This is a genomic window from Umboniibacter marinipuniceus (assembly GCF_003688415.1).
GTDB lineage: Bacteria > Pseudomonadota > Gammaproteobacteria > Pseudomonadales > DSM-25080 > Umboniibacter > Umboniibacter marinipuniceus.
This window is the reverse complement of sequence record NZ_REFJ01000001.1, coordinates 1-56182: the sequence shown is the minus strand read 5'-3', so window position 1 is coordinate 56182 and position 56182 is coordinate 1. Positions and strand designations below refer to the sequence as shown.

Annotated in this window: 59 protein-coding genes (1 of these 59 cut by a window edge); 32 read left to right on the top strand and 27 right to left on the bottom strand. The window is 50.0% G+C overall.

What is annotated here, in order from left to right:
* On the top strand, positions 1-1150 hold the 3' portion of the coding sequence (gene glmU / locus DFR27_RS00295; protein ID WP_121875461.1) for a bifunctional UDP-N-acetylglucosamine diphosphorylase/glucosamine-1-phosphate N-acetyltransferase GlmU. It extends 215 nt beyond the left edge of the window; the window shows 1150 of its 1365 coding nt (coding positions 216-1365); the start codon falls outside the window, past its left edge; the stop codon is at positions 1148-1150.
* A gap of 18 nt (positions 1151-1168) precedes the next feature.
* Positions 1169-1642 (top strand): DUF6491 family protein, encoded by a 474-nt coding sequence (locus tag DFR27_RS00290; protein ID WP_121875460.1) that lies wholly within the window; start codon positions 1169-1171, stop codon positions 1640-1642.
* Positions 1643-1725: 83 nt separating this feature from the next.
* Here the strand turns inward: DFR27_RS00290 and DFR27_RS00285 are convergent, their stop codons facing one another.
* Entirely contained in the window at positions 1726-2598 is an 873-nt protein-coding gene (locus tag DFR27_RS00285) for a MurR/RpiR family transcriptional regulator (protein WP_121875459.1), read from the bottom strand.
* A gap of 100 nt (positions 2599-2698) precedes the next feature.
* Between DFR27_RS00285 and uvrD the strand changes: the two genes are divergently transcribed.
* Both uvrD and DFR27_RS00275 read left to right on the top strand, forming a co-directional pair.
* Positions 2699-4867, top strand: coding sequence for a DNA helicase II (uvrD, locus tag DFR27_RS00280; RefSeq protein ID WP_121875458.1), 2169 nt, complete (start codon positions 2699-2701; stop codon positions 4865-4867).
* A gap of 8 nt (positions 4868-4875) precedes the next feature.
* A complete protein-coding gene (locus DFR27_RS00275; protein WP_121875457.1) occupies positions 4876-6015 on the top strand; it encodes a TRAP transporter substrate-binding protein in 1140 nt (379 codons plus the stop codon).
* A 34-nt stretch (positions 6016-6049) separates the two neighbouring features.
* On the opposite strand, the gene DFR27_RS00270 is transcribed toward DFR27_RS00275, so the two are convergent.
* The 3 genes from DFR27_RS00270 to DFR27_RS00260 are packed head-to-tail and all read right to left on the bottom strand — an operon-like array spanning position 6050 to position 8330.
* Positions 6050-6454: an acyl-CoA thioesterase gene (locus tag DFR27_RS00270; protein ID WP_121875456.1), complete on the bottom strand. Its 405-nt coding sequence runs from the start codon at positions 6452-6454 to the stop codon at positions 6050-6052.
* Positions 6454-7824 carry a TRAP transporter large permease gene (locus DFR27_RS00265; protein ID WP_121875455.1) on the bottom strand — a complete coding sequence of 457 codons (1371 nt, stop codon included), beginning with the start codon at positions 7822-7824 and terminating at the stop codon, positions 6454-6456. The genes DFR27_RS00270 and DFR27_RS00265 overlap by 1 nt, the downstream gene beginning before the upstream one ends.
* Positions 7824-8330, bottom strand: a complete 507-nt coding sequence (locus tag DFR27_RS00260) for a TRAP transporter small permease subunit (protein ID WP_121875454.1) — start codon at positions 8328-8330, stop codon at positions 7824-7826. Before DFR27_RS00260 ends, DFR27_RS00265 begins: the two co-directional genes overlap by 1 nt.
* Before the next feature lie 176 nt (positions 8331-8506).
* Between DFR27_RS00260 and DFR27_RS00255 the strand changes: the two genes are divergently transcribed.
* The 7 genes from DFR27_RS00255 to rsd all read left to right on the top strand — a co-directional run bounded on the left by DFR27_RS00255 (position 8507) and on the right by rsd (position 14983).
* The gene (locus tag DFR27_RS00255; protein WP_121875453.1) at positions 8507-9532 is read left to right on the top strand and encodes a substrate-binding domain-containing protein; all 1026 of its coding nucleotides are present in this window, start codon (positions 8507-8509) and stop codon (positions 9530-9532) included.
* Between the two features lie 105 nt (positions 9533-9637).
* Positions 9638-11053: a phosphate ABC transporter permease subunit PstC gene (gene pstC / locus DFR27_RS00250; protein ID WP_121875452.1), complete on the top strand. Its 1416-nt coding sequence runs from the start codon at positions 9638-9640 to the stop codon at positions 11051-11053.
* Positions 11046-12314 (top strand): phosphate ABC transporter permease PstA, encoded by a 1269-nt coding sequence (gene pstA, locus DFR27_RS00245; protein WP_121875451.1) that lies wholly within the window; start codon positions 11046-11048, stop codon positions 12312-12314. Before pstC ends, pstA begins: the two co-directional genes overlap by 8 nt.
* Before the next feature lie 32 nt (positions 12315-12346).
* Positions 12347-13144, top strand: a complete 798-nt coding sequence (pstB, locus tag DFR27_RS00240) for a phosphate ABC transporter ATP-binding protein PstB (RefSeq protein ID WP_121875450.1) — start codon at positions 12347-12349, stop codon at positions 13142-13144.
* Positions 13145-13155: 11 nt separating this feature from the next.
* The gene (gene phoU / locus DFR27_RS00235; protein WP_121875449.1) at positions 13156-13836 is read left to right on the top strand and encodes a phosphate signaling complex protein PhoU; all 681 of its coding nucleotides are present in this window, start codon (positions 13156-13158) and stop codon (positions 13834-13836) included.
* 137 nt (positions 13837-13973) lie between these two features.
* Positions 13974-14459 carry a disulfide bond formation protein B gene (locus DFR27_RS00230; protein WP_121875448.1) on the top strand — a complete coding sequence of 162 codons (486 nt, stop codon included), beginning with the start codon at positions 13974-13976 and terminating at the stop codon, positions 14457-14459.
* Between the two features lie 62 nt (positions 14460-14521).
* Positions 14522-14983 (top strand): sigma D regulator, encoded by a 462-nt coding sequence (gene rsd, locus DFR27_RS00225; protein ID WP_121875447.1) that lies wholly within the window; start codon positions 14522-14524, stop codon positions 14981-14983.
* A 97-nt stretch (positions 14984-15080) separates the two neighbouring features.
* Here the strand turns inward: rsd and bamJ are convergent, their stop codons facing one another.
* Both bamJ and DFR27_RS00215 read right to left on the bottom strand, forming a co-directional pair.
* Positions 15081-15824 carry a BamJ family beta-barrel-assembly machinery protein gene (bamJ, locus tag DFR27_RS00220; RefSeq protein ID WP_211327516.1) on the bottom strand — a complete coding sequence of 248 codons (744 nt, stop codon included), beginning with the start codon at positions 15822-15824 and terminating at the stop codon, positions 15081-15083.
* Positions 15825-15870: 46 nt separating this feature from the next.
* Complete coding sequence (locus DFR27_RS00215) at positions 15871-16320, bottom strand: DUF2390 domain-containing protein (protein WP_170150728.1); 450 nt, start codon at positions 16318-16320, stop codon at positions 15871-15873.
* Positions 16321-16375: 55 nt separating this feature from the next.
* On the opposite strand from DFR27_RS00215, the gene DFR27_RS00210 reads away from it, so the two are divergent.
* Positions 16376-18256, top strand: a complete 1881-nt coding sequence (locus DFR27_RS00210; protein ID WP_121875445.1) for an ABC-F family ATP-binding cassette domain-containing protein — start codon at positions 16376-16378, stop codon at positions 18254-18256.
* 30 nt (positions 18257-18286) lie between these two features.
* Here DFR27_RS00210 and trmB read toward each other — a convergent pair whose 3' ends face one another.
* The 6 genes from trmB to ftsY all read right to left on the bottom strand — a co-directional run bounded on the left by trmB (position 18287) and on the right by ftsY (position 23078).
* On the bottom strand, positions 18287-19009 hold the full coding sequence (gene trmB / locus DFR27_RS00205) for a tRNA (guanosine(46)-N7)-methyltransferase TrmB (RefSeq protein WP_121875444.1): 723 nt from the start codon (positions 19007-19009) through the stop codon (positions 18287-18289).
* A gap of 9 nt (positions 19010-19018) precedes the next feature.
* A complete protein-coding gene (locus DFR27_RS00200; protein WP_121875443.1) occupies positions 19019-19396 on the bottom strand; it encodes a DUF423 domain-containing protein in 378 nt (125 codons plus the stop codon).
* Positions 19393-20259 carry an RNA polymerase sigma factor RpoH gene (rpoH, locus tag DFR27_RS00195; protein ID WP_121875442.1) on the bottom strand — a complete coding sequence of 289 codons (867 nt, stop codon included), beginning with the start codon at positions 20257-20259 and terminating at the stop codon, positions 19393-19395. Before rpoH ends, DFR27_RS00200 begins: the two co-directional genes overlap by 4 nt.
* Before the next feature lie 98 nt (positions 20260-20357).
* Positions 20358-21260: a cell division protein FtsX gene (locus DFR27_RS00190; RefSeq protein ID WP_121875441.1), complete on the bottom strand. Its 903-nt coding sequence runs from the start codon at positions 21258-21260 to the stop codon at positions 20358-20360.
* A complete protein-coding gene (gene ftsE, locus DFR27_RS00185; RefSeq protein ID WP_121875440.1) occupies positions 21257-21907 on the bottom strand; it encodes a cell division ATP-binding protein FtsE in 651 nt (216 codons plus the stop codon). The genes DFR27_RS00190 and ftsE overlap by 4 nt, the downstream gene beginning before the upstream one ends.
* A gap of 16 nt (positions 21908-21923) precedes the next feature.
* Positions 21924-23078: a signal recognition particle-docking protein FtsY gene (gene ftsY / locus DFR27_RS00180; protein WP_121875439.1), complete on the bottom strand. Its 1155-nt coding sequence runs from the start codon at positions 23076-23078 to the stop codon at positions 21924-21926.
* Positions 23079-23171: 93 nt separating this feature from the next.
* On the opposite strand from ftsY, the gene rsmD reads away from it, so the two are divergent.
* The 3 genes from rsmD to ggt are packed head-to-tail and all read left to right on the top strand — an operon-like array spanning position 23172 to position 26021.
* Positions 23172-23807 (top strand): 16S rRNA (guanine(966)-N(2))-methyltransferase RsmD, encoded by a 636-nt coding sequence (gene rsmD, locus DFR27_RS00175; protein ID WP_245962574.1) that lies wholly within the window; start codon positions 23172-23174, stop codon positions 23805-23807.
* Between the two features lie 13 nt (positions 23808-23820).
* Positions 23821-24303: a pantetheine-phosphate adenylyltransferase gene (gene coaD, locus DFR27_RS00170; RefSeq protein WP_121875437.1), complete on the top strand. Its 483-nt coding sequence runs from the start codon at positions 23821-23823 to the stop codon at positions 24301-24303.
* Entirely contained in the window at positions 24300-26021 is a 1722-nt protein-coding gene (ggt, locus tag DFR27_RS00165) for a gamma-glutamyltransferase (protein ID WP_121875436.1), read from the top strand. Before coaD ends, ggt begins: the two co-directional genes overlap by 4 nt.
* A gap of 50 nt (positions 26022-26071) precedes the next feature.
* Here the strand turns inward: ggt and DFR27_RS00160 are convergent, their stop codons facing one another.
* From DFR27_RS00160 to radC, 5 genes are all read right to left on the bottom strand, one after another.
* Positions 26072-27271, bottom strand: a complete 1200-nt coding sequence (locus DFR27_RS00160; protein WP_121875435.1) for a serine hydrolase domain-containing protein — start codon at positions 27269-27271, stop codon at positions 26072-26074.
* 12 nt (positions 27272-27283) lie between these two features.
* On the bottom strand, positions 27284-28090 hold the full coding sequence (mutM, locus tag DFR27_RS00155) for a bifunctional DNA-formamidopyrimidine glycosylase/DNA-(apurinic or apyrimidinic site) lyase (protein ID WP_121875434.1): 807 nt from the start codon (positions 28088-28090) through the stop codon (positions 27284-27286).
* 128 nt (positions 28091-28218) lie between these two features.
* Positions 28219-28374: a 50S ribosomal protein L33 gene (rpmG, locus tag DFR27_RS00150; RefSeq protein ID WP_121875433.1), complete on the bottom strand. Its 156-nt coding sequence runs from the start codon at positions 28372-28374 to the stop codon at positions 28219-28221.
* Positions 28375-28402: 28 nt separating this feature from the next.
* Entirely contained in the window at positions 28403-28639 is a 237-nt protein-coding gene (gene rpmB, locus DFR27_RS00145; protein WP_121875432.1) for a 50S ribosomal protein L28, read from the bottom strand.
* 229 nt (positions 28640-28868) lie between these two features.
* Positions 28869-29498, bottom strand: a complete 630-nt coding sequence (gene radC, locus DFR27_RS00140) for a RadC family protein (RefSeq protein WP_121876076.1) — start codon at positions 29496-29498, stop codon at positions 28869-28871.
* A gap of 64 nt (positions 29499-29562) precedes the next feature.
* On the opposite strand from radC, the gene coaBC reads away from it, so the two are divergent.
* From coaBC to slmA, 4 genes are read left to right on the top strand one after another with little or no spacing between them, the layout of a single operon-like run.
* Positions 29563-30768, top strand: a complete 1206-nt coding sequence (gene coaBC / locus DFR27_RS00135; protein WP_121875431.1) for a bifunctional phosphopantothenoylcysteine decarboxylase/phosphopantothenate--cysteine ligase CoaBC — start codon at positions 29563-29565, stop codon at positions 30766-30768.
* A gap of 9 nt (positions 30769-30777) precedes the next feature.
* A complete protein-coding gene (locus tag DFR27_RS00130; protein WP_121875430.1) occupies positions 30778-33015 on the top strand; it encodes a phosphomannomutase/phosphoglucomutase in 2238 nt (745 codons plus the stop codon).
* Between the two features lie 10 nt (positions 33016-33025).
* Positions 33026-33907 carry an acetylglutamate kinase gene (argB, locus tag DFR27_RS00125; protein WP_425452011.1) on the top strand — a complete coding sequence of 294 codons (882 nt, stop codon included), beginning with the start codon at positions 33026-33028 and terminating at the stop codon, positions 33905-33907.
* Between the two features lie 40 nt (positions 33908-33947).
* The gene (gene slmA, locus DFR27_RS00120) at positions 33948-34541 is read left to right on the top strand and encodes a nucleoid occlusion factor SlmA (RefSeq protein WP_121875429.1); all 594 of its coding nucleotides are present in this window, start codon (positions 33948-33950) and stop codon (positions 34539-34541) included.
* 21 nt (positions 34542-34562) lie between these two features.
* Here the strand turns inward: slmA and DFR27_RS00115 are convergent, their stop codons facing one another.
* Together DFR27_RS00115 and pyrE are read right to left on the bottom strand one after the other, a co-directional pair.
* On the bottom strand, positions 34563-35141 hold the full coding sequence (locus DFR27_RS00115; protein WP_121875428.1) for a hypothetical protein: 579 nt from the start codon (positions 35139-35141) through the stop codon (positions 34563-34565).
* Between the two features lie 12 nt (positions 35142-35153).
* A complete protein-coding gene (gene pyrE / locus DFR27_RS00110) occupies positions 35154-35795 on the bottom strand; it encodes an orotate phosphoribosyltransferase (protein WP_121875427.1) in 642 nt (213 codons plus the stop codon).
* A 102-nt stretch (positions 35796-35897) separates the two neighbouring features.
* Between pyrE and DFR27_RS00105 the strand changes: the two genes are divergently transcribed.
* A complete protein-coding gene (locus DFR27_RS00105; RefSeq protein ID WP_121875426.1) occupies positions 35898-36674 on the top strand; it encodes an exodeoxyribonuclease III in 777 nt (258 codons plus the stop codon).
* A 31-nt stretch (positions 36675-36705) separates the two neighbouring features.
* Here the strand turns inward: DFR27_RS00105 and rph are convergent, their stop codons facing one another.
* A complete protein-coding gene (gene rph / locus DFR27_RS00100; RefSeq protein WP_121875425.1) occupies positions 36706-37416 on the bottom strand; it encodes a ribonuclease PH in 711 nt (236 codons plus the stop codon).
* 99 nt (positions 37417-37515) lie between these two features.
* Here rph and DFR27_RS00095 point away from each other — a divergent pair, with 99 nt between their 5' ends.
* Positions 37516-38364: a YicC/YloC family endoribonuclease gene (locus DFR27_RS00095; protein ID WP_245962573.1), complete on the top strand. Its 849-nt coding sequence runs from the start codon at positions 37516-37518 to the stop codon at positions 38362-38364.
* 22 nt (positions 38365-38386) lie between these two features.
* Here DFR27_RS00095 and DFR27_RS00090 read toward each other — a convergent pair whose 3' ends face one another.
* On the bottom strand, positions 38387-39508 hold the full coding sequence (locus DFR27_RS00090) for a hypothetical protein (protein ID WP_121875424.1): 1122 nt from the start codon (positions 39506-39508) through the stop codon (positions 38387-38389).
* Between the two features lie 151 nt (positions 39509-39659).
* Here DFR27_RS00090 and gmk point away from each other — a divergent pair, with 151 nt between their 5' ends.
* The 4 genes from gmk (at position 39660) to DFR27_RS00070 (ending at position 43137) form a co-directional block, all read left to right on the top strand.
* Positions 39660-40310 carry a guanylate kinase gene (gene gmk, locus DFR27_RS00085; protein WP_121875423.1) on the top strand — a complete coding sequence of 217 codons (651 nt, stop codon included), beginning with the start codon at positions 39660-39662 and terminating at the stop codon, positions 40308-40310.
* 74 nt (positions 40311-40384) lie between these two features.
* The gene (rpoZ, locus tag DFR27_RS00080) at positions 40385-40609 is read left to right on the top strand and encodes a DNA-directed RNA polymerase subunit omega (protein ID WP_121875422.1); all 225 of its coding nucleotides are present in this window, start codon (positions 40385-40387) and stop codon (positions 40607-40609) included.
* Positions 40609-42744: a RelA/SpoT family protein gene (locus DFR27_RS00075; RefSeq protein ID WP_121875421.1), complete on the top strand. Its 2136-nt coding sequence runs from the start codon at positions 40609-40611 to the stop codon at positions 42742-42744. Before rpoZ ends, DFR27_RS00075 begins: the two co-directional genes overlap by 1 nt.
* Positions 42745-42753: 9 nt before the next feature.
* Positions 42754-43137, top strand: coding sequence for a RidA family protein (locus DFR27_RS00070; protein WP_121875420.1), 384 nt, complete (start codon positions 42754-42756; stop codon positions 43135-43137).
* On the opposite strand, the gene DFR27_RS00065 is transcribed toward DFR27_RS00070, so the two are convergent.
* Positions 43127-43924, bottom strand: coding sequence for a Rossmann-fold NAD(P)-binding domain-containing protein (locus tag DFR27_RS00065; protein ID WP_121875419.1), 798 nt, complete (start codon positions 43922-43924; stop codon positions 43127-43129). The genes DFR27_RS00070 and DFR27_RS00065 overlap by 11 nt on opposite strands.
* Before the next feature lie 26 nt (positions 43925-43950).
* Between DFR27_RS00065 and DFR27_RS00060 the strand changes: the two genes are divergently transcribed.
* Complete coding sequence (locus DFR27_RS00060; RefSeq protein WP_121875418.1) at positions 43951-44868, top strand: hydrogen peroxide-inducible genes activator; 918 nt, start codon at positions 43951-43953, stop codon at positions 44866-44868.
* Complete coding sequence (gene recG / locus DFR27_RS00055; protein WP_121875417.1) at positions 44844-46937, top strand: ATP-dependent DNA helicase RecG; 2094 nt, start codon at positions 44844-44846, stop codon at positions 46935-46937. Before DFR27_RS00060 ends, recG begins: the two co-directional genes overlap by 25 nt.
* On the opposite strand, the gene DFR27_RS00050 is transcribed toward recG, so the two are convergent.
* Together DFR27_RS00050 and DFR27_RS00045 are read right to left on the bottom strand one after the other, a co-directional pair.
* Positions 46934-48205, bottom strand: coding sequence for a dicarboxylate/amino acid:cation symporter (locus DFR27_RS00050; protein ID WP_121875416.1), 1272 nt, complete (start codon positions 48203-48205; stop codon positions 46934-46936). The two genes, recG and DFR27_RS00050, sit on opposite strands and share 4 nt — an antisense overlap.
* A gap of 83 nt (positions 48206-48288) precedes the next feature.
* Positions 48289-49440, bottom strand: a complete 1152-nt coding sequence (locus tag DFR27_RS00045) for an FAD-dependent oxidoreductase (protein ID WP_121875415.1) — start codon at positions 49438-49440, stop codon at positions 48289-48291.
* A gap of 133 nt (positions 49441-49573) precedes the next feature.
* Here DFR27_RS00045 and DFR27_RS00040 point away from each other — a divergent pair, with 133 nt between their 5' ends.
* The 4 genes from DFR27_RS00040 (at position 49574) to phoR (ending at position 53080) form a co-directional block, all read left to right on the top strand.
* Entirely contained in the window at positions 49574-50080 is a 507-nt protein-coding gene (locus DFR27_RS00040; RefSeq protein ID WP_121875414.1) for a chorismate--pyruvate lyase family protein, read from the top strand.
* Entirely contained in the window at positions 50073-50939 is an 867-nt protein-coding gene (gene ubiA, locus DFR27_RS00035; RefSeq protein WP_121875413.1) for a 4-hydroxybenzoate octaprenyltransferase, read from the top strand. The genes DFR27_RS00040 and ubiA overlap by 8 nt, the downstream gene beginning before the upstream one ends.
* Positions 50940-51022: 83 nt before the next feature.
* Positions 51023-51724: a phosphate regulon transcriptional regulator PhoB gene (phoB, locus tag DFR27_RS00030; protein WP_425452010.1), complete on the top strand. Its 702-nt coding sequence runs from the start codon at positions 51023-51025 to the stop codon at positions 51722-51724.
* 3 nt (positions 51725-51727) lie between these two features.
* Positions 51728-53080 carry a phosphate regulon sensor histidine kinase PhoR gene (gene phoR, locus DFR27_RS00025; RefSeq protein ID WP_121875411.1) on the top strand — a complete coding sequence of 451 codons (1353 nt, stop codon included), beginning with the start codon at positions 51728-51730 and terminating at the stop codon, positions 53078-53080.
* Here the strand turns inward: phoR and yaaA are convergent.
* Genes yaaA through DFR27_RS00010 form a run of 3 tightly spaced genes read right to left on the bottom strand, consistent with a single transcriptional unit; the run spans position 53035 to position 55138 of the window.
* Positions 53035-53808 carry a peroxide stress protein YaaA gene (gene yaaA, locus DFR27_RS00020; RefSeq protein WP_121875410.1) on the bottom strand — a complete coding sequence of 258 codons (774 nt, stop codon included), beginning with the start codon at positions 53806-53808 and terminating at the stop codon, positions 53035-53037. The genes phoR and yaaA overlap by 46 nt on opposite strands.
* Before the next feature lie 14 nt (positions 53809-53822).
* Positions 53823-54641 carry a hypothetical protein gene (locus DFR27_RS00015; protein WP_121875409.1) on the bottom strand — a complete coding sequence of 273 codons (819 nt, stop codon included), beginning with the start codon at positions 54639-54641 and terminating at the stop codon, positions 53823-53825.
* 17 nt (positions 54642-54658) lie between these two features.
* Positions 54659-55138, bottom strand: a complete 480-nt coding sequence (locus tag DFR27_RS00010) for a DUF4265 domain-containing protein (RefSeq protein WP_170150727.1) — start codon at positions 55136-55138, stop codon at positions 54659-54661.
* A 127-nt stretch (positions 55139-55265) separates the two neighbouring features.
* On the opposite strand from DFR27_RS00010, the gene DFR27_RS00005 reads away from it, so the two are divergent.
* Positions 55266-55775 carry a DUF2244 domain-containing protein gene (locus DFR27_RS00005; protein ID WP_121875407.1) on the top strand — a complete coding sequence of 170 codons (510 nt, stop codon included), beginning with the start codon at positions 55266-55268 and terminating at the stop codon, positions 55773-55775.
* Positions 55776-56182: the final 407 nt, after the last annotated feature.

Below are 56182 nucleotides of genomic sequence, written 5' to 3'. Positions count from 1 at the left end.
GCAGACCGCGCAGCTGGGAACCGGGCATGCTGTGATGCAAGCGGCACCGTTCTTACGCGATGATGCCACCACCTTGATCTTGATGGGTGATGTGCCGCTGATTAAAACTCAAACCTTAATTGATTTGGTCAAGCGCGCTGAATCAACCGGATTCGGTTTGTTAACCCTGAAGTTAGATGACCCTACCGGTTACGGGCGTATTGTACGAAATGTGAGTGGTAAAGTTGAAGGGATTATAGAACAAAAGGATAGTACACCAGAGCAGTTACTGATTGGTGAAGTCAACACCGGCGTGATGGCAATTAATGGCGGTAAGCTCAAACGCTGGTTGTCGTCACTATCAAATAATAATGCTCAAGGTGAGTACTATCTTACCGATGTTGTCGCCACGGCGGTCAATGAAGGTGTGGAGATTGCTACCCAAGCCGCCCAGTCGCTACACGAAGTGATGGGGGTAAATAACCGTATCCAACAGGCAGAGCTTGAACGCGCCTATCAGCGTGGCTATGCCTCAACGTTACTCGCAGCAGGGCTTTCGCTCGCGGATCCGGAGCGCATTGATGTTCGCGGCACTCTTCGTCATGGTAAAGATTGCTTTATTGACGTGAACTGCGTGATTGAAGGCGAAGTCACCATTGGTAACGGTGTTGTTATCGGACCGAACTGCCATTTGAAGAACGTCACCATCGGGGATGGGGCGATGATTAAAGCCTTCACCAGTATTGAAGATAGCTCGCTAGCAGGAACGAATGATGTGGGTCCTTATGCTCGCCTTCGCCCAGGCACACAGCTTGGACATGGCGCCAAGATTGGTAACTTTGTGGAAACTAAGAAAGCTGAAATAGGTAACGGAAGCAAAGTGAATCATCTATCCTACATAGGAGATGCGGTGCTCGGCAGCGGTGTAAATGTTGGCGCTGGCACCATTACCTGTAATTACGACGGCATTAACAAGCATCAAACCGTTTTGGCTGACGATGTTTTCATCGGCTCAAATAGCACGCTTGTTGCCCCAATTACTGTGGGCAAAGGAAGCTTTGTTGGTGCAGCCTCGGTTATTACTAAAACTGTAGACGAGAACTCTTTGGCCATTTCAAGGTCAAAGCAGAAGAACGTTGCTGGATGGGTTCCCCCCAAAAAGCGGAATTAAAGTCTAGGAGTTGAAGCCATGAAGAAGTACTTCCTTGTACTCATATCGATGATGATGATAACAGCGTGCAGTAGCACTAATCAGGTTGGCGCCGCCGAGGACGATGTGGGGCGTGTCGAAAGCATGTACCAATCGCTACCTGATCGATATAAAGTCCCAGGACTGGAACCTTTGGAGCGGGTCAACGCAATGAATATCAGTGGCTGGGCAGCCATAGACAGACGTTCATTTATTCTTACCATGGGCCCCTCAACGCGATACCTAGTGGTCTTACAGAGGCAGTCATCCGAACTCCGTTTTGCTCAAGCTATCACCATTGATAACACGAGTAGCATTATTCGACCTGGTTTTGATCGGGTAAATGTTGTTGGTGACACGCTAGCGGCGCCTTATCAGATCCAAGCTATGTTTGCGTTAGAAGATCGAGAAGCAGCGAACGCGGCTCGTGATTACATTCGCGACTGGCAAGAGCCTGAATCAGAAGCTGAATAGTCTTTCCTTTTGGAAGTATGCTCACAAAAAAAAGCGTCCATTGGACGCTTTTTTATTCGCTACGAATAGGCTGCTCAAAGTTGTTAATTACTAGGAATAGTGGGCTCATGGTAGTTGATACGATGGCCACGTAAACTTTGCTTGAGCTTAGCAATATGCGTCTTGCCGTTGTCACCCATATGCTGAGCAACCCCAGCCGCAATGGCATCAATAATTACCAGGTGAGCAATTCGCGACGACAATGGCGAGTACACATCGAAGTGATCGTTAACATCAATCTTGATTTGCACATCACCTTGGCTTAGTACCGGTGTGTCGCTGGGTGATAATGAGATAATTTTTGCACCACGACGTTTAACTTCGCGCAGGCTGTCCAATAACGCTTTGGTACGTCCACTTTGTGATATTGCAATGACTACGTCATTACTGCGAAGGCTCATTGCCGCCATGGTTTGGATATGTGGATCGCTGTAGGTGTGCGTGGCGAGACCAAGACGTAACAGGCGGTGCTGAGCATCGGCAGCAACCGGCGCAGAGCCGCCAAAACCGAAGAAATCAACCCGCCTCGCATTGAAGATTAGTTTCACTGCTTCGTCAATGACTGACGCATTAACCTGGTCTCGAACCTTAATGAGTACATCGATAGATGTGTCAAACACCTTGGTGGTATATGCCGACGATGAGTCACTATCGGTTACGGCAATTTGGCCGATGGTTGGGCTAGAGGCGAGCTGCTGAGCTAACTTCAGCTTGAAGTCTTGAAAGCCGTCGCAGCCTATGGCTCGACAGAATCTGACAACCGTGGGTTCGGAAACTTCAGCCTCAGTGGATAAGTCTACAATGCGCATCTGAATAACTGATGTTGCATTCGCCAAAACATAGTCAGCAACCTTGCGCTCCGAGCGACGAAGGTTGTCTAGATTGTCAGAAATGTGTTGCGTAAAGCTGGTAGCCATTAATATCCTTAAAAAAACCAATAAGAGAGGTCTCGTTCTACTGTAGGTGATGGTAAACTGAATAACCCAATAATAAAAGTAAGCCCGCTTTGGATACAGTATGGACGTTTCACAACTACTCGACAAACTAAATGACGCGCAACGCCAGGCGGTTTCCGCCTCGATGCATAATATGTTGGTATTGGCGGGTGCTGGCTCCGGCAAAACGCGGGTGTTGGTCCATCGAATTGCGTGGTTACTTCAGGTTGAAGGCGTCTCCCCCTATGGCATTCTTGCGGTTACCTTCACCAATAAGGCTGCTAAAGAAATGCGCGGCCGCGTTGAAGAACTGGTAGGGCCGTCAGAGCGGGGTATGTGGATTGGTACCTTTCATGGGATTGCTCATCGCTTGCTTAAACATCACTGGCTTGAGGCTGGTCTAAAACAGAACTTTCAGGTGATTGATAGTGATGATCAAGTGCGTTTACTTAAACGGATTTTGAAAGAGCAGGGGATAGATGAAGCACAATTCCCACCCAAACAGATGGCATGGTTCATTAACGGCCAAAAAGACGAAGGGCGTCGCGCCGCTCACCTAGACGCCCGTGACCCTATCTCTCGTACTCAGCAAAAGATTTATCTGGCTTATGAGGATGTTTGTCAGCGGAGCTCGTTGGTAGATTTTGGTGAGTTATTATTGCGTGCGCACGAACTGTGGCTGAATAAGCCCGAACTACTCAGTCATTATCAACAGCGTTTCCAAACAATATTGGTGGATGAGTTTCAAGATACGAATACCATTCAGTACGCATGGCTTCGAGTCCTAGCAGGAAATACAACGCCTATTGTCGCCGTGGGCGATGATGACCAATCCATCTATGGTTGGCGCGGGGCGAAAATTGAAAATATTCGACAATTCGACCGAGATTTTGCTCCGGTAGAAACCATACGGTTGGAACAAAATTACCGTTCTACGAGCACTATTTTGAAGGGAGCGAACGCTGTTATTGAGAACAACGGCGATCGGTTAGGGAAATCACTTTGGACGGATGGCGATGCCGGCGACGATATCACGGTGTTTGCCGCTTACAACGAGCAGGATGAGGCTAGCTACATCAGCGACCAACTTCGAGATTGGCGTAACTCGGGCAGAAAACTTGCCGAAGCGGCGATACTCTACCGATCCAATGCCCAATCAAGAACACTAGAAGAGGCGCTCTTACGCTCCGGCACACCCTACCGTATTTATGGTGGGCAGCGCTTTTACGAGCGACTTGAGATTAAAAACGCGCTTGCCTACCTTCGACTCATTCAGAGCCGTGATGACGATCAGGCGTTCGAGCGAGTGATCAATATCCCAACCCGAGGAATCGGCGAGAAGACCATCGAGAAGATACGTTTGACCGCCAGAGAAGAAGGTTGCAGCTTCTGGGAGGCCGCAGGTTTGATGGTTGAGCGCAAGTTACTGCCAACGCGAGCCAGTAATCTAGTACAGTCGTTCTTAGATTTAGTTGACGAAGCGTCGGTTGGTGATGCGGAGCTGCCGCTATTTGAGCTTTGTGAACAGGTTTTGCATCAGGCTGGGCTGATTGAGTTTCATCAAAAGGAGCGCGGCGAAAAGGGGCAAGCGCGCGTAGAAAACCTGAAGGAACTTATTACTGCAACTAAGAACTTTACTCCAGAGGACGAAGACGAAAGCCCGGCATTAAGTCAGTTCCTAGCCTCGGCATCATTGGACGCTGGCGACCGTCAGGCCAGTGAAGACGAAGATGCAGTGCAGCTAATGACGCTGCACTCCGCCAAAGGCTTAGAGTTCCCCTTGGTATTTATCGCGGGGATGGAGGAGGGATTATTTCCCCATAAAATGTCGCTCGATGAAGGTCGAGGAATTGAAGAGGAGCGTCGCTTAGCCTATGTGGGGATGACCCGAGCAATGGAGCGATTGGTGCTGTGTTGGGCTGAAATGCGCCGCCTCTATGGTAACGAGAACTACACCGTGATGAGTCGCTTTATTCGCGAAGTGCCTGATGAGCTGCTTCACCACGTTCGCCTGAAGGCGACAGTTTCTACTCCTCTATTCCAGAAACCGGCTACGCCACCGCGCTTACGACAAGATGTGGAGCCCCAGAGCGGCATAACACTTGGGCAATTTGTGGTTCACCCCACCTTTGGTGACGGTGTTGTCCTTGCTGTAGAAGGCGCTGGCGCGCGCGCCCGAGTGCAGGTTAATTTTGATCAAGTGGGTGCGAAATGGCTGATGCTTGCACACGCTAATTTACAGGTGTTATAGGCAAAAAAATGACTGATAAAAGAGCTTCAATTCAATCCTTAGTTATCGTTGTTCTTCTTGGATTACTTGTTTTAGTGTTCTATCTTGCGGCCTTCAATCAGGTTAATCGGACTAGCTCACAAGATATCGCTGCCGATCGAGAGCAGACTTTTAATTGGCGCTTGGTAACGACCTGGCCAAAGGGATTTCCCGGTCTAGGTACCGCCCCAGAAAACTTTGCTGAGTTAGTACGAGAGATGTCTGGTGGGCGAATGAACATCACTGTCTACGGCGCCGGTGAAATCGTAGGGGCGCTTGAAGTCTTTGACGCGGTATCTGCAGGTTCCGCCGAGATGGGACATGGAGCGGCCTACTACTGGAAGGGTAAGGTGCCAGCGGCGCAGTTTTTTACCTCTATCCCGTTTGGAATGAATGCTCAGGAGTATAATGGTTGGCTGCATCATGGCGGCGGCTTAGCAATGTGGCGCGACCTCTATGAGCCCTTCAACCTTGTTCCCTTTGCGGGTGGTAATACCGGTGTTCAGATGGGCGGTTGGTATAATCGGGAAATAAACAGCGTCGCAGACTTGAGTGGTTTGAAAATGCGTATTCCTGGTCTGGGTGGCGAAGTACTTAATCGCGCTGGCGGTACCACCGTAAATATTCCAGGTGGAGAGCTTTATACGGCGCTTAAGACTGGGGTGATTGATGCCACTGAATGGGTTGGCCCATACAATGATTTAGCTTTTGGTTTTCATGAAGTGGCTGAGTATTACTACTATCCAGGCTTCCATGAGCCTGGGGCCTCACTTGAGTTTATTGTTAATGCGGATGCGTTGGCAACGCTTCCGTCCGATCTTCGTCATATTGTTGAAGGGGCAGCACGAGCTATCAATCAAGACATGCTTGATGAATATACCGCCAGTAACAACGCCGCCTTGAAAGAGTTGGTTGAGGTCCATGGTGTGAAGTTACGTCGCATGCCTACCCCAGTGTTCAACCATCTCTATCAGATTGCCCAAACACTCTACGAAGAAACCGCGGCAACCGATGCCGAGTTTGCCCGAGTCTGGGAGAGTTATCGGAACTTTCAGCAGAGTGTGCAGCGCTACCATGCGATCTCAGAAGAGGCTTATTACCAACAACGACGTGAAGCAGAGTCGCAATAAACGCTGCGCGGCGTAGGTCAGAGGGTTGCAATGATTAGCGGGGGATTCTACGGGTTCTCCCCTGATCATTAACGGCAACAAAATAGAATCGACCGTCGGCAACCTTTTGCTGGAATGGGCTCTTTCCCTTTGACGTTACCCATGCTTCCACGTTAATTTCCACCGATGCATGGCCGATAGCGACAATATCGCAGTAGCACGAAACGTTTGATCCAAGCGGCACGGGACGAAGGAAGTTGATAGCTTGAACGGCTGCCGTCACCACTCGCCCTTCTGCGGTTTCCTCGGCCAAAACGCTGCCAGCTAAGTCCATTTGTTGCATTAGCCAGCCACCATAAATATCACCATATCCGTTGGTATCTTTACTCAACGCCGTTAAACGCAGACAGAGTTCACCCGTGGGCTTTAGCTCATCGTCTAAGTTGCTTTCTTGGTTCATCAGGCCTCACCTTTTAAGTAATTAGGTAAAAAAGTAGCAATTTCAGGGATCAGTGCCAGGAGGCATAAGACCAAAAGTTGGAGTGCAATAAAGGGCATTACGCCGCGATAGATTTCTTTTGTTGGGATATTCTCGGGCGTTACCCCTCTTAAATAGAATAGGGCAAAACCAAAAGGTGGTGTTAAAAAGCTGGTCTGTAGGTTGATTGCTAAGGCAATCCCTAGCCACAGCGGATCCACACCCATGCCAAGTAAAACCGGACCAACGAGCGGGATGACGACAAAACAGATCTCGATAAAATCGAGTACAAAGCCCATTAGAAAGACGACCAACATGACCATTAATGTAGCGCCCATTACCCCGCCCGGGAGGCTATGAAGAAAGTCTGCAATGAGCTCCTCGCCGCCAAAGCCCCTGAATACTAAAGAGAACATCGAAGCACCCAATAAGATCAAAAAGACCATAGCGGTAATCTTTGCCGCCTGTTGCGATGCGTCCTTGAGTAGCTCAATGCTGAGCACGCCGTTCAAGTAGGCGAGAAAAATAGCGCCGACTGCACCAACACCCGCCGCCTCAGTAGGCGTGGCTGCGCCACTTAAAATAGACCCAAGTACTAGGACGATAAGCAAAATGGGTGGCAGGAGGTGCTTGAAGAGTGCCGCCTTAGATGTTTTTTGTTTGACCGTTAAACGTGGTGTGTGCTGCGGCTTAATGAGTGCATAAAACCCAACGTACAACATGTAAATAGCAACAAGTAATAGGCCTGGAATAATGGCGCCAATGAATAGATCGCCAACCGATAGTGTCTCTGGGTTGTAAATGCCTTGGCGAAGCTGAGCCTGTTGATAGGCGTTAGAGAGGACATCTCCCAGTAAGACAAGGGCAATGGAGGGAGGGATAATCTGTCCAAGGGTACCGGTAGAGGCGATCACTCCGGTAGCTAACGATGGCTTGTAGCCCATCTTTAACATGGTTGGTAGGGAGATCAGCCCCATTGTCACCACCGTTGCACCCACAATACCAGTACTAGCAGCCATCAGCGCGCCCACGGCTATCACCGCCAACGCTAGCCCTCCTGGAACATGCCCCCACATATTGCCTAGCGTCTCCAGCAGTTTCTCTGCAATCTTTGAGCGCTCGAGTAACACGCCCATTAGAACAAAAAGGGGCACTGCCATCAGTGTGCTATTGGTAATGGTGCCGAATACCCGGTTTACATAGGCACCTAACAGCTGTTGGTCGAAAACTCCGCCGAGGATACCGCCGGCGGCAAACGCAAGGGATACACCCGCCAGAGTCAATGCCACGGGATAACCTGAAATGAGTGCAAAACAAAGCACTACAAACATAAGTACGGCAATCCACTCCATTAGTTGAGCTCCTCGACTGCCGCTAGCAGCGCTTTAATATTGGTAACTAGTAGTGCCAAACCTTGAACTGCAAGGAGTGCGAAGCTCACCGGAATAATACTTTTTAAAATAAATAGAGCGGGTATGCCATTTGCTTGAGGAGAATCTTCAAGTATTAACCAGGAGTCCATAACAAACGGCAGTGATGAGACGGTGCTATAAACGCAAAATGGCAACAGGCAGACTATGGCGCCAACGATATTGACCCAGCGTTGCGATTGGGGGCGCATTCGACGGTAGAAAATGTCCACTCTGACGTGGTCTTCGGTTTGCAGCGCCCAAGGAATAACAAGCATCAGCGCAAACGCATGCAAATACATAACTGATTCCTGAACGGCGATGGCACTCCAGTCAAAGCCGAACCTAAGCAGCACAATGAGAGTAGTGATGAGCGCCATTGCTAAAATAAGCAGGCTCGCCCATTGGCCAATCTTTGCGATGAGATGATTAATCCGAGAGGTATGCACGGTGTGTCTCTTATTGTTTTCTTCGATTATACCTGATGCAGCACTCGTGTTAAGCGCTCTGAGTAGCTTGAAAGGGTATTTTTACTCGAATATTACAAATAATCTGTTTTGTAACACAGTTGTCATAAAGACTTCGTAGACTGGCCACAGTTGAAAAATTGCCTAGGAGCAAAATTATGAAACTTAAAGCACTATTGGCCATCGGTCTTATTGCTAGCGCAGCACAAGTGTCGGCGCGTGAGCATATCGAAATTGTTGGCTCATCGACTGTTTATCCGTTTACTACCGTCGTAGCGGAGCGCTTCGGTAAGGCAACGCAATTTCGCACACCCACTGTTGAGTCTACGGGTACCGGTGGCGGAATGCAGTTATTCTGTGGTGGCGTAGGCGTAGGTACACCGGATATGACCAACGCATCTCGTCGTATCAAGTCATCAGAAATTGAGTTGTGTGCTAGCAACGGCGTTAACGAAATCGTTGAAGTTAAAGTTGGCTACGATGGCATTGTCATGGCTAACTCAGTAGCCGCTCAGCAATTCGACCTAACGCCACGTGAAATTTTCTTGGCGCTAGGAAAGTTGGTACCAAACCCTGATGGTAGTGAGACTCTGGTAGAAAACCCATACCGTACTTGGGACCAGGTAAATAGTTCACTGCCAGCGGTTCGTATTGAAGTGTTAGGCCCTCCGCCATCATCGGGTACGCGTGATGCTTTCGCTGAGTTAGCTATGGAGTCAGGCTGTAAGTCTTTTGATTGGATTGCAGCGATCAAGTCTGAAGATAAAAACCGCTTTAAGGCTGTTTGTCATGGTATTCGTGAAGACGGAGCCTATGTTGAAGCAGGCGAAAACGATAACCTAATCGTACAGAAATTAGCGGCTAACCCGAATAGTTTGGGCGTGTTTGGCTACAGCTTCCTTGAGTCAAATGCTGATGTGGTTCACGGTGCAATGATCGATGGTATCGCACCTGAATTCGAGGCGATTTCAGATGGTAGCTACCCAATCTCTCGCGCGTTGTTCTTTTATGTGAAGGCTGCTCATGTCAATGTTGTTCCTGGGATTGAAGAGTTCCTCTCTGAATTCACCAGCGAAGCGGCTTGGGGTGACGATGGTTACCTAACTGATCGCGGTTTAATCCCAATGCCAGAAGAAGAGCGTGCTCAAGTTGGCACCGCGGTTCGTAATCTGGAAGCGATCTAATACTCGCTTTTATAATGAAGTTGGCACAACCCACCTGCGCTCAGCGCAGGTGGGTTGTGCTTGTTATAGACTGACCCGTAAATATATCGGTTGATTGAGTTAACTATGTCTCCAAGTGTGATTTTATTTTTAATTGTCGGGCTTGGCTTATTCTCGTGGTTTACCGCCACAGGACGAGCCAAGAAGAAGTCGGTAGGATCCAGCCGACTTCCTGCCCTACCGCATTACTACGGCCTTTGGGCGGTGTTATGGACGGTTGTTCCTGCGCTATTCTTGGTGCTGATTTGGGTGCTGCTAGAGCAGAGTGTTATTCGCTCCATTGTGGTAGCAGATATTCCGACATCGTACCTAACAGGTGTTAATTCTGATCCGTCACTGATCTTTTCAATGATCAAAAATCACGTTCAAGAAGGGGTTATCTCGGAATCCCTAGCAGTTGAATTAGTTCCCGCTGCGGAGACTTATGTCTATCTAGCTGGAGCGGCTAATAGCGCGCTGTTTGGAGCGGTTGCGCTGATTGGCGTGGCGGGCCTGTTATTCTCAGTGGTGAAGTTCTCAAGTAAGCTTCATGCTCGGGTCTCGGTTGAAAAGTGGATTCGCGGCTTTCTATTTCTAAGTAGCCTAATTGCTATCCTAACCACTTTGGGAATTTTGCTGTCGGTAATCTTTGAATCGATGCGCTTCTTCCAGATGGTATCGCCAATGGAATTCCTCTTCGGAACGCATTGGAGCCCTCAGGTAGCGCTACGAGCCGATCAGACCGCCTCATCGGGTAGTTTTGGTGCTGTTCCATTGTTTGCCGGAACGCTATTAATTGCGGCGATCGCGATGACCGTAGCCCTTCCAGTGGGTCTCTACTCAGCCATCTTTTTGTCGGAATATGCGACGACACGCGTGCGCAACATTCTCAAGCCGGTACTCGAAGTGTTAGCCGGTATTCCAACGGTAGTCTACGGCTTTTTTGCAGCGCTGACGGTTGCGCCAAATGTACGAAACTTTGTGGAATGGCTTTCCGAAAAGTTGATTTCAATGGGTTTGATGGATACGCCGTTCGAGATTAGTTCAGAAAGTGCATTGGCAGCCGGCGCGGTTATGGGGATCATGTTGATTCCGTTTATCTCCTCAATGGCCGATGACGTGATTCGAGCGGTGCCGACGTCGCTTCGCGATGGGTCGCTAGGGCTCGGAGCTACCCGAAGTGAGACAATTACTAAAGTCACACTCCCAGCCGCGCTGCCAGGCGTTGTTGGTGGCATCATGTTGGCAATATCACGAGCGATTGGTGAAACCATGATTGTGGTGATGGCAGCTGGCCTGTCAGCAAAGATGACCGCCAACCCGTTTGAGTCGGTGACCACCGTTACGGTACAAATCGCCACCCTGTTGGTGGGAGATCAGGAATTTGATAGTCCGAAGACACTCGCAGCCTTCGCACTTGGCTTGGTGCTGTTCGTGGTGACCTTAATCCTTAATATGATTGCGCTGCACGTAGTAAATAAATATCGAGAGCAATATGACTAATTCAAATTTAGATCGGGTAAGGCAGTCACTGAAAAAGCGCCATCGCCGCGAGCGTCGTTTTAAGCGCCTTGGAATGCTGGCGATTCTCTTCGCTGTCAGCGCGCTGGTGATCCTACTGAGTGACGTATTTTTGAAGGGTTACAAGGCCTTCATTCAAACCGAGGTTCGCATTGAAGTAAGCTTCGATCAGCAACTACTAGGTGTTGATGAGCTCACCACTGAAGCGCTTCGTGGCGCTAATTGGAATGGGGTGATCAAATCAAGCTTGCGGGATATGTATCCTGACGTAACGCGCCGAGCAGATAAGCGCGCGCTCTATGCGCTGGTGTCGGAAAGTTCTCAGTGGCAGTTGGCCGAGCAGCTTGAAGCTAACCCAGAGTGGTTGAATGGCACCCATTCAGTATGGCTTCGCGCCAGTTCTGATGTGGATATGTGGTACAAGTACTTCCGCGAGGAATCGGTGGGCACACGACTCAACGAAAAGCAGATAGCTTGGACCGAAGCGCTCATTGAGCAAGACAGCATGCGCTCCGTGTTTAACCGCATCTTCTTCCAGAATGGCGCCTCGAGAAACCCTGAGGAAGCGGGCATTAGAGGGGCGCTGATAGGGTCCTTGCTAACACTGTTAGTAACCTTCTGCGTATCCTTTCCCATTGCGGTTGCGACCGCGGTATACCTTGAGGAGTTTGCGCCAAAGAACCGCTTCACTCAATTCGTTGAGGTGAACATCAACAATTTGGCTGCTGTGCCATCAATCACCTTCGGCCTGCTTGGCTTAGCGGTTTTTCTTCAATGGTTCGGCATGCCGCGCTCGGCACCGCTTGTGGGTGGTCTAGTATTAAGTTTAATGACATTGCCAACAATTATTATCGCGGCACGTGCAGCGATTAAGTCGGTACCGCCCTCTATTCGCGATGCGGCTCTGGGCTTGGGCGCCTCCAAGACACAGGTGGTCTTCCATCACGTGGTGCCATTGGCGATGCCTGGTATCTTGACCGGAACCATCATTGGTTTAGCGCAAGCGCTCGGTGAAACAGCACCGCTAATGATGATTGGTATGGTTGCCTTTATTGTTGACGTGCCTTCAACAATCACTGATCCGTCTGCGGTACTGCCGGTACAGATTTTCCTTTGGTCTGATGCACCAGAGCGCGGGTATATGGAAAAGACCTCAGGGGCAATTCTTGTCCTACTGATGTTCTTGATGGTCATGAACGCCTTTGCGGTATGGCTGCGTAAGCGCCTCGAAAAGCGCTGGTAAAAGTTTTAGATTAATAGATTGGAAATATTTTGATGTCAGATAAGTATGTAACAGTTGGGTCACCAAATAGTGCAGACCCTAAAATTACCGCCGACGGTGTGAGCGTATTCTATGGCGACAAGCAAGCCATTTTCGATGTGAGCTTAGACATAGGTAAGAATGAAGTAATTGCCTTTATTGGCCCCTCAGGTTGCGGTAAGTCAACGTTCTTGCGCACCATCAACCGGATGAACGACACCATCGATACCTGTCGTGTTTCAGGGAAAATGCTCTTGGAAGGGCAAGATATCTATGGCGCCAAAGTAGACCCAGTGGAGCTTAGAGCTCGAGTTGGCATGGTATTCCAAAAGCCAAACCCGTTTCCTAAGTCTATTTATGAGAATGTGGCCTATGGCCCAAAGATTCATGGTCTTGCGCGCAATCGTATTGAGCTTGATGAAATGGTTGAAAGCAGCCTCCAGAAAGCGGGACTTTGGAACGAAGTGAAGGACCGGTTGCATACGCCCGGAATAGGGCTCTCGGGCGGTCAGCAGCAGCGTTTATGTATTGCTCGAACCATTGCGGTGAATCCAGAGGTTATCCTCATGGATGAGCCGTGCTCGGCATTGGACCCTATTGCAACGGCGCGTATCGAAGAGCTCATTGCAGAGTTGTCGAGCAACTACACCATCGTAGTGGTGACGCATTCCATGCAGCAAGCGGCGAGAATTTCTAATCGCACCGCCTATTTCCATTTGGGCAAGTTGATTGAGGTTGATGATACCAACACGGTATTTACTTCGCCCGGTCATAAGTTAACAGAAGATTACATTACTGGACGTTTCGGTTAAGGAGAAGGCAAATGATGAAGCTTGATGGGCATATTTCACAACGCTTTAATCAGGATTTGGAAGATATTCGTAGCCGTCTGCTCGAGATGGGTGGTTTAGTTGAGCAACAGCTTGTCAAAGCGATGGCAGCCTTTGAAAGCGGTGATAGTGAGTTAGGCTTAGCCGTTTCTAAAGATGATGTTGAAGTGAACCGTCTTGAGGTAGAAACGGAAGATCTTTGCACCAAAATTTTGGTGAAACGTCAGCCCGCAGCCAGCGACCTACGAATGGTACTAGCGGTGTCGAGGATTGTACGTGACCTGGAAAGGATGGGAGACGAGGCGGCAAAGATCGCTGACCTGGGTGTTCGTCTTGCCGAAGAGGGGAGCTCTCCAATTGGCTATGTTGAATGTCGAAACATTGCCACACGGGTGCGTGAGATGATTAATGCCTCGCTTGATGCCTTTGCTCGCTACGATGCGGAAAAGGCCCGTGAGACGATGCGTGTGGACGAAAAAGTGGATGACGAGTACGCCAGCGCTTTACGTAGTCTAGTGACCTACATGATGGAAGATCCGCGTTCTATTAAGCGGGTAATGAATGTTATGTGGACACTGCGCAGTCTTGAGCGTATCGGCGATCACGCCACCAACGTTTGTGAGCAAATAATTTACTTAGTTGAAGGCGAAGATATGCGCCATAGCTTCAAGTAATCCAACTCAAAGGGTGGCCCTATGGCCACCCGATAATAGTAATTTCCCTCTATCTCGCCACCTTGGTAAATAACGGGTTGTACTCTGCCAGCTCAGGATTTAATGTAAGGCTAAATTAACCATTCGTAGTCTTTATTATGATACTAAGTACCCGTAAAACATTTCTCCTTATGGCGCTATACACCATCACAATGATGGCCACAGCACTGCTGTACTTCCAAAATCACCTTGGCTATGAACCCTGTGTGCTTTGTGTTGCTCAACGTATCGCTACAATCAGCATTGGTGTCATTGCGCTGATCGCTTTCGTTCATGGTGGCGCCACAAAGGTCTATGCAGGCTTGCTCGTGTTAGCCTCGGGTGCCGGCGCTGCCATAGCGGGTCGCCATGTTTGGATTCAGAGCCTTCCCGAAGATGAAGTACCGTTGTGCGGTCCAAGTTTCGATTACATAGTGGATGCTTTTCCGCTGCGCGATGCCTTGGAGATGATTTTATTGGGGGATGGCAGCTGTGCCGACGTACATTGGAGTCTGCTTGGCTTATCTATCCCAGCCTGGACATTGATCGCGTTCTTAGGCTTGTTGGGACTCGCTATTTTTCAGCTTATTCGTCGCTCGAAATAAGTGGTATAGCCGGTGTATTCGTCTAAACTCAAATTAAGGGATTTAACGAGGGGAAAGACCATATGTTAATTAAAAGTCAGACTGCTGCGGAACGTTTTGGTGGTGTGAGCACCATCATTGATAGTTGGCTCCAAGAGCGACAGCAGTTGGTGAAAATATACTGTCAGTTAACGGGTCTACACCCAGCGCAGCCGCGTCCCGTTTGGGATAGTATCCAGCGCTTTTGTCAGCTCTTGGTGGACTATGCATCGAAAGGGCACTTTGAGGTTTACGAACAATTAATGCTTGAAGGTCAGGACTTTAAGGATGGTAGCGATGAGATTGCCGGTGTCTTGATTCCCAAGTTAGAGCAGAATACTCAGCATCTCATGGATTTCCATGACTTTGTGAATGAAAAGTGTAATCTCCATGAGCTAGCAAATAAGGTTGTTGGTTTAGGAGAGCATTTGGAAGCTCGCTTTGAAATGGAAGATCAAATGATTGAGATTCTTCACAATGCACATCGCGATATGGTTGAAGGCTGAGCTAGCCGCTAAGACCTTAGACAGCTAACTGCATTTGCAGCAAAAAAAGGCGCCAATGGTAATCCATGGCGCCTTTTTAATGATCAAAAAAGCTTAATTACTCAGCAATTTCAAGTAATTCAACTTCAAAGATTAGCGTTGACTTAGGTGGGATAGACATTGAACCATTCTCACCGTAAGCCAAGTTATAAGGAATGTATAGCTTGTGCTTGGCACCAACTTTCATAAGCGCTACGCCTTCAGTCCAGCCACTAATGACCTGATCAAGACCGAAGGTAGCCGGGCCACCGTGTAGTGAAGAATCGTCAAAGACGCTACCGTCAAGGAAAGTACCTTTGTAGTTAACGGTTACCGTGTCGTCAGCTGAAGGCTGGGCGCCAGTCCCTTCTACGAGCACTTCATACTGAAGACCACTTTCAGTAGTGATGACTTCTGGGCGGGCGCCGTTCTCTTCGAGGAACGCCAAGCCAGCAGCTTCGTTTTCAGCCGACTGTGAAGCTAAGGTTGCTTCCGCTTCCTGTTGAGCCGCGATCTGCTGAGCTTCCATCATAGTTTGGAACTCGGCAAGCGTAGCGGTAATTTGTTCTTCGCTCAGACGCTGCTCAAAGCCATTTAGACCGTCGTTAATTCCCGCTTCAAGAGCGTTTTGGCTAATTTCAAATTCACCGCCAGATAGCTGCTGACCGAACTGAAGGCCCATTAGGTAAGAAACTCGCTGCTCTAGCGTTTCCACCGGTGCTGAGCTCTGCATTGCAACATCAGTTGTTGTAGTCTCTTCTTCTCCGCAACCTACTAGTGTTACAGATATGGCCACCGCAGCGGCGAGTGTTTTTAATTTCATGTTTAATCCTGTTTATGAATGGTCATTTTTTGGTTATTGCTAGAGTCTATGGCTTCAAGCGCTCTGAGTCTATGACTTGCGTCAAATGCCTAGCCAGCGCCAGCTCCTGTGTGGTGAGTACGATGGCTTCAAAGTTGAGTGCGCTAGAGCGATCAGCGGAAATACAGCCACAGAGTTCATTGGCATAGCACTGTTCGGCTTTAAGCTCTAAGTGCTTTTGAGCCTGATACAGTGGATCCACTACAACAGACTTGGACTGTCGACGAAGTGAGCGATAGGCTTCCACTAGTGGTCGGTAGGTTGCTGTTAGTTCCTCAATACGCTGAATGCCTTCTAAGTTAAAGCTGTGATGCTGCTGCTTGCTCCAGACTGAAAATAGGAGCAAGACCACATCGGCATGTTCCGTTATCGACGCATTGATTAAACGCTCAGACAACGCTTTATCTGACCAAGTTCGTAGGCAGAAGTTCCAGAAACTTTCGCTTAAAGCCGACATATCGAACCTCATATTTGCTAAACTGCGGACATTAAAAATGGGCGAGTAAGCACCGATGATACAAATAACAGCCGCGAATCTCCAACGAGGCGAGAAAAGCCTGCTAGAGAACGCCTCACTGCGAATAAATACTGGGCATAAAATAGCACTGATTGGCGCCAACGGCGCTGGTAAGACCACGCTATTTAAACTGCTGATGGGTGAGTTAACGGTGGATCAGGGTGACTGCCACGTCCCCAAAGCTTGGACTATCGCGCATATGGCACAGGAGCACCCTGAGACCGATGCGATTGCCGTGGACTATGTGGTTGATGGTGACGCTGAACTGCGGAGCATTGAAGGGCAGCTCCAACAAGCGGAAGCGCTTGATGATGGCCCAAAAATGGCTACCGCACACGCTGAACTTGAGCGCATAGACGGCTATGGCGCTAAAAATAGAGCTGAGAAGCTCCTTCACGGTCTCGGCTTTGCCAATGATGTGGGTGAGAGAACCGTGACCTCATATTCTGGCGGTTGGCGAATGCGCCTCAATCTTGCCAGAGCGCTGATGTGTCGCTCCGACCTATTGTTGTTAGATGAACCCACCAACCACCTTGACTTGGATACAATTATTTGGCTCCAGGATTGGCTGAAGGCCTATGAGGGTACTTTAATCCTTATCTCTCACGATAGGGATTTTATTGACGCTGTGGCGAATCACATTGTTGCGCTTGAGCAACGACAGTTGACCTCGTATCGAGGTAACTATTCCGCCTATGAATGCCAAAAGGCTGAGCGCATGGCTCAGCAGCAGGCGATCTTTGAGAAGCAGCAACGACGTAAAAAGGAAATTGAATCCTTTGTTGCGCGCTTTCGTTACAAGGCCACCAAAGCTCGCCAGGCACAGTCTCGACTCAAAGAGCTTCAGCGGATGGAAGATATTGCTCCAGCGCACGCTGACAGCCCATTTCATTTCCGTATTCCCTGTTACGATAAGATTTCCTCGCCACTCATGAACTTAGATGAGGTGGCGGTAGGCTATCCGTCGGCGACAGTGTTTAATAAGCTCAGCTTCGCCATCCAACCTGGTCAGCGAATTGGTCTGTTGGGCGTCAACGGCGCTGGTAAGTCCACCCTGATCAAAACATTGGTTGGTGAACTCCCTAAGTTGGGCGGTGAAATCATTTCCGGTGAGCACACGCGCGTCGGTTATTTCGCGCAGCAGCAGCTTGATGCCCTGGAGTTGGAACAAAGTTGTTTCGACCATATTAGAATGTTGAGCCCGAATGCCCCTGAGGCCGAGGTGCGTAAGTTCTTGGGTGGCTTTAATTTTCAGGGAGACCGAGTCTTTGAGGCTATTGAGCCATTTTCAGGCGGCGAGAAAACACGATTAGCACTGGCTCTTGTGGTTTGGCAACAACCCAACCTGCTGATTCTGGATGAGCCTACCAACCACCTTGATCTCGAGGTTCGCCATGCCCTTACAGTGGCGTTACAGACCTTTGAGGGAGCGGTATTACTGGTGTCTCACGATCGCCACCTGTTAGCGAATACGGTGGATGAATACTGGCTAGTTGCCGATGGAGCCGTAGCGGCCTTTGATGGTGACCTGAATGACTACTCGCGGTGGTTAAAGCAGCGTGACCTCGATGCTACGCCAACCAGCAAAACCACCACCCCCGCGGTGGACAAAAAACAAGCGCGTCAGGAGGCGGCGAATAGGCGGGCCTTGCTGGCGCCACTAAGAAAGAAACAGCAACAGCTAGAAAAGGAAATCGAGCAGCTGGAGCAGCGGTTGGCATTAATAGAGGGCCAACTTGGCGAACCGAGTATTTACACTGAAGAACCGGCGCGAGCCCAGGAATTGTCGGCTGAGAGCGGCAAGCTTCGAGTTCAGTTGGAGGAAGTTGAAGCGAGCTGGCTGGAGGTTCTTGAGCAGCTTGAGGCGGCTGAATAGCGCCACCCTCCGCTGTTCATTAACTTCGGTCTAGCTCTTTACGAATATCAGGTCCCAGACCCCGTGCCCCAGCCGCTCACCGCGTTTTTCAAACTTGGTAATGGGGCGATAGTCTGGTCGCGGGGCGAAATCACTGCCCGGCATGCTGTTTTGGAAGCCGTTTTCTTCATTCATGGTTTCCATCATGTGCTCAGCATACGGCTCCCAGTCAGTGGCCATATGAAAATGACCAGCAGGGATCAGTTTTTGGCGTATCTTCTCAACAAACTCGGCTTGGACAATTCGCCGCTTGTTATGCTTCTTCTTGTGCCAAGGATCCGGGAAATAGAGTTGTAGGCGCTTAATACTCTCGTCAGCGAAACAATCCTCGAGGACATCGTTTGCATCGGCGCAGAACACTCGAATATTGCTTAGTTCGCGCAGCGTCGCTTCGTTGATCAGTCGGCCCACGCCTGGTGGGTGAACTTCGATACCAATGAAGTTGGTGCTCGGGTCCTTCTCAGCCATTTCGAGTAGTGAGTCGCCCATGCCGAACCCTACCTCAACCACCACCGGGTTATCATTGCCAAATACCTCAGCCAGGTCCAAGAGACCGTCATATAGGCTCAGGCCATAATGAGGCCACTGTTGCTCCATGGCTTGACGTTGTCCATCAGTGATTCGGCCAGCGCGAATAACAAAACTGCGAATCGATTTTTTTTTGTACTGCGGACGAATTTCAAATGGCGTTTCTTCAGGCGTTGAATCTGTCATAACTCACTACTAGCGTTGATATTTGAATGTTGAATAAGCTAAAAATAGCCAGCTGATTAGCCAGCATAGACCGCCGATGGGAGTAATCAAGCCAACCCAGCGCGGGGCTCCCAAGGCGAGAAAATAGAGGCTGCCACAAAATAACAGGATTCCAAGTAGGAAACCGGCGGAAATCTTTAACGCAGCGCGCTGCTTTATGTGATGTGTTAACCCTAGGCAAAACAGTGCGGCAAGGGTATGAAACATTTGATACAACGTTGCGGTTCGCCATGTGGCGAGTTGGCTGGAAGATAAGCTGTCAGCCAAAGCATGCGCGCCAAAAGCACCTAGCGCAACGCAGAGGGCGCCAGAAAGCGCAATCAGAATCAGTAATAGTTTGGTGGTCATTCTTCGCCCGCGGCATCAATGGCTGCTTTGACCTTCTTCATAGCATTTTTTTCAAGTTGGCGAATACGCTCAGCAGACACCTCATAGCGATCCGCCAATTCATGAAGGGTGGCTTTGTTGTCGCCAAGCCAGCGACTTTCGAGAATGTCTCTACTGCGCTCATCGAGCGCGGCGAGCGCCTGACTAAGGTGGCCTAAACTGGTGGCGCTTGAGTCCGCCTCAATCACCTGAAGAGCTGGGTCAGCGCTCTGGTCTTCTAGGTAGAGCGCTGGGGCGCTAGCGGGTGCGTCATCGTCATCATCAAAGGTTGGATCGAAGGACGCATCGACGGCAGCTAAGCGCTTCTCCATCTCACGAACATGGGCGACTTCAACGCCTAAGTCCGCGGCAACAGCGGTTGCTTCATCGTGAGTGAGCCACGCCAGTTTCTTTTTCGCTGAGCGTAGATTAAAGAATAATTTTCGCTGAGCTTTAGTTGTTGCGACTTTGACAATTCGCCAGTTACGAAGGATAAACTCGTGCATCTCAGCCTTAACCCAGTGCACAGCAAAGGAGACGAGCCGAACGCCTTTTTCGGGGTTAAAGCGCTTTACCGCTTTCATTAGGCCAATATTACCCTCTTGAATGAGGTCGCCTTGAGCCAATCCGTAACCGTTGTAGCTGCGCGCTATATGTACCACGAAACGCAGGTGCGCCATCACCAATTTACGCGCGGCGTCTAAGTCGTTGTCATAGTAGAGGGCCTCAGCAAGGTCTTTCTCTTCCTCGGCGCTCAGGACTGCAATGCTATTTGCTGCTTGCACGTATGCGCCCAGGTTTGCACCGGGTGACATTTGAACAAAAGCTTGCAGTTCTTTACTCATGGGGAATCCTGCTAAATCGGTCGCAAATAATAGCACGCGCAGGGTACGTTTGCTAACACCGTAGCGGTCTGCGAGCGTAGCGACTTACCGAAACAAAACTAGTAACGCACAAAGCGAGAGCAGGCGATTGCAGCCCCGCCCGCACCAACTAACAGGCCGGAAACTATCGGGAACAGCCATACCCACATAGGAATGGCAATGGCGCTAATGTCATAGCTGTGGATAAACTGCTGCCAAGGAGTATAGAGCGATATCACAATAGCGATGAGGAGCACGCTGCTAAGCAACCCGCCGATGATCCCCGAGATCACCCCGTGATAAATGAACGGTCGACGAATGAATGTGGAGGTTGCACCAACTAGCGTCATGACTTCAATTTCATGCTGACGCATTACAATGGTCAGGCCAACCGTGTTGCCTACCGTCGCAACGGCGCCAAGAAGTAAGATCAAACTAATTAGGAGTAGCGAACGCTCACCAATGGCTGCTAGCCACTGCCAGCGCTGAATCCACTCTCGATCTAATTGTATCTCATCAACCCTATCATCATTGCGCAGGGCGACCGCTAACTCATCGAGTTGAGCGCTGGAAGCGGTAATCACGAAGGTATGTGGTAGTGGATTAAATTGGCTACTCGAGGACGTGTCAATGTCGCTTTGAAGGGCCGCAAGCGCATCTTCCGGCGATATATATTCAATGCTTAGACCATCAGCATCGGCCAACGCAGAGCTAAACGAGGACAACTCATCCTCACTCAAGCTACTACTTAGATAGGCATTCAACTGGGGCTCGGGACGCTGCTCTAGCAGTGGTTCAATTTGAATTAATACGGCGTAGAGGAGGGCCGGTAAAACCAGTGAAAACGCGATGACCAGCCAAGTGAGAAAGCTTCGGCCTAAATCCTTTCGCTGGCGACGAAGCGCGTCGGAAAAGCAAAAGCGATGGTGTTGCACCCAAGCCTGAGTTGGTTTCTGCCCAGATTGACTAGCCGACGACTTCATCGAATATTGCCCCCTTGAAGGTGCAGAATGGGGTGGCCAAGTTGTTCAATCAGGGCGATATCGTGGGAGGCAATAAGTACGGTCACGCCAACTTGGCTAAAACGATGAAGCAGTCCCATAATGTCGGTAGAGAGTTCTGGGTCGAGGTTTCCTGTTGGCTCGTCGGCAATTAGTACACTAGGTTTCGCCACCACGGCGCGAGCAATCCCAACGCGTTGCTGCTCTCCGCCCGATAATTGCGATGGAAAGTTGACCGCTGAATCGGCTAATCCGACGCTGGCCAGAGCTGAAATAACTCGGCGTTGAATATCTAAATCGCTATAGCCAGATACTCGCAAAGGAAGTGCCACGTTGTCGAAGATAGAGAGCTCTTCAATGAGTTGGTGGTCTTGGAAGACCACGCCTATCTGACGGCGGTAGTAGGGTAACTCCCAATTTTTCAAGCTGCTGACGGGTTCGCCGCCAACCACCACATCGCCTTTATTAGGTCGTTCCAAACCCGCGATGAGTTTGAGCAAGGTGCTCTTACCTGCGCCGGACTGGCCTGTCAAAAAGGTCATGCTGCCTTTCTCTAATGAAAAGCTAACATTCTTTAGGACGTCCTTTTGCTGACTATACCGCTTGTGGACGTGTCGTAGCTCGATCACGTTCACCCTCCATTGGCTATGACCTAGTTGTTTGGAATAATGCCTCGCTGAACTCGCGTGCCTTGAATGGTTGTAGGTCGTCAATGCCTTCGCCCACACCAATAAAACGCACCGGCACACTAAATTCGCTAGCAAGTGCGAATATAATACCGCCTTTTGCGGTGCCGTCGAGCTTTGTCAGCGCCAATCCCGTCACATTGACCGCCTCGGTAAACAATTTCGTTTGCGAAATTGCGTTTTGGCCGGTGCCAGCGTCTAGTACTAACAGCACTTCGTGGGGAGCGTTTGGGTCGAGTTTTTTCATCACCCGAACAACTTTTTCTAGCTCTTCCATTAAATTGGCTTTGTTTTGCAAGCGGCCAGCGGTATCAGCTATGAGCACATCAACGTTACGAGCTTCTGCGGCTTGGACTGCGTCAAAGATCACCGACGCGCTGTCGGCACCAGTATGTTGTGCGATCACCGGCACATCATTGCGCTCTCCCCAAACCTGGAGTTGCTCAACCGCCGCAGCTCGAAAGGTATCGCCCGCGGCTAACATGACGCGCTTGCCTTCACCTTGAAGTTGCTTGGCGAGTTTACCAATAGTTGTGGTCTTTCCCACGCCATTGACCCCAACAACGAGAATGACGCACGGCTTGTTCCCCTGTTTACCATAATCAAAGGAACTATCGACTGATTGTAATTGCTCCTCAAGGAGATCGAGCAGAGCTTGCTGCAGTGCCGCAGCATCTTTTAGCTCCTTTCGGGCGACGCGATCGGTTAGCGCATCGATAATTCTCAGGGTGGCTTTCATACCAACGTCGGCAAGCAATAACTGTGTTTCGAGTTCTTCTAGAAGGTCATCGTCAATCTCTTTCTTGCCGAGAAAAACGTTAGCAAGGCCATCACTGAACTGTGAGCTTGTTCGGCTTAGTCCTTGCTTGACTCGTTGGAGCCAGCTGGTTTTAGGCGATTCGCCGGCCGAGCTCTCATCTTTTTCATCAAGTGACGCAATCGACGTTTGATCTGAGACATCCGCGACAGCGCTTTCGAGCTTGTCAGGCGTTGACGAATTCGGCGCTGGGTTAACTTCCTCACTTTGCGACGGTGCGTCTGCTTGCGAGGTCTGTTCAGTGTTCTGTTTCGGATCGGCATCGTTTTGCTTCCGTTTCTTTTTAAAAAAAAGCATTTTGTTAAGGCAACCGCTTTACATAATTTGTTAGGATGTCGGCAGACCGACGTCAGGTGGACTAATGTTACCACCAACCGCTAGAACTAACTAATGAATGCTCAAAAAATGGCCTCAAAAGCACGTCAACATAGCGCTCAACCGTCAACCATCCGAGTCATCGGGGGAGTTCATCGCGGGCGTAAGCTACCTGTTATTCTAGCAGATGGATTGCGGCCAACCGGTGATCGCGTTAGAGAGACAGTGTTTAATTGGCTTCAGCCGTATGTTACAGGCGCTCAGTGTGTGGATGTTTGCGCTGGATCGGGCGCGTTAGGTATCGAAGCGCTGTCGCGCGGCGCCAACAAATCAACGTTTATTGAATTCAATACGCGGGTAGCGAAACAGCTTCGGCAGAATTGCAGTACCTTGGAGCTCAATGCGGAGGTGATTTCAGGTGATGCTCGGCGAGTATTAGCTGAGCAGCCACGTAAGCATTTCGATATCGCGTTTCTCGACCCACCCTTCGATCATCAACTTTGGCAAGTATTGCTGCAAGAGTTAATTCCCACAATGAAGCAGGGTGGGTTAGTATACATAGAACACCCTAAGACAGAGGTGGTGGAGTGGCCAGAAAATTGGCGGCAATTGAAATCAAAATCAGCGGGGCAGATTAGCTTCTCCCTCTGGCAGTTGCAGTATTCGTCGCCAGTGGAGGCGATTTCTAACAACGACAACGACAATGAGTAACAAGGAATAGATTATGCGCAGGGTAGTTTACCCCGGAACATTTGATCCCATCACCAATGGTCACACGGATCTCATTGAACGTGCTAGTCGACTCTTCGACGAAGTGGTAGTGGCTATCGCGCCAAATACTAAGAAGAATCCACTCTTCACCCTGGAGCAGCGGGTCAGTATGGTTCAGGAGGTCACCCAGCATCTACCAAGTGTCCAGGTGATTGGTTTTGAAGGCTTGTTAGTTGATGTTGTTCGCAAGAATAAAGCCACCGGTGTGCTCCGCGGGCTCCGCGCCGTATCGGATTTCGAGTACGAGTTTCAGCTGGCGAATATGAATCGAGCGCTGGCCCCGGAGGTGGAAAGCCTATTCTTAACACCTGCTGACCACTTGTCCTATATCTCCTCAACCCTCGTTCGCGAAATTGCGGCGCTTCGAGGTGATGTGACTAAGTTCGTTCACCCCAAGGTCGCCGAAGCGTTGAAGCTTCGATTTGAGCAAGCATGAAGCGCTGGCTCGTTTTCGCGTCGGTATTCTATAGCGCGCTAATTTGGGCGAGTGATGAGTTACAGCCGGAAGCTTATTCGGGGCTAAGCGAGTTAAAAGGTGGTGTCGCTCAACAGCATATGGTGGTGGCGGCTCACCCGCTTGCAGCGGATGCTGGCTATCAAATACTTCAGCGCGGTGGCTCTGCCGTGGATGCTGCCATTGCGATACAGCTGGCCCTTACATTAGTTGAGCCTCAGTCGTCTGGAATAGGCGGTGGCGCCTTCATGTTGCACTATGATGCTGATATCGAGTCCTTGGTCATGCTGGATGGACGGGAGACAGCGCCCATGGCTGCTGATGGCTCGCTATTTCTCGAAGAGAACGGCGATCGAATGGGGTTCTGGAAAGCGCTCATTGGCGGTCGATCTGTGGGGGTTCCAGGCGTCTTGGCGATGATGGCGGAGGCTCATGAGCAGCACGGCAAGCTGCCGTGGGAGACACTTTTTGAGCCGGCAATAGCGTTGGCAACGGACGGTTTTATTGTCTCGCCAAGATTACACTTGTTGCTTTCTACCTTCCCCTACATGGATGTCAATCCGGCTATCAAAGCCTATTTTTATGATGCTGAGGGAACGCCTTGGCCAGTGGGTCACCGGCTCAAGAATCCAGACTATGCCAACACGCTTGCGTTAATCGCTAGTGAAGGGGTTGAGGTCTTTTATCGCGGGCAGCTGGCCGAAGATATCGTGAGCGCGGTCCAGTCGGATAGCTCAAGCCAGGGGTTGTTAAGTCTAGCGGACATGGCAGCGTACCAACCGGTGCAACGCTTAGCGGTTTGTGCACCCGTTTGGGGTTACGAGATTTGTAGTGCGGCACCACCTTCATCGGGCGGCGTCACGCTATTGCAGCAACTGAGCCTTGTGGAGCGCCAGCAGGCTAACTACAGCGGTCCGCTTGATCCATTATTTATCCATCACTTTGCAGCAGCCTCTAACTTAGCCTTTGCTGATCGCAATATGTATCTAGCGGACGCTGATTTTGTTGAGGTCCCTGTTGCCGGTCTATTGGCCCCAGAGTACCTTGACGAGCGCGCGCAGCTGATCACCTCCGAAGCCCTGCTCTCAGCACAGGCTGGTGTTCCCGATGTCACCTTGAGTAGATCCTTTTATGGTACACCGTCGCAACCATCAACCACCCACTTTTCTGTGGTGGACGCCAATGGCAATGTGGTTAGTATGACCAGCTCAATTGAAATGGGCTTTGGTTCGCGCGTAATGGTAGGCGGCTTTCTGCTTAATAATCAGCTGACTGATTTTGACTTTGTTCCCACGAATGCTGATGGAGAGTTAGTTGCTAACCGAGTCCAACCTGGAAAGCGACCGCGCTCATCGATGTCACCAACCATTGTGTTTTTAGATGGTAAGCCGGTGTTATCGGCCGGATCTCCGGGTGGGTCTAGAATTATTAACTACACAGCACAGGCGATCGCTAACGTCTTACTCTTCGGGCTGACACCTGAAGCCGCTGTAGCGGTTCCTCATATTGTGGCTCGCAACACATCGGTGTTGGAGTTAGAGTCGCCGGGAATTGATGCATCAGTCATCAACGCGCTGTCGGATCAGGGTTATCGTATTCAATCGGGGTATCAGAACTCTGGGCTCCATCTAATACAATTGGGTAGCTCTCTAGAGGGAGGTGCTGACCCGCGCCGAGAAGGGGTAGTAAGGGGTGAGTAGGGATGTTGCCCAGTGATCATAGATTCACAGGGCAACGAATCCATTAGGGACTAGTAGCGATAGCAGCCGTATATCATTGATCTTAAGTCTGAGCGAATATTGTAAGTTGATGAGGGGATGAGCTGAGTTAGCAGTAGTACGCCAAACTGTTCTTCCGGGTCAATCCAGAAATTAGTGCTGGCCATACCACCCCAACCGTATTCACCTTCAGAACCTACAACTCCCGATGCGGTCACGTCAAACAAGCTGGAGAAGCCAAGCCCGTATCCAGTTCCCTGATAGCGAACCTCACTAAATGAACCAATACTCATATCGGCAATACTAGCGCCATTCGGTAGATGATTTAAGCGCATATACTCCAGCGTCTTCGGCGCAATAATCTGAAAGCTTTCATGGCGCCCGTTATTGAGCAACATACGCATGAATTTTAGATAGTCGGCGCTGGTTGAGACAAGCCCGCCGCCTCCTGAATGAGCGCGAGGAGTCTGACTGAATAGCGAATTATCGTAATGATCAAACAGTTTAAGCGGGTCTTCATCGGTATATTGATAACAGCTAGTCATGCGGCCCGTGGGACCGGTGTACTGAAACCCCGTGTGCGACATGCCGAGCGGTTGGAATATCTCTCGTTGCATAAACTCGCCCAGTGTCTCGCCGCTGACCGCCTCTACAACGAAGCCGATCACATCAGTTGAAAGTCCGTAGTTCCATGCGCTTCCCGGCTCGAATAAGAGTGGCGCTTCAGCGAGGCTTGCTAACCACTGCTCCTTGGGGTTGCGCCAGACGTGATCGAGCTCGTTTTGCACGTAAAATTGCTCAATTGGATTTCCTTGGTTGAAACCGTAGGTGAGCCCGCTGGTATGAGTGAGTAGCTGATGAATAGTGAGGGGGGCCTTAATGGGGCGTGTACTGAAGTCCCCTAATGTTCCGCCCTCGTATACTTTAAGAGATGCGAGCTCTGGCAGGTAATCCGCAACGGGGTCCGATAACTGAATTAAGCCGCGCTCAACTAACATCATCAACGCCATGCAGGTGATAGGTTTGGTCATTGAGTAGATGCGGTAGCTGTGGTCGGTAGTAATAGGTGTTTTGGTTGCGATGTCTGCAAAGCCTGATACGTGCGAATAAATCGTCTCCTGTGGAGTGGTAATCGCGATTTGCAGATTAGGAAGTTTGTTAGCGGCCAAATATTTGTACTCAAGCTGCTTAACCATCGCAGCGAGTTTCTCTTCATCAAAGCGTCCGAGCATGTTGTTATTCCTCTATCGTTGGCAGTTTGGGCAGTAGACAGTGCTGCGACCACCAAGGCGTATTTCCTTTAGTATTTGTTTGCACTCACTACAGTCTAGACCGCCTCGCCCATAGACGTGTAACGACTGTTTAAAATAACCGGGTTGGCCATCGGCACTGACGAAGTCTTTGAGCGTGGTGCCTCCTTGCTCTATGGCTTCCGTGAGCACAATGCGAATGGCTTCATGGAGCGCTTGGAGGCGCTTGGCGGAAATTCTATTTGCCGCTCTTATGGGGCTGATCTTGGCCATAAAAAGTGCTTCATTGGCATAAATATTACCTACGCCGACAACAATTTTATTGTCCATGATCGCCTGCTTTATGGGGCGCTTGGTGGCGCGCAGTTGGGCTGCAAACTGATCGTATTTAAAGTCAGCTTCCAGCGGCTCTGGGCCGAGCTTAGCAAGTAGTTCGTGGTTTGCGTTCGGCGCCACAAATAGCCAGCAACCGAAGCGGCGAGGGTCCGTATAGCGAAGCGATACCGAGCCAAGCTCCAAGTCTACATGGTCGTGAAAGCCGGGGGGCTCGCTCTGGTCAATAATTCGCAGACTACCCGACATACCTAAGTGAATCATGATTGCGCCTTTGGCGGTATCTATCAGCAGATATTTGGCTCTACGCCGTACCCCTACGATGGTTTCGCCTACGAGGTTTTGTAGTTCAGGTGAAACCGGCCAGCGCAACTGCGCTTGACGTACAAGGATGCCGGTAATCACTTGCTGCTGGATGTGCGGCTTAATACCACGCTTGGTGGTTTCTACTTCGGGCAATTCAGGCATGATTGCAAGCTATCGTCTACGAATGAGAGGCTACTTTAGAATGCTTTTCGGGGCGCGGCAACTGGGGTAAACCGCCATAAAAAAAGCCCGACTAACTTAGCCGGGCTTTTTTTGGAGCAGAGGATCAATTACTTGATCTTAGCTTCTTTGTACATAACGTGCTTGCGAACAACAGGATCGTACTTCTTGATCTCCATTTTTCCAGGCATGTTGCGCTTGTTCTTGTCAGTAGTGTAGAAGTGACCAGTGTTAGCGCTTGATACTAAACGGATTTTATCACGCATGTTAAAAACTCCTAAATGCTTTTAAAGCTTATACAGATTCGCCACGAGCGCGGATATCAGCAAGAACGGCATCGATGCCTTTCTTGTCAATGATACGCATACCCTTTGAAGTAAGACGAAGGCGTACGAAACGCTTTTCAGACTCAACCCAAAAACGGTGGTGGTGCAAATTTGGCTCAAAACGACGCTTAGTGCGGTTTTTCGCGTGTGAAACATTGTTTCCAGTTACTGGGCGCTTGCCTGTAACCTGACATACTTTAGACATGATATCGCCTCAAAAAATCTACTCGGTTGCCTTGGTTGCCCGATTAAACGTCGGGCGAAATCCGAATTCTGTCTTCGTTTGGGTTTTTAACCCGTTGGAGGTCGCGTTTTATACCAGAACAGCAAGGCATTAACAAGAAAAAACTCAAAAATTGCCTAATTTTCGTGCTGATCGGTACTTTCGTGCGCCAGTCGAAAAAACGAGCCAGCATTATACACATTTTAATGGGCTAGACCCAACCTCGTTCTGCAAAGGATATTACCTCGCTATCGCCAACAACAAAATGGTCGAGAACACGTATATCTATGAGTGAAAGAGCGTTAATAAGTCGATCGGTAATCCGTCTGTCCGCGTCACTAGGCTCAGCAATGCCTGAAGGGTGGTTGTGGGCAAAGATAACTGCCGCGGCATTGAGGTCGATGGCGGCGCGAACGACTTCTCGTGGGTAGACTTGAGCTGCGTTAATGGTTCCCTTGAAGAGCACTCGCCTTTGAATGAGGCGATGCTGATTATCGAGGAATAGCGCGATGAAGCGCTCCCGGCGCCGCTGAGAAAGCTCGGCGAGTAGGAAGCGCTTGACGTCATTAGGGTCATTAAAAAAGGTGGTTCGCTGAAGACCTTCGCTTAGGTAGCGACGGTTAAACTCCTGAACGAGCTGGAGTGCCAGGTTGAGTTCTAGATAACATGATTCGGTCCTGCATAGCCCCACGAGCTGGTGCAGAGAGTTGTTCTCCTTGATAGTGTATAGCGCGTTCAAGTCCTGGCCGTTAAGCGCTTGGAATAGCTGTTGAAAGAGTTCAAAGTTGCTGATTTGGTTGAAACTGTGATCAACGTTTTTTTTCGGTAAAGCGTTCGACATAAGCTGCACACCTCGCTGGGGTTGTGGTATCTTTTTATTTTCCTTTTCGAGTCTTGTTTAAGCCATGGAACAACTAGCGGCACTTGCGAATAAACGAATCCTTCTCGGCGTAACAGGCGGCATTGCTGCCTACAAGAGCGCGGAGTTCATTAGACGCCTCAAAGACTGGGGCGCCGACGTTCGAGTTGTAATGACACCGGCGGCACAGGAATTTATAACCCCGCTTACCCTCCAGGCGCTATCCGGCAATTCGGTAGGTATTGATCTTCTCAATACAGAAGCTGAGGCCGCAATGGGTCATATTGAGCTCGCTAAGTGGGCCGATTTGGTGGTTGTTGCACCCGCCTCGGCAGATTTTATCGCTCGCTTCGCAGTAGGGATGGGAAATGACCTACTTACCACAGTTTGTTTGGCCACCTCTGCACCAATAGCCATCGCGCCGGCCATGAATCAACAAATGTGGGCCAGTACTGCTACGCAAGAGAATCTCAAGCTCCTGGCGGCGCGCTCAGTTAAACAGTTTGGACCGGATTCTGGCAGCCAAGCTTGTGGTGATGTTGGCTTGGGGCGAATGTTGGATCCGAATGATCTGGTGAAGCTTACGGCTGATCAGTTCAATACGGGCTCCTTAGTTGGAAAGACCGTGTGTATCACCGCGGGGCCAACCAGAGAACCCATCGATCCCGTTCGATTCCTGTCAAACCATAGCTCCGGGAAGATGGGCTACGCACTGGCGCAAGCGTGTATTGAAGCGGGCGCAACGGTTAAGCTGATTAGTGGGCCGGTGAATATCTCTCCCGTAGATAGGGCGGAAGTCATTGCCGTTGAAACGGCAGAGGAGATGTTATCGGCGGCTATGGAGCATGCGCTGGGGGTGGATCTATTTATCGCTGCCGCGGCCGTTTCCGACTATCGCGTCGCGCAGCGTGCACCGCAAAAACTTAAGAAGGTTGACTCAGACGATTTGCAGCTTGTCTTGGTGCAAAACCCCGATATTCTTGCTTCGGTAGCAAAACACCCACAGCGACCACAATGTGTAGTTGGCTTTGCGGCGGAAACAAATGATGTTGTGCGCTATGCGAAAGACAAGTTAGCACGCAAGCAACTAGATTGGATTGTGGCAAATGATGTGTCGCGCACGGACTCCGGCTTTAATCATGACGATAATGCAGTAACGTTGATTTCTGCGACCAGCGAGCAGTCAATTTCTTTGGCCGCCAAGAACCAGATTGCCGCTCAGTTAGTCACCATACTAGCTGCTAGCCTGTAAGGAGTTTGAGTGAAGTTTCAGATCGTATGGAAGGCGATAGCGACCTTTGCCGTTGCGGCGGCAGTAGCCATCGCCGTTCCCTATTTCAGTCTTAGTTTTATTGACGATGACCACGAGTCACTGCAAAAACAACGTGTCACTGAGCAGGCTCAGCGCGTGCGGGACGTTGTTGTGGATGGTTTACGCTTAGCTCAGCTGGAGTTTGAGCAGAATTTAGCGGAAATTATTGACGAGCCGCTGACGAAAGCGGGGTGGAATACTCTCCAAGATCATCATGGTGAGGTTGTCCTCGCGGCGAAATTGAGTGAAGTTGAGCTTGATGACTCCTTTACGCCACCAATTTCTTGGGGTGATTTGCGAATGATTCGCGCGATTGGTGAAGACCAGCTTATTGAGCCCGAAGCATTTGAGTTTAAGGACACCTGGTATCTTCGCCTTGCCAAGTCAGTATCGCTGAGTGGTGAGAATGAATCGGTCGTCTATCTGCAGACCTTACCACTTAATTATTTTTCCGAATTATTGCTCCCGCAGCTCGCCACAGGCCGAGTAATTTTGCTTCAGCAACTACCCCAAGGCCGAGCCCAGATGATCTTGGGGCAAGGCGCGGGTGATGGGGTCAATCGCGAACGAATTCGTATCAACGGCATTTGGATGGCAGACTTCGACGCGAGTGGCCAGTGGCTGGATCAAGTGGAGCGAGATACCAGCATTTTCTACTACGCGTTAGCGATGAGCGCCTTGATCCTTTTGCTGGGGCTCGTGATGGCACGTCGTATTCATCAGCATGAAGCCCGTCTTAAAGGGGAGCTTCAGCAGGGCTTGCGTAAGTCCTCTACGGCGCATGATGCGAAGTGGGCCGATGTGCCACATCATGTGTTTCGTGATTATGACATCCGCGGTCTTGCCGACGAACTCTCTGACGAACTGGTGCTAAGTCTAGGTAGGGCTTTAGGTACCAAGGTACTATCCACGCAAGGTGAAGGGATGTACGTTTGTCGAGATGGCCGAAGCTCTTCGCCTCGACTACACAAAGCTTTGGTTGAGGGTATTCTATCTACTGGTTGTCACGTTATTGATATCGGGACTGGTCCTTCAGGAAAGCTTTATTACGCCACCGAAGTTGGTCGTCACCGATCGGGGGTAATGATTACAGCGAGTCATAATCCTAAAGCCTATAACGGTTTCAAGATGGTTATTGGTGGTAAGGTGCTAGACGGTAAGCGGGTTAGAGATATCAAATCGTTAATCGTGGCCGACCAATTCGTTTCCGGAACAGGTGAGTACCATGAAGAGCAGATGGATAATGAATACCTTGAACGTCTGACTCAGGGAATCACAGGGACCTTATCTTTCAAAGTGGCCGTTGATGCGGGGAATGGCATCGCTGGGCCAACTGCCCTGTCGGCATTAAAGTTAGCGGGTTGTGAGCCTAAACCGCTATTTTGTGAGCCCGATGGAAGTTTCCCTAACCATGATCCCGATCCGTCACATCTGCCAAATCTCGATGCGCTTCGACAGCGTGTCATCGATGAGCAAGCGGACTTTGGTATTGCCTTAGACGGCGACGGTGATCGTTTGTTTATGATTGATGAGCTTGGTCAGGTGGTTATGCCTGATAAGCTACTGATGTTATTGGCACGAGATGTGTGTGCGCGAGTACCCAACGCCAAAGTAGTCTACGACATCAAGAGTTCCAGCACGATTGATGAGTTCGTGGAGCGTTATCACGGTGAGGGGCTAGTGTGTAAGTCTGGCCATTCCAACGTGCGCAACAAAATGGTCAGAGAGAAGGCGGTTCTGGGTGGTGAACTCTCCGGGCATATCTTCATTGCCGATGATTGGTATGGCTTTGATGATGGCATTTATGCAGCGTTGCGTATTATTCAGTTGCTGGATCAGCGCCAGCAGACTTTAGGCGATTTTGTGGCAACCCTCCCAAAGAGCTACTCCTCGGCGGAGATACGTATCCCCGTGAGTGCCGATTATAGTGCTCATGTTCTTGACCTCATGAATGACCATCAGGATTGGAACGATATCGCCACTTTCCTATTGTTGGATGGTGTGCGCGTTGAATTCAAAGATGGTTGGGGGCTAGTTCGCCCCTCTAACACCGAAAGTGCGGTGACCTTCCGCTTTGAATCGAATACCGAAGCGGGTTTGGCGGCAGTCAGACAGCGATTTTATGACCTTTTGAGTGGTGCGTTCGACGATATCGACTGGAACGAGCTCATCGAAGATTTACGATAAGGAATTAGTAGTGGATAACAGCAAAGCAAGCGTTTTAACCGAGGCCCTCCCGTATCTGCAAAAGTTTGCGGGCAAGACCATAGTGGTCAAATACGGCGGCAACGCAATGGTGGAAGAAGACCTTAAAGCCAGTTTTGCGCGAGATATCGTCTTAATGAAGGCGGTGGGAATGAATCCCGTGGTGGTTCATGGCGGCGGTCCACAAATTGGCGACCTGTTGAGTCGCCTCAACATTGAATCTCGGTTTGTGGATGGTTATCGCGTTACGGATGCGGAGACCATGGATGTTGTTGAAATGGTGCTAGGAGCGAATGTAAACAAAGGAATTGTGAACGCCATCAACCAAGCTGGCGGTCAAGCCATTGGGTTAACGGGTAAAGATGGTAAACTGATTCAAGCTAGCCGACTTAAAATTTCAGTCAGAGAACAGAGTCCAGAACATACGGCCTCCGAAATTCTAGATATTGGTCACGTTGGCAAGGTAGACTCCATCAATGCCTCAATTATTGATATGCTGGTCGCGAGTGATTTTATCCCAGTGATAGCGCCTATCGGCGTAGGTGACAAGGGTGAGTCGTATAATATCAATGCCGATTTGGTGGCCGGCAAGATTGCTGAAGTACTAAAGGCTGAAAAGCTAATGCTGTTAACCAATGTAGCGGGCTTGCAGGATAAATCTGGCGAGATCCTAACTGGACTAACGGCGTTAGAAGTTGACGAATTAATAGCGGATGGCACCATCTATGGTGGTATGCTACCTAAAATTGGCTGCGCATTAGACGCGGTTAAAAACGGTGTAAGCAGTGCACACATTATTGACGGACGTGTTAACCACGCGGTTTTACTCGAAGTATTTACCGATGAAGGTGTGGGTACGCTAATTAAACCGTGATCGTTGAGCTGTAGAATAACGACTTATTACGTGGGGATTTATGACAGTTACAGAGCAAAAAATTTCGCGCAAGCAACATATTTTGCAAGCGCTCGCGGGAATGCTCGAGCAGGACTTAGAGGGACGAATTACAACCGCCAAGCTTGCTCAAGAAGTAGGCGTCTCTGAAGCGGCATTGTATCGACACTTCCCGAGCAAAACTAAGATGTTCGAGGCGTTGATCGAATTTATCGAAACCACTGTGTTCGAGCGCATTTCGAAAATCATCAAAGATCAAACAACGGCGCTAGAGCGTTGTGATGCGATTTTGTTCTTACTGTTAGGCTTTTGTGAGCGCAACCCTGGCATGGCTCGAATCTTAGTGGGCGACGCGCTAGCTGGAGAGAACGCGAAGCTTCACGCTCGAGTCGTGAAGTTTTTTGAGCGCGTCGAAACGCAGATTAAACAAATTCTCCGCGAGGCAGAATTAAGGGAAGGTTTGCGCCCAACCTTAACGGTTACTGAAGGCGCTAACCTACTGATCAGTTGTGTAGAAGGGCGCATGGGGCAGTTTGTCCGCTCCGGCTATCGCCGCTCGCCAACTGAAGGTTGGCGTGATCAATACCAGTTCCTGATGACTGGATTCTTTCGATAGCCATTAACAGCTACTGGGTATTCACTCGCCCAGTAGCTCTCTAAGTCTCGCTAATTCAACTTCGTTTTCCTTTTGATTTTCCTGATACGCGCCTTCAAGCGTCACAATTTCACTACTCAGTGATACGATTTGCGCGCGAAACTGTTCTAGTGCCCCAGCTGTAGCCTCACTGACTACACCATCTTGGCGCTCTTCAAGGCCGGCTCGATCTTCGGTAGCTCGGAGGCTTACACGGGTATCTTCGAGCTTAGTTTTCATTAGGCTTATTTCGTCCGCTAAGGCCGACTCGCGACGCTCAATCGCATCCTTTAGCTCATCTGAATTGCCATAGGTCATCAGTAGGCGCAAATCATATTCGCGCTGCTCGGCGGCTGATCGCTCGGCCTCGAGGTCACTCTCTGTCTTTGCCGGCTCAATGACCGCGACGACAACCCCCTGAGAATTGATCACCTCGTAGCCCTGCTGAATCGCCTCTGGCGTGAGGCGATAGGCGACAACAAGCTTGCCGTGCTCGTCGTGGTAACGATAGAAATCGGCAATAGCACTCGTGCTAGAAAAGAATAGTATTAGTGCGGCTAAAAGCGGCTGTGGAAAACGCATTGAAACTCCTGTTTAAACGCCGTAGTCATTACGGTAGCTGGTCATCTTTTCAACAAGCTGCTGCTCGTTTTGAGTGTTGAGCCATTCGATAATGTGGTCAATTGTCATGATTGAGAGAACCGGAACATTGAAGTCGCGCTCAACTTCTTGAATTGCTGACAGCGTTCCCTGGCCGCGCTCTTTACGATCTAGCCCGATACAAACGCCTGCACAACTCGCACTGTTGGCAGCTAAAATATCAATCACTTCTCTAATCGCGGTACCCGCGGTAATGACGTCATCAATAATTAGCACGCGCTGATTTTCGATGTCGGCACCCACAAGTTTGCCGCCCTCGCCGTGATCTTTTGCCTCTTTACGGTTGAATGTCCACGGAATATCGATACCATGATCAGTTGCTAGTGCAACAGCCGTGGCTGCAGCTAGGGGGATACCCTTGTAGGCAGGCCCAAATAGAACATCGTATTCTACGCCGCTGTCAACAATAGCTTTAGCATAAGCTTTGCCCAGTAGTGCAAGCGTCTTACCGGTTTTAAATTTTCCGGCGTTAAAGAAATAGGGGCTAGTTCGACCGGACTTCAATGTGAATTGTCCAAATCCGAGTGCCTCGGCTTCAATTGCGAGCTTTAAGTAATTTTCTTGGTGGAGTTCCATGCGAATATCCCAAAAGTTGCTAACGTTAGGTAAAGAAGTATTAATAAGATTAACACGACTGTGCGATCTAACTATTATACGCGCATTTTTTAGGGATACTTAATGAGAGTTATTACGCTTTGCGTCGATGGTATTGATAATGCTATTGGCAATGGCCTGTTTGATTGGCTGAGAACGCAGGATGCTGATGTCATTTGTCTGCAGGACATGCGCCGGCCCGAACCTGATTTAGCCTGGGAGCCCGAGTATCAACTTGAAGGCTATTTCGGCTATTTCTTTGATTCGCCAGATGGTACCTACTGCGGCGTAGGAATTTATACTCGTCAGCCACCGAAGGCCATTATGACCGGCTTTGGCTTCGCTAGTGGTATCGATATGGATGGCCGATATGTGCAAGCTGATTTTGAGGGCATCTCCATTGGCTCTTTGCTAGCGCCAGGCGCTACCTCTGAGGTTCAATCGTTAGAAGACAAAATACAGTTCTTCGATGACCTACAGGCGCACCTTTCAAAGATTACCCGTAAGCGCCGTGAATACATTATTTGTGGTAATTGGAACCAAATTCACCGCGACTATGACGTTGAGAACTTTGAGGCGAATGCTGACTCCTCTGGAGCACTCCCGTTTGAGCGGAAGTGGATGACGCAGCTATTCAATGATATCGGCTACGTAGATGCGTTTCGCAAGGTCAACAAGGATAAAGATGAATTTACCTGGTGGCCTAGCGGTGAGTTAGGTGAAGGTGATGGCTGGCGAATTGACTATCAAGTCATTTCAGAGAGCTTATCTGGCGCCGTTGAATATGGCGTTGTTTACAAGACCAAAAGCTTTGGGTCGCATGCTCCGGTAATCATCGACTACGATATCGAGCTATTTTAGCCGATACCCTAGTCGAATTAGTAAAGCTCGTTTACGCCTTCTGGATGGCAAGCAACTCTTCGCATCCTTTCTGCGCCAACGCGAGCAGCGAGTTAAGGTGCTCACCAGTGAAAGGTTTGCCCTCTGCAGTACCTTGAATCTCGATGAATCCACCCTCATCGGTCATGATGACGTTCATATCGGTGTCGGCTTCCGAATCTTCGGGATAGTCTAAATCAAGTACCGGTGTACCTTGGTAGACCCCTGCCGAGATTGCCGTGATCCAGCGAACCAACGGATTCGATTTAAGCTTTCCTTTCGCAACCCAGGCTTCTAGCGCAATATTCAGAGCAACGCAGCCGCCGGTGATTGAAGCGGTTCGTGTACCGCCATCGGCTTGAATGACATCACAGTCAATGGTGATGGTGTTTTCACCCAGTGCTTTCATGTCTACACCAGCTCGAAGGCTGCGGCCAATCAATCTTTGAATTTCTACGGTCCTACCTGTTTGCTTGCCGCGGGCTGCTTCGCGATTCATCCGTGAGCCAGTGGAACGAGGAAGCATTCCGTACTCGGCGGTGATCCAACCTTGACCTTGCCCGCGCAAAAAGTGCGGAACACCTTCACTAATTGATGCCGTGCAGATAACTTTGGTGTTGCCCACGGAAATGAGCACTGAGCCTTCAGCGTGACAGGTAAAATCTTTAACGATCGAGACGTTTCGCATTTCGTCTGGAAGACGGCCACTCGGTCTTTGAGTCATAGTAGAGCTTCTCGTTGAGTAAGTTAGCTATAGAGTATACCGCACAGTAGCAAGGCTGCATGTGCTAACATTATTTTTTTAATCCAGTGGGAGTATTCCATGCTATCAATGACCGCCTTCGCTCGTGCCAATATCAATACCGAATGGGGCTCTGTAACTTGGGAATTAAAAAGTGTTAACCATCGTTACTTGGAGCCGTATATTCGCCTGCCCGAGTCTGCGCGTAATCTGGATGTGATGGTGCGAGAGCGCCTGCGCAGCAAATTATCCCGTGGCAAGGTAGACGCGACCTTAACCCTTCAGCTGGCGGAGTCGGCGCAAAGTTTGAGTTTGGATGCAGAGTTGGTTGCGAAGCTCACGGAAGCCAGCCGACAAATTGATCCTGCCGCTACGATTAGCACCATGGAAGTCCTGCGCTGGCCGGGCGTGGTGGTAGAAGCTAAGTATGAAAGTGAGGAGTTTGATGCGGCCATCAGACAATGTTTAGATCAGGCGATCATGGAGCTCATTGACAATCGAAAGCGTGAGGGCAAAGCCATTGCGGGGATGATTGATGAGCGAATTAACGCAATGAGAGCTGAAGTGGCGAGTGTAGCGGCGGTGATGCCAGGCCTGTTGCAGAAGCAGCGCGACCGGCTGACAGAGCGTTTGGCGGAGCTACAAGATACGTTGGACCCAGAGCGAATTGAAGCCGAGTTCGTCATGATGGCGCACAAGGCGGATGTGGAAGAAGAGATTGATCGGCTAGTTGCGCATCTGGACGAAGTCGCTAGGGTCTGTGCGCAGAAGGGCGCCATTGGGCGGAGACTTGATTTCTTGATGCAGGAGCTGAACAGAGAGGCGAATACATTGAGCTCTAAGTCCATCAGCCCTCAGACCACACAGAGTGCGGTGGAAATGAAAGTACTCATAGAGCAAATGCGCGAGCAGATCCAAAATATTGAATAAGCTCGCGCCAGGGGTTACTTGGTTAGAACCGATAAGAACCCTGAATCATAAACTGCTGCCGATCTGAAAACAGAAAGCTACTTTCGGCAATGATTTGCCATTCGGGAGTGATGTTCCAAGAGCCGCCAATGAGGTAGCTATAGGGTGAGCTCACTTCCTGACTAATAATTGCTGCAATGGGAGTGTCTGGAACATCAACGATCAATACCTGTTTGATGCGCTGTTTCATTGCCCCTACCCACACTTGTCCGCTCCAAGCTCCTACCGTGCCATTCCAGCCAAGTCGCGAAGAGTAGACGGTTTGCTCTGATCTTTCACGGGCGATATTAATATCAGCTTCCGTGTAGTTCACATCAAACATGCCAAAGAAGTCACCGTAGCCGCCTGCTATAGTGGTGCCGTAGCCGTACACATTTCCATGAAAGTCTAGGCGGGTAGGGTAGACCTTATTGGCGTTCAAGCTGACGACACAAGCCCCCCCGGGGAAGCTAGTGTTGCCACTATAATTCAGGTTGAGATTGCTACAGCGATTTGGCCCTGAGACTAATGGGCCGCCACCTATTTCCTGGGTCGCTAGCAGTACCGTGGGAACATTGAGTTCACTATTAGCGCTGAGCCTGAGGTCTAGCTCGGCGGACCCCTGAGTCTTTCCCAGGATGCCATACACATTCCAAAATGGCAGAATCCAGGTGTCAAAGCGAAAATTTAGTGTTTGATCTGAAACTCGCAGGTTTTCGGGGGTAAGAACTTGATCAACAATACCATTGACGATATTGCTTTCGTAACCGGCAAATTCAATACCAATATTGGTGACAAGGAAAGGCTGGCGTTGGGTAAATGCTACCGCCGAAATGCCAAAAGGTAGGGGTAGAACATAGCCTCGCTCCCTAGCCTCTTTTCCCAGAATGGGTAAAAAATCACTCCATCGTGGCTCATGATAGCTATTTGAATTGGGGTTTACGGATTCGTAGCTAACACTGGTTGCTGCGGACTCGCGCGCGGCTACCCCCTGTTCACCTTCGCATCTTGCCAAGTCCTGTTGCTTGGTAGTTACCTCAGGCTCAACCTCAGTGGGACAGGTGGGTTGTGCGAGTGCTGAGTAACTGAGTAGTGCAGAGCCAACCAAAAATAGCGCAAGTTTCATTCCCGTTCCCTAGCATGCCTTTTATTTGAGTGTATCGAGTCTCTGCGATTTATCAAAATTCAACAATAAGCCGTCAAGATGGTAGCTGCGTTGAAATTGCTTTGGCGTAGGCTTGCTCATACGATATACTGTGTGGTTTCCCGTTATACAAATGTATTGGCAGCATAAGGCTAAGGTAATTCCAGTGAGTCGCGGCAATTTATTTATTATTTCAGCTCCTAGCGGGGCCGGTAAAACCAGCCTAGTTCGAGCGCTGCTTGACGCGCTGCCCAATATCAAAGTGAGTGTCTCACATACCACTCGCTCTCAGCGTCCTGGCGAGGAGCATAGTGTCAGTTATCATTTTGTCGATCTGGCCACTTTTGATGAAATGGTCAGCGAAGGGCATTTCCTCGAGTATGCAATGGTGTTCGGAAATGGTTACGGTACCAGCGCCTCATGGGTCGAAAAAGAGCTGGCGGCGGGCACCGATGTCATCTTGGAAATTGACTGGCAGGGAGCACAACAGGTACGACAGTTACTTCCGGGCGCGGTGGGGATCTTTATTTTGCCGCCATCCTTAGCGGCGCTGAAAACTCGCTTAACAGGCCGTGGTCAGGACGCGTCGGACGTAATCGAACGCAGAATGAAAGAGGCGGTAAGCGAAATCTCGCACTATGCTGAAAACGATTATCTGGTTATAAACGACGACTTTGATCATGCGTTAGAAGATTTGCGCGCTATTATCCGATCTCAGCGCTGCGAAATTTCCGCCCAAGCGAGAGATCACGAAGCTTTATTGAAAGAATTGTTGAGCGAATAACCGCTAACAAAGTACTATTGGTAAGCAACTGACGAGTTGCTTAAGAAACTCTGCAGAATTATTAGGAAATTCCCATGGCACGTATCACCGTAGAAGACTGTTTAGATAACGTTAAGAACCGCTTTGAATTGGTTATGGTTAGCAGCAAGCGCGCTCGCCAAATTGCCGTTGAAGGTCAAGAGCCTTATGTGGCATTTGAGAACGACAAGCCAACCGTTATCGCCTTGCGTGAAATTGCGGAAGGTTACGTCACCGCAGATATTTTAGACGACGACGAGCAGCCTGCTGTCGAGTTCTAATGTCTAGCACACTGGTAAGTGACAAGCCAATCACTATTGACGAGCTTACCGATAAGCTAGAAAATTATTTGCCCGCTGAACGCGTCCAGAGCGTAAGGCGGGCTTATTTTTATGCCCAACAAGCGCATGATGGGCAAACTCGCCGCAGTGGCGAGCCCTACGTCACACACCCCCTAGCGGTCGCGAATATTCTCGCCGACATGCATATGGATCCTGAGAGTCTCATGGCGGCAATGCTGCATGATGTCATCGAAGATACCGGAATTCCCAAGGATGCACTCTCGCAACAGTTCGGTGGCGCCGTCGCTGATCTTGTCGATGGCGTATCTAAGCTGACCCAGATTGAATTCAGCAGCCGCGCGGAAATGCAGGCTGAGAACTTTCAAAAGATGGCCATGGCGATGGCCCGAGATATCCGAGTTATTCTGGTTAAACTAGCGGATCGACTCCATAATATGAGAACGCTGGGTGCGTTAAAGCCCGAGAAAGGTCGTCGCATCGCGCGCGAGACGCTGGATATCTATGCCCCCATAGCCCATCGTTTGGGAATGAATGATATCCGATTAGAGCTTGAGGATAGGGGCTTTTATGCCATGCACCCTGTCCGCGCGACACGTATTGATGCCGCTATCCGCTCAGTTCGTGGTAATAGAAATGAGATTGTTTCTAAGATTACGGACGCGTTGCAGCAGTGTTTACAGCGCGAGGGACACGAGGTAATGGTGAGTGGCCGAGAGAAACACCTCTGGTCAATTTATCAAAAGATGAAGTCAAAGCATAAGTCGTTTACGGAGATCATGGATGTTTATGCGTTTCGTATTGTTACCCAGTCCGTTGACCAATGCTATCGTGTGTTAGGCTGTATTCATAACCTTTACAAACCGGTTCCGGGTGCGTTCAAAGAGTATATTGCTATCCCCAAGACCAATGGCTATCAATCACTTCACACGGTGCTGATTGGCATGCATGGCGTACCTATCGAGGTGCAAATCCGTACCGCTGAAATGGACACTATGGCGAATCATGGTATTGCCTCACATTCGCTGTATAAAACCTCCGACGAAGACGACTTAGCCCCGCACACTCGCGCTCGTGATTGGGTGCAAGGTCTACTGCAGCTTCAGCAGCAGGCAGGTAACCCGCTGGAATTTATTGAGCACGTTAAAGTTGATTTGTTCCCCGATGAAGTCTATGTCTTTACCCCGAAGGGTAAAATTATTGAACTTCCTCAGGGCGCAACGGCCGTGGACTTTGCCTATGCGGTGCACACTGGCGTAGGTGACCGTTGTGTTGCCGCTCGCATTAACAATCGCCTCTCACCACTATCGCAGGTGCTAGAAAGTGGTCAGCACGTGCAGATTATTACCTCCCCTGGTGGACAGCCCAATCCGGCTTGGCTGGATTTCGTGGCCACCGGTAAAGCCCGCTCAGCCATTCGCCACTTCTTAAAGACCCAGCGTGTCAGTGAGTCCGTGGTGTTAGGAAAGCGGATGCTTAATCGTACGCTTCAAGCCTATCAGAAGACGGTTGATGAAATTGATCCGCAGGAGATACAGCGTGTACTTGAACAACATCAGCTCGCCGATGCTAATGCGTTATTCGAGGAGATTGGCCTAGGAAATCATATTCCCTTTGTAATGGCTCAGCAGTTAATGGCAACAAGCGCCGAAGGTGAGTTGAAGGACGTAGGTGAAGTACCCTTGCTGGTGAGTGATAGCGAAGGCATGGTGATGAGCTTTGCGGGTTGCTGCCGACCCATTCCTGGTGATCAAATTATCGGGCGCATCAGTCCCGGGAAGGGAGTGGTCGTTCACCGCGATGATTGTCATAACCTCAATGAGGTTCGTGGTAAGTCTGGCGAGCTAACGCCGGTAGCCTGGTCTGGGGAGGTCACTGGTGAGTACTTAGCGGACATTCGTGTTGAAGTCGAAAATATTCGCGGCGTCTTTGCTAGCCTAGCAGCACTGTTAGCCGAAGAGGGCGGCAATATTGACCGAGTTGATATAGCTGAAAAGGATGCGGGTTATGCCATTATTAACTTGACGGTGGGTGTGAAGAGTCGAGTACACTTGGCCTCAATACTTCGCCGAGTACACCGGAAGTCCTGGGTACTGAAGTCGGGTCGAAAAAAATAAGGATACCCCATGTCAAACCGATCAATCGTTTCAACTGAAAACGCACCAGCTGCTATTGGCACCTATTCTCAGGCCGTGAAAGTTGGCAATACTGTTTACCTTTCCGGGCAGATCCCTCTGAATCCAACCACCATGGAGATGGTGGATGACTCCTTTGAAGCTGAAACCCACCAAGTGTTCAAAAACTTGAGTGCGGTGATGGAAGCGGCTGGTGGGTCAATCAATCACATCGTTAAGCTAAACATCTTTTTAACTGACCTTTCACACTTCGCTACGGTGAATGAAATTATGGCTCAGTACTTCGAACAACCCTATCCAGCTCGCGCTGCGATTGGCGTTGCGCAATTGCCGAAAGGCGCTAGGATTGAAGCGGATGGTGTTGCTAGCGTTTAAGCGCTAGCAAGCCCTTGCGGTAGCTAGGGTAATGCAGCTCGAAGCCACTCTTCGTCAAAGCCGTTGCTTGTAGCGCGATACCCTCGGAGGGAAGATCCCTCGTTAAGCCTAAGAGATAATCCACAACCTGCGACTCACTAGCGGGTTCGCCGTCGGTCACAATGAACTGATTAGTCTTGCACGCTGGAATCTTGTCGATAAGAAAGCTAAGGAACCGCGCTAGGTCGTCGGCATGAATGCGGTTGCCCAGCCTATTTCCAGTGAGCTCAGGGTGTTCCATGAGGCGCTCCCATCGAGCGGTAGAGCGGCCATAAATTCCGCTGGGGCGGACAATAATCGTGTTGGCATGGTTGGCGGTGACAAGCGCCTCCATATCAATTAATACCTGCCCAAATTCATCGGCCGCTAATGGTTGGGTGGTATCGTCGACGATACTGAGTTGCTGCCCTCGATATACCCGAGTACTGGAAACTAAAATTAGCCACGTCGTTGGCTTTAGCCGGCCAAGTAGCTCTTCACAACTTTTAATATAGCCCTGCTGATAGCCAGCAATGGATCGCTCGGAAGGCGTGGGCGTATATATGACAACTGACTGTTCGTCCTGATGAGGCAATTGCCAATCACGGCCAGTGCCTAGCTCGGCAGCGATGGCGTTTTCTGGCTCAGGGTGCTGATCAATATTGCGACTAAAGGTAATGATACGATTAGCTATCGGTTTTTGCAGGTGATACACGCGTCGTAATATGTCACCATATCCCAAAAGGTACAGGTTTTTCCCACTCAACATAATGCTAGCCCAATACGGATGATGCCATGACTTTAAACGAATTACGGTATGTCGTCACGCTTGCCGAGGAGCAACACTTCGGCCGCGCCGCGGAAAAGTGTTTTGTGAGCCAGCCTACGTTGAGTATCGCAATCAAAAAGTTGGAGCAGGAGTTAGATGTCTCCTTATTCGAGCGAACGCGAAATCAAGTAAGCTTAACGCCCGTGGGCGAGCAGGTAGCTCAGCAAGCTCGAAAAGTACTCAGTGGTGCGTTAGAGATTAAACAGCTAGCTGAACAGGGGCAGGATCAGCTAGCCTCACCGCTTAAGGTTGGCGCCATCCTCACCGTTGGGCCCTATCTCTTCCCATTCTGTATACCGCAGCTTCGTGATATCGCACCGAAGATGCCGCTGGTAATTGAAGAAAACTATACCGCGGTACTCCGTAAGCAACTCAGAGAAGGCGCGTTAGATGTGATCATCATTGCGCTGCCATTCTCAGAACCCGATGTGATTGTAGAACCTTTATATGACGAACGATTTGTGGTGCTCTTACCGGCAGGTCATCCATTAGCGGAAAAAGCTGAAATCGCTCCCGCTCAGCTTGCCAACGAAAATATCCTCTTCTTGGGCGACGGACACTGTTTCCGTGATCAGGTGCTAGCGGTTGATCCCGTTATCCAACAATCCTTCGAGCGGCGTAAAGATGCCATGCTAGGTGGCGAGGGTAGCTCCATTGAGACCTTGCGTCATATGGTCGCGTCGGGGCTCGGCATCACTATCCTCCCGGCTAGTGCCGCTGATCTGTCGAATTATCAAGCTGGAATGTTGGAAGTGCGGCCGTTTACTGCTCCAGATCCCAGTCGTACGATTGCGCTGGCATATCGCGCAAGCTTCACTCGTCGCGAGGCGGTGATGGCCCTAAAACAAGCGGCGCTGTTATGTCCATTGAACAAACCTCAATAGCGCAGGTCCCCGTCAGCGAGCTGAAAGGAGTAGGCAAGGCGCTGACGGAAAAGCTTGCCAAGATTCACATCCATTCGCTGCAAGATGTACTATTTCATTTGCCAGCACGGTATGAAGATCGAACTCGAGTTTGCCCAATTGGCCATATACGTCTTGGCGATCATGTGCTCATTCAGGCCGAAGTGGTTTCCTGTGAGGTGGTGTTTGGTCGTCGCAGGGCATTGCGGATAGTTGTCAAAGATGGCTCGGGGCAAATTGCCCTAAGGTTCTTTCGTTTTGGCGCTAACCTCAGGCAGCAACTCACGCCAGGAACCAATTTGCAAGCTTGGGGCGAAGCCCGTCGGGGCTCCTCTAGCCTAGAGATGTACCACCCAGAGATGAAAATTGTTAGTGAGGGTGACGCGATGCCCCCGCTAGCGGATCGGCTGACGGCCATTTATCCCACCACTGACGGATTACCTCAAGCACGAATGCGGAGTCTCGCCGACCAAGCGCTTGAGCGCCTTGGAACACTTGAAGTTGATCAACTTTTACCAGTCTCAATGACCAGCGCTCGAGGACTGCCATCGCTGAGTGCCGCGCTGCAACTTATTCATAAACCAACCCCGGATGTTTCCACTCAGGATCTTACCGAAGGTAGTCATCCAGCAATTCAACGGCTAGTGATCGAAGAATTGATTGCGCATCGCTTGAGTATGCTGAAGCTTCGTACAGAGTACCGTCGAGAGGGGGCGCTGGCATTGCCTCGGCCAGAAAAGCTCGAAGCCAGCTTTTTGGGTCAGTTGAGTTTCCAGCTAACTAATGCGCAGGCCCGAGTAGTGGGTGAAATTAGTGCCGACCTGAATCGAACTGAGGCAATGCTTAGGCTTGTCCAGGGTGATGTAGGTTCAGGCAAAACGGTTGTGGCCGTCATTAGCGCGCTCCATGCCGTGGCTAAGGGTTCGCAAGCCGTAGTGATGGCACCAACCGAAATTCTGGCCGAACAGCACTACCTGAGCTTTAAGGAATGGTTGGCGCCCTTGGGCGTCGAGGTTGTTTGGTTGGCGGGGAAGATTGGCGTTAAGCAACGCAGAGAGACGCTGGTTCAGATTGCCGATGGCAGTGCTAAGCTGATTGTCGGTACTCACGCGGTCTTTCAGCCTGATGTGGTATATCATCAGCTCGCCCTTGCGGTCATTGACGAACAGCACCGCTTCGGTGTTGATCAGCGGTTGGCGTTGCGCCAAAGGGGTATTGAAAGTGGCTGTGCGCCACACCAACTGATCATGACCGCTACCCCCATTCCTCGTACGCTGGCCATGACCGCCTATGCCGATCTAGATTGCTCCGTTATAGATGAGCTGCCACCTGGACGCACTCCCATTCAAACCTTACTGGTGAGCAATCAACGTCGCGAAGAGGTTGTTGAACGTGTCAATGCCGCCTGCGCTGGTGGTCAGCAGGCCTACTGGGTTTGCACCTTAATTGATGAGTCTGAAGCGGTAGAGGCCGAAGCGGCTGAAGAAACCTGTCAGCTACTTCAAGCGGCACTGCCATCGCTTTCGATTGCGTTAGTGCATGGGCGAATGAAAGCCAGTGAAAAGGCACAGGTAATGGCAGATTTTAAGGCTAAAAAGCATCACTTGCTGGTTGCTACCACAGTAATTGAAGTGGGTGTAGATGTGCCCAATGCTTCCGTTATGATTATTGAGAACCCTGAGCGCTTAGGGCTGTCTCAGCTTCATCAGCTGCGAGGTCGAGTGGGGCGTGGTACACGAGAAAGTTTCTGTATTCTGATGTACTCAACACCCCTATCTCAAAACGGTAAAGCGCGTCTGGGAGTGATGCGCGAGAGTACCGATGGTTTCGTCATTGCGGAAAAAGACCTTGAGTTGCGCGGTGCGGGTGAGCTGTTAGGTACTCGCCAGACTGGAGATGCCAGCTTTAAGATTGCGAATCTAGAGCGCGATAGCTACCACTTAGACGATGTGGCTGAATTAACCGCGCAGTTCCTGCAGCAATACCCCGAGCGAGCGCAGTCGCTAATAGACCGCTGGCTCGCTGGAGCAGAAGTTTTCGCTAACGCTTAGCTGGCCCTGTTGAACAGCTCGCGGTCAAGCTTATTCTCTTTGACTGCTACCACCGTTGAGACAGCGGCATCACCGGAAACATTAATGGCGGTGCGAATCATATCCAATAGGCGGTCTACGCCGAGAATAATTGCGACCCCTTCAACGGGCAGTCCGGCCTGCTGTAAAACCATGGATAGTGTGATTAAACCTACGCCCGGAACTCCGGCGGTGCCGATAGACGCCAAGGTGGCAGTAAGAATCACCGTAAGGTAGCCAAGTAGACCAATATCAATCCCGTAGATTTGGGCAATAAAGACGGTGGCAACGCCCTGCATAATAGCGGTGCCGTCCATATTGATGGTTGCACCAAGCGGAATGGTAAAGGATGCCACCGAGTTGTGAATGCCGATTTTTTCCTCAGCCACTTCCATGGTGACTGGCATGGTGGCGTTTGAACTTGCGGTAGAGAAGCCCATTGATAGTGCCGGACGCATCTTCTTGAAAAACATCAGCGGGCTTAGGCCTGCAACAAACTTTACTAAACCACCATAGACAAACGTTGCTTGGAAAAGTAGGACGAATACCAAGGTGGCGATGTACCAAAATAAGGAACCGAGGGCGCCAACATCCAATGTGAAGAACAATTTAGCTAGCAGGCAGAAAACACCGTAAGGTGCGAAGTTCATCAAGATATTGACCATCTTCATGATCACTTCGTTGAAGTTGTTGAAGGTGGCGGATACTCGGTTGCCAAAGTCTCCCGCTTGAGACACCGCAACGCCAAATAGTATGGCGAAGACGATAACCTGTAGCATATTACCTTCAACCATGGCCGCAAAAGGATTACTTGGGAACATGCCGACTACAACATCGATGAGTGGCGGTGATTCTTTGGCGCTAAACGCGTCGGCTCCAGGCAGCTCAAGTGCCAGGCCGTCGCCTGGGTTGACAATGTTTGCGAAGAATAACGCCAGGGTGATGGCAATACAGGTTGTCATAACGTAGAGGCCAACCGTCCTGAACGCAATGGCACCCATTCGAGAATTTTCGCCCAATGAGGAGGTGCCACACACCAAGCTAACGAAAACCAGAGGCACCACTAACAGCTTGAGCGAGTTGACAAAGATCTGACCGCCCATGTTGAAGAGACCTTCGGCCAGCCACACTCCGTAGAAGGTACTGATTGGGTTGTCAGGGAACAAGCTCCCGAGTAGCTGCATCAGCAGTCCGAGCGCTATACCCGCAACCATTGCCAGCAGGATCTTACTTGTTAGGCTTAATTTCATTATATCCTCGTTGGGCGAAGCCCACTGTCTCTAAAGTGGTTAGTAGTTAACTGATGCTACCTGTCTACGCAGCGCTATTCAAATCAAGCCATTACCTTTGGTAATTGCTTCGCCAGCGCAGCCTTATCCGCGATGGCGCTGCCACCGAGACTGAAACCAACAAGCGACTTAGTCTTGTCATAGGCCAAGGCCTTAATTCCGCCGTCGGTTTGCTCAACTTCCCAGTGGGCGCTTGAGCTGGGCGGGTTGCTAACAATGGGGAAGCAGCTGGTCTTAATGGTCACCGGCATTGCCGGGTAGCTTACCGCGGTAGGCGTTCCCGAGAGGGTTTTGGCGAGCGCTCTGACACACTGCATCAGCGGCATTACGTAATAAAGCAGCTGTCCGTCAACTTCGGCGCAATCACCCAGCGCATAGATATTGGCGGCGGAGCTGCGTAACTCGCGATCAACGATGATACCGCGCTGGCATTTCAGCCCGGCGCCGCGCGCTAGTTCGGTTCGCGCACGGACACCGACGGCGCTCAAAACAAGGTCTGCGGTTAATTCGGATCCGTCATTGAGGGTGGCAATCACGCCATTGTTGTTGGCTCGAATGGCGGTGACCGCAGAGCCAAGGTGGAGGTCGACACCTTCTTCAGTGAATCGGCTGACCAGTGCGTCGCCAACTGACTGATGGCAAAGGTTGCTAAGCAGGGTTGGCTGCAGTTCAACAAGACTAATTTTAGCGCCAGTTGAGAGTAGGTCATTGGTGTACTCACAGCCAATAAGTCCGCCGCCGATGATGAGAATGCGCTGCGCTGATTCAGCAGCCAGCTGAAAGGCCGAAAATTGCTCCAGATCGTTCACGGCGAAAGTTTTCTCTGCAGCAGAGTTCTCAATGGGCAAATTGATGGTTTCAGAGCCGGCGGCAATCACTAAGTCTCTATAGTTCAGCTGTTGACCGTCGAACTGAATAACTCGCTGTTCAGTGTCAATGGCGTCGACACTAACAAAAGTGTGGATTGTCGCCTTCAATTGTTCGGCCATCTTGCCCGCATCAGCCATGGTCAAGCTTTCAGCAGTTTTATTCTTGCTGAAAGCGGTGGAAAGCATCGGCTTAGAATAACTTCTACCGCTGTCCTGCGTTAACATTAACAGCGGTGTTGATTGGTCGTACTTACGCCATTCGCGCGCTAAATTATAGCCGGCGAGGCCAGTTCCAATGATGATGAGAGGTGCGTCGTGGCTAGACATAGTTGTCCCTTAACTCGATAAAAACGAAAAACTTGGTGGCATCAAGCATTTAGCCTTGATTACAAATCTGGTGGCTGAGCGCTAGTACTTAACGTTAGAATAGCTGCAAATCATAACATGGCTTAGCGTGATCATGTGGCAACCCGCTGACAATATTTCCTCACAACTACCGCCATCCATTGGTAGGTGGTTATGTGGGCGTGGCTCCCTTACTGAGCAGCTCTCCAACTGGTGCGGGCATGACATCCGAGTTTCGGTACTGCGCCAAGATTGGATAAAAGTAACGGATGAAGAGGCGGAGTTATTGGGAATCCCTAAGGGGCAAGGTGCGTTGGTTCGAGAAGTGCTCTTGTCGAGCACAACCACGCCGCTGGTATTTGCCCGAACGGTGATTCCAGATTCAGCGCTAAAAGATAGTTTCGAGTTTATTGCGGAGTTAGGCGAGCAGCCGCTAGGGCACTGGTTATTTGCGAATCCGCACGTACAGCGCGGTGCAATTGAAATTCAAACGGCGCAGTTAGCAGCACACCAGTTTGAAACTCGGCATTGGGGCCGTCGCTCGCTATTTAGCTATGCCAATAGACAGATACTCGTGGCAGAATATTTTTTGCCCAGTTTCGTGGAGTTATTAGATGCTTAAACGCTTTGTTCCGGCTAACTACTTACCTTATTACCAGTTAATGCGAGTAGATCGCCCCGTTGGCACCTTGTTGCTATTATGGCCAACCTACATGGCGTTGTTTCTTGCCGCCGATGGAGCCCCCAGCTGGCAAAACCTTGTTATCTTCACGCTAGGTGTCTTTCTGATGCGTTCAGCTGGTTGCGTTATTAATGACTATGCAGATAGAAACGTTGATGCTCATGTGACTAGGACGGCGCAGCGACCGTTAGCCAGCGGCTCGATTACTTCGCAGAAGGCCTTAAAACTGTTCGCTATGCTAGTTGCCCTAGCCTTTGCGGTAGTGCTATTAACGAATAAGCTCACGGTGCTGTTATCTGTTGGCGCGCTACTATTGGCCTCGGTGTACCCTTTTATGAAGCGCTACACTCACCTCCCGCAAGTTGTCTTGGGCGCTGCTTTTGCGTGGGCGGTACCGATGGCTTTCGCAGCAGAGTTGAACACGGTTCCTTCGGAGGCATGGTTGCTCTATGCGGTTGTGGTGCTTTGGGCCGTTATCTATGACACCTTTTATGCCATGGCAGATCTTGAGGATGATCTGAAGATTGGCGTGAAATCAACGGCTGTACTGTTTGGACCTTTAGCTCCAGGGATTATCTTAATGATGCAAGTTGTGATGGTCGCGATGCTGTTACTACTTGGGCAGCGTTTTGAGCTCGGCGCCTTTTTCTTCGTCGCGGTAGTCATCACGGCAGGCCTCTTCATCTATCAACAGTGGCTTATTCGCCAACAGCATCCTAAGCCCTTTGCCGCCTTTCTGAATAACCAATGGGTTGGCCTAGCTCTTTTTCTCGGCATCGCGCTAGCGCAATGGCTATAGTTTAAATGTTGTCATACGACTGTCACATTAGCGTTGTTCAATGTCCTCAAGGATGACTGAACAACGACACTAGGAGAATGGTCTTGAACAAACTAAAGGTGCTAATAGTTGACGATGAAGCCGCAATTCGCGATATGGTTGCCATGTCGCTTGAGCTTTCCGGATTTGGTTGTGTCCAGGCTGAGAATGGTAGCGATGCGCTCGCTTTAATTGTAGATGAGAAACCAGATCTGGCATTAGTAGACTGGATGATGCCTGAAATGACCGGTATTGAGTTAACACGTCGGCTGCGCCGAGATGGAACGCTGAGCGAAATGCCTGTTATTCTACTCACAGCCAAAGCCGAAGAAGATAACAAGATTAGCGGCCTCGAATCGGGTGCAGATGATTATATTACTAAGCCATTTTCGCCTCGCGAACTGATCGCTCGCATTAAATCTACGCTTCGTCGAGCTGGAAAGTTAGATGTTGAGCGCAATATTGTCGTCGCGGATTTAGTGATTGAGCCGGCTAGCCAGCGAGTTAAAATAGGCGAGCAAACGCTCAAGCTGGGCCCAATCGAATATCGCTTGCTGTATTATTTTGCGACTCATCAGGATCGAGTACATAGCCGAGAGCAATTACTTGATAAAGTCTGGGGAGCGAATGTGTATGTTGAAGAACGAACTGTAGATGTTCATATTAGACGTCTTCGCAAGGCCTTAAGCGTAAATGGGCATGAAGACCTTATTGAAACCGTCCGCGGCAGCGGCTATCTGTTTAATTCAAAGCTAACAGCGGAGTAACGAGTGCAAACCACACGCTACCGAGGATTGATTGCTGAGCTCAGACGCGCAGTAATAATTATAGGGCTATGCCTATTGGCCGGCATAATTGTCGGCCAACCCTTAGCGGGGTTAGTGGTTGGCAACGTGGCATACTTCTTTCTTCTATTCCGTGAAGCACAGGAATTCTATCGCTGGCTTGAGGGAAAGAGCTCAACGCTTCCTGAGGCCAACCAAGTTCTCGTTGATGTTGCTGAAGCAATACATTTTATCCGAGTCCGACACCGTAAAACGAAACGCAGACTGCAGCAGCAGTTAAGTAGAGTTGAAAAAAGTACTTCTGCACTGGCTGATGGTGTTGTGGTAATCGCTGAGGGTGATAGCTTACAGTGGTGGAACGCGGCGGCCGGAGAAATGCTCAAACTGGAAGCTGGCACCGATTCGGGCCAGGCAATTACCAACTTTGTACGCGACCCCACGTTTCTAGCCTATCTTGATGCCAAAGACTATTCTCGGCCGTTTCAACTGCAGCTTACCGCCGAGAGTACTCGAGTACTGCAGCTCCAAGTCACTCAGTACGGTGGAAATGAACGTCTTATTGTGTTGCGAGATGTCACGCATGTCACCCAGCTTGAACAGATGCGTAAAGATTTTGTGGCAAACGTGTCGCATGAACTGCGCACGCCTCTTACCGTTCTTAAGGGTTACTTCGAGACCTTTGAAGGTATCAGTGAAATGCTTCCGCCAAACGTCGCTAAAGGCTTAGGGCAAATGTCCATGCAGGTTGAGCGAATGAACGAGACAGTGGAAGACTTAATGCTACTATCTCGCCTTGATGAGTCGGATACGTTAAAGACCACAGCCTTGGTTGACCTGTCGGCTCTGGCTCGCAGGGTGATGACTGCAGCGCAAATGCTATCGGCAGAGCGACACGAGTTCCTTGACGAAATTGAGGATGGACATCGGGTATTAGGTGTTGAGACCGAACTCTATTCAGCGCTGAGTAATATTGCCTTCAATGCCGTCAAATATTCACCGGAAGGCGGTGCTATTCGCTTTCGGCTTCGCGCCAAGGGCGATAAGCTTTCATTTAGCGTGAAGGATGAAGGTGTTGGTATTGAGCCAAAGCATATACCTCGGCTAACAGAGCGGTTCTATCGCGCAGACAGCTCAAGGAATCGCAAAATTGGTGGAACGGGTCTAGGTCTTGCGATCACCAAACACGTTCTACTTCGGCATCAGGCTGAAATGAAAATCCTAAGTTGGCCAGGGAAGGGCAGCACATTTAGGGCAATCTTCCCTCGTCTCAAGGACTCCATCGAGACTGTAGATCAGAGCTCGGCGCGAACGAATGTTGGTGCCTCGGCGGAAGATTGATCAGGGCTAAATACATAGCCGTCCAAATCATAGGATCGCAAATCTTGTAGGGTGAAGTCAGGATTATCGATCAACCACCTCGCCATTCGCCCTCGCGCTTTTTTGGCGTAAAAGCTGATGACTTTCTCTTTGCCGTGCTTGGTGTCTTTGAATACAGGCGTCACAATAGTCGCGTGGACAAGCTTTGTCTTGACGGACTTGAAGTACTCGTTAGAAGCTAGATTGATGACTACATCGTTATTCGATTCTTTTAAGTCTGCATTAAGCTGTTCGGTAATATCGGTTCCCCAGAACTGGTAGAGATTTTTGTGTTCTTCCATTGCAAACTTGGTGCCCATTTCTAGGCGATAGGGCAGGATATTGTCGAGTGGTCGTAAAAGCCCGTAGAGTCCAGAGAGAATGCGTAGCTTATTTTGCGCTACCTCCAAGTCTGCGCTTGAGAAGCTGTCGGCGTCTAACCCCGTATAGACATCGCCGCGAAATGCGAACACTGCCTGCTTGCTAGATTCATCGAGCTTTGGTGGCTGCCAATTTTGAAATCGTTGAAAGTTGAGCTGGGCGATGGATTCGCTTACTGACATGAGCTTGGCAATATTTTCTGCGTCGAGCAGCCGGAGGCCCTCTATGAGTTGTTCCGAGCGCGTGTCAAAACGCGTGTTGGAGTGGCGGAACTGTGAGGTGTCCTGTTCAAAATCAAGTGTTTTGGCAGGAGAAATAAGAATCAGCATGGTAGCCCCTTAGTTTAGAAGGCCCACTTTATCATGAGTAGGGGGCCGCCTTGAACCATGTTGTAATTTGAAGCGAGCGCATCACCATAGTGGCTCACATCTATATCGTTCAGGTGATAGGCCACCGCTACCGAAGCAGACTCCGTTAAGCGATAACCTAAAGATGCCTCAACAAGAAGAACACGACCTTCGTAGTCATCAATATTAAATGACAGCCAGCCCGCCGATAAATTCAACAGTAGTCGGTCGTCAAAAGCATGCCGCGCCGTGAAAACAAAGTTAGGCAGCGGTGCAAATAACTTATCCGAAGCCACCCGAGGGGTTGCAACAAGGTCCCCATCTATACGACCTTCACCCGATAACGTAGCCTGCAGCTCCATAGCGTGGACACCAAAGCCAATTCCGAGCGCAGTGGTTGGGGTCTGATAGTAATCATAGGTTAGCCGAGTCGCGATAGTTTGGGTGTTAAATTCGGTGCGAAGGAGCGCGCCTACTTCATAGATTGTACCCTCGTAGTCAACCTGTGCGTCCAGAACGCGCTCGCCTTGGCTACGATAATCACTGTAGCTGATGTCAACGCTAAAGCGCTGGCTAAGTCTACGGCGATAATTGAAACCTGCTGAGGTGTCACTCGTATCAACTCCCAACTTTTCAAGGTTTAGGCCCACCGAGCGGCCTAAGCTTGCCGAGCTCTCAATGCCCACGTCCGCAGCCTGATAGAATGCCCCGAAGGATAGGCTATTTGAACGCTCCATCATTGGGTGGATAAAGGTATTTCCCAGGGCTGGTAAGCATAAGCTTAGTCCGATGGTGCCTAATAACGTTCGTAGCATCAAATAGCCTCCCGAGATTATTGTTCTTTGAGCATCGAAGACCACCAATGCAATGGCTCGCCCGAATCACTATCAAACACATTGGTGTAAGCCCATGCTGATTCGGGAAAGGACTTCAATGCTTCCGCAAGAATCCGCTCGATAGTATTAAAGCCAATGCTAACGTGCGCAGTAATGGAGAAGAAGCGCTCACTGATATTGCTAATCTCAGCGCCGAGCTTTTCAAACTCAACTTGGTACTCATCGAGTACACTTGCTATGACGTGCTTGCTAACGAAGCGTATGGTTAGGTTGCCACTGCGAGTAAGCACCTTGTAGTCGCCGCGATCGTCTACGAGTTGAATCACATCAAGCCGAGCGGCAGCGGCAAATAACGGTGCTTCGGCAAGCGCGTAACCGTCCTTCACGCGAACGCAACTGAGCTTTTCAAGAACGGCTTCGCCGTCTGGCTGATAGCCAGCAATAATATCAATAACTTCTATAGCGGGCTCACTCACTTCTCTACACCTTATATCTGATCGTCTAGCTTACAGGCTACAGTATACATAAAAGGTAGCCATTGCGCGGGAATAAGCTACCGCAAAATAGTATTCAACAAATTCAAAACTTGACTAAGCTTGGAAGATGATCAATCTACTGCTAAGGCAATCCGCCAGTCACCTTCTCATTACTCCAAATCAGTCACTGGACGATAGCCTACTGCGCGTACACAACTGGTGGCTGAGCGGTGCCGCCCTAATAGCTGCGCTAGCCTTTATAATGTTGGGGTTATGGCCCATAGCTGTAATGCTGTCGCTATCATCGCTGGCCCTGCTATATATTGTATTGCAAGTAGCCGAAGTGCAGAGGTTGGAAGAGCACCTCATTGTTGATATCCGCCAGCTCGAGTATCGGAAGGGGTGCCGAACTATTCTGACGACCGCCATGGATGCGCAAACGTGCATTTATGTCAGCGTCCCGAAACGGGATTTTGAGTGCCTTGGTTTCGAGCTCAGTATTACTGGTCGCCCAAGCGTAAGTATCGCGAGAAACATCAGCCGCAGCGATGGCTTCTTGTTGGTCGAATCACTGAAAAAATGCGGCTTGAAGGTCATCTCGTTAAGCGCGCACGAGGAGTTGGTAAAAACCCTATAAAAAGCGTTGACAGCAACCGCCTGTTTCCCTATTATCCGCCACCTTGCTTGACGGGGGTGACCCGTCGCTAGTCAGAAGTCTTGGCTAAGAGCTGCAGTATCGCGTGTAATTTCACTTAGGCGAAGCGCCTTAAAAAATCACCTTTACATTGAGTTGGAGCGCCCTATAATGCGCACCATCACAACGCAGCAGCGAGTGATCAAGGCGGTTTGATGCGCGGGTTTGGAAGTTTGAAAAAACATTTCAAATCAACGGTTTACAAACGCTGAGATGTGTGTAGAATGCGCATCCGCTTCCACTGAGAAGCAACGTTCTTTAACAATCAATCAGACAATACGTGTGGGTACTTGTAGAGATAGTCGCAACAAAGATTATCGAAACAAGTTACTCGTTAATTCGAAAGAAAG

Excerpts from the sequence above, each read along its gene's own strand:
- DFR27_RS00290 (WP_121875460.1), top strand. The coding sequence starts at position 1,169 with ATGAAGAAGTACTTCCTTGTACTCATATCGATGATGATGATAACAGCG.
- DFR27_RS00285 (WP_121875459.1), bottom strand. The coding sequence starts at position 2,598 with ATGGCTACCAGCTTTACGCAACACATTTCTGACAATCTAGACAACCTT.
- uvrD (WP_121875458.1), top strand. The coding sequence starts at position 2,699 with ATGGACGTTTCACAACTACTCGACAAACTAAATGACGCGCAACGCCAG.
- DFR27_RS00275 (WP_121875457.1), top strand. The coding sequence starts at position 4,876 with ATGACTGATAAAAGAGCTTCAATTCAATCCTTAGTTATCGTTGTTCTT.
- DFR27_RS00270 (WP_121875456.1), bottom strand. The coding sequence starts at position 6,454 with ATGAACCAAGAAAGCAACTTAGACGATGAGCTAAAGCCCACGGGTGAA.
- DFR27_RS00265 (WP_121875455.1), bottom strand. The coding sequence starts at position 7,824 with ATGGAGTGGATTGCCGTACTTATGTTTGTAGTGCTTTGTTTTGCACTC.
- DFR27_RS00255 (WP_121875453.1), top strand. The coding sequence starts at position 8,507 with ATGAAACTTAAAGCACTATTGGCCATCGGTCTTATTGCTAGCGCAGCA.
- pstC (WP_121875452.1), top strand. The coding sequence starts at position 9,638 with ATGTCTCCAAGTGTGATTTTATTTTTAATTGTCGGGCTTGGCTTATTC.
- pstA (WP_121875451.1), top strand. The coding sequence starts at position 11,046 with ATGACTAATTCAAATTTAGATCGGGTAAGGCAGTCACTGAAAAAGCGC.
- pstB (WP_121875450.1), top strand. The coding sequence starts at position 12,347 with ATGTCAGATAAGTATGTAACAGTTGGGTCACCAAATAGTGCAGACCCT.
- phoU (WP_121875449.1), top strand. The coding sequence starts at position 13,156 with ATGATGAAGCTTGATGGGCATATTTCACAACGCTTTAATCAGGATTTG.
- DFR27_RS00230 (WP_121875448.1), top strand. The coding sequence starts at position 13,974 with ATGATACTAAGTACCCGTAAAACATTTCTCCTTATGGCGCTATACACC.
- rsd (WP_121875447.1), top strand. The coding sequence starts at position 14,522 with ATGTTAATTAAAAGTCAGACTGCTGCGGAACGTTTTGGTGGTGTGAGC.
- bamJ (WP_211327516.1), bottom strand. The coding sequence starts at position 15,824 with ATGAAATTAAAAACACTCGCCGCTGCGGTGGCCATATCTGTAACACTA.
- DFR27_RS00215 (WP_170150728.1), bottom strand. The coding sequence starts at position 16,320 with ATGTCGGCTTTAAGCGAAAGTTTCTGGAACTTCTGCCTACGAACTTGG.
- DFR27_RS00210 (WP_121875445.1), top strand. The coding sequence starts at position 16,376 with ATGATACAAATAACAGCCGCGAATCTCCAACGAGGCGAGAAAAGCCTG.
- trmB (WP_121875444.1), bottom strand. The coding sequence starts at position 19,009 with ATGACAGATTCAACGCCTGAAGAAACGCCATTTGAAATTCGTCCGCAG.
- DFR27_RS00200 (WP_121875443.1), bottom strand. The coding sequence starts at position 19,396 with ATGACCACCAAACTATTACTGATTCTGATTGCGCTTTCTGGCGCCCTC.
- rpoH (WP_121875442.1), bottom strand. The coding sequence starts at position 20,259 with ATGAGTAAAGAACTGCAAGCTTTTGTTCAAATGTCACCCGGTGCAAAC.
- DFR27_RS00190 (WP_121875441.1), bottom strand. The coding sequence starts at position 21,260 with ATGAAGTCGTCGGCTAGTCAATCTGGGCAGAAACCAACTCAGGCTTGG.
- ftsY (WP_121875439.1), bottom strand. The coding sequence starts at position 23,078 with ATGCTTTTTTTTAAAAAGAAACGGAAGCAAAACGATGCCGATCCGAAA.
- rsmD (WP_245962574.1), top strand. The coding sequence starts at position 23,172 with ATGAATGCTCAAAAAATGGCCTCAAAAGCACGTCAACATAGCGCTCAA.
- coaD (WP_121875437.1), top strand. The coding sequence starts at position 23,821 with ATGCGCAGGGTAGTTTACCCCGGAACATTTGATCCCATCACCAATGGT.
- ggt (WP_121875436.1), top strand. The coding sequence starts at position 24,300 with ATGAAGCGCTGGCTCGTTTTCGCGTCGGTATTCTATAGCGCGCTAATT.
- DFR27_RS00160 (WP_121875435.1), bottom strand. The coding sequence starts at position 27,271 with ATGCTCGGACGCTTTGATGAAGAGAAACTCGCTGCGATGGTTAAGCAG.
- mutM (WP_121875434.1), bottom strand. The coding sequence starts at position 28,090 with ATGCCTGAATTGCCCGAAGTAGAAACCACCAAGCGTGGTATTAAGCCG.
- rpmG (WP_121875433.1), bottom strand. The coding sequence starts at position 28,374 with ATGCGTGATAAAATCCGTTTAGTATCAAGCGCTAACACTGGTCACTTC.
- rpmB (WP_121875432.1), bottom strand. The coding sequence starts at position 28,639 with ATGTCTAAAGTATGTCAGGTTACAGGCAAGCGCCCAGTAACTGGAAAC.
- radC (WP_121876076.1), bottom strand. The coding sequence starts at position 29,498 with ATGTCGAACGCTTTACCGAAAAAAAACGTTGATCACAGTTTCAACCAA.
- coaBC (WP_121875431.1), top strand. The coding sequence starts at position 29,563 with ATGGAACAACTAGCGGCACTTGCGAATAAACGAATCCTTCTCGGCGTA.
- slmA (WP_121875429.1), top strand. The coding sequence starts at position 33,948 with ATGACAGTTACAGAGCAAAAAATTTCGCGCAAGCAACATATTTTGCAA.
- DFR27_RS00115 (WP_121875428.1), bottom strand. The coding sequence starts at position 35,141 with ATGCGTTTTCCACAGCCGCTTTTAGCCGCACTAATACTATTCTTTTCT.
- pyrE (WP_121875427.1), bottom strand. The coding sequence starts at position 35,795 with ATGGAACTCCACCAAGAAAATTACTTAAAGCTCGCAATTGAAGCCGAG.
- DFR27_RS00105 (WP_121875426.1), top strand. The coding sequence starts at position 35,898 with ATGAGAGTTATTACGCTTTGCGTCGATGGTATTGATAATGCTATTGGC.
- rph (WP_121875425.1), bottom strand. The coding sequence starts at position 37,416 with ATGACTCAAAGACCGAGTGGCCGTCTTCCAGACGAAATGCGAAACGTC.
- DFR27_RS00095 (WP_245962573.1), top strand. The coding sequence starts at position 37,516 with ATGCTATCAATGACCGCCTTCGCTCGTGCCAATATCAATACCGAATGG.
- DFR27_RS00090 (WP_121875424.1), bottom strand. The coding sequence starts at position 39,508 with ATGAAACTTGCGCTATTTTTGGTTGGCTCTGCACTACTCAGTTACTCA.
- gmk (WP_121875423.1), top strand. The coding sequence starts at position 39,660 with ATGTATTGGCAGCATAAGGCTAAGGTAATTCCAGTGAGTCGCGGCAAT.
- rpoZ (WP_121875422.1), top strand. The coding sequence starts at position 40,385 with ATGGCACGTATCACCGTAGAAGACTGTTTAGATAACGTTAAGAACCGC.
- DFR27_RS00075 (WP_121875421.1), top strand. The coding sequence starts at position 40,609 with ATGTCTAGCACACTGGTAAGTGACAAGCCAATCACTATTGACGAGCTT.
- DFR27_RS00070 (WP_121875420.1), top strand. The coding sequence starts at position 42,754 with ATGTCAAACCGATCAATCGTTTCAACTGAAAACGCACCAGCTGCTATT.
- DFR27_RS00065 (WP_121875419.1), bottom strand. The coding sequence starts at position 43,924 with ATGTTGAGTGGGAAAAACCTGTACCTTTTGGGATATGGTGACATATTA.
- DFR27_RS00060 (WP_121875418.1), top strand. The coding sequence starts at position 43,951 with ATGACTTTAAACGAATTACGGTATGTCGTCACGCTTGCCGAGGAGCAA.
- recG (WP_121875417.1), top strand. The coding sequence starts at position 44,844 with ATGTCCATTGAACAAACCTCAATAGCGCAGGTCCCCGTCAGCGAGCTG.
- DFR27_RS00050 (WP_121875416.1), bottom strand. The coding sequence starts at position 48,205 with ATGAAATTAAGCCTAACAAGTAAGATCCTGCTGGCAATGGTTGCGGGT.
- DFR27_RS00045 (WP_121875415.1), bottom strand. The coding sequence starts at position 49,440 with ATGTCTAGCCACGACGCACCTCTCATCATCATTGGAACTGGCCTCGCC.
- DFR27_RS00040 (WP_121875414.1), top strand. The coding sequence starts at position 49,574 with ATGTGGCAACCCGCTGACAATATTTCCTCACAACTACCGCCATCCATT.
- ubiA (WP_121875413.1), top strand. The coding sequence starts at position 50,073 with ATGCTTAAACGCTTTGTTCCGGCTAACTACTTACCTTATTACCAGTTA.
- yaaA (WP_121875410.1), bottom strand. The coding sequence starts at position 53,808 with ATGCTGATTCTTATTTCTCCTGCCAAAACACTTGATTTTGAACAGGAC.
- DFR27_RS00015 (WP_121875409.1), bottom strand. The coding sequence starts at position 54,641 with ATGCTACGAACGTTATTAGGCACCATCGGACTAAGCTTATGCTTACCA.
- DFR27_RS00005 (WP_121875407.1), top strand. The coding sequence starts at position 55,266 with ATGATCAATCTACTGCTAAGGCAATCCGCCAGTCACCTTCTCATTACT.